The organism is Massilia cavernae, from assembly GCF_003590855.1.
In the GTDB taxonomy this organism is placed as follows: Bacteria; Pseudomonadota; Gammaproteobacteria; order Burkholderiales; family Burkholderiaceae_D; genus Telluria_A; species Telluria_A cavernae.
In genome coordinates, this window is record NZ_QYUP01000107.1 from 1 (window position 1) to 45,244 (window position 45,244).

General features: G+C 63.4%; 38 protein-coding genes, 1 tRNA gene, 1 other RNA gene and 3 pseudogenes. 18 read left to right on the forward strand and 25 right to left on the reverse strand.

Annotation, left to right across the window (positions count from 1 at the left end):
* The 3 genes from D3872_RS10760 to D3872_RS10770 all read right to left on the reverse strand — a co-directional run.
* On the reverse strand, positions 1 to 514 hold a 514-nt coding region (locus tag D3872_RS10760; protein ID WP_182915768.1), incomplete at its 3' end, for a tyrosine-type recombinase/integrase.
* Complete coding sequence (locus D3872_RS10765) at positions 514 to 1,884, reverse strand: tyrosine-type recombinase/integrase (protein ID WP_229459271.1); 1,371 nt, start codon at positions 1,882 to 1,884, stop codon at positions 514 to 516. The genes D3872_RS10760 and D3872_RS10765, both read right to left, overlap by 1 nt.
* Entirely contained in the window at positions 1,881 to 3,131 is a 1,251-nt protein-coding gene (locus D3872_RS10770; RefSeq protein ID WP_182915769.1) for a site-specific integrase, read from the reverse strand. Before D3872_RS10770 ends, D3872_RS10765 begins: the two co-directional genes overlap by 4 nt.
* A 134-nt stretch (positions 3,132 to 3,265) precedes the next feature.
* Here D3872_RS10770 and D3872_RS10775 point away from each other — a divergent pair.
* From D3872_RS10775 to D3872_RS10795, 5 genes and pseudogenes are all read left to right on the forward strand, one after another.
* Positions 3,266 to 4,186 (forward strand): annotated as a pseudogene (locus tag D3872_RS10775) (Mu transposase domain-containing protein); the annotation flags it as partial.
* A gap of 11 nt (positions 4,187 to 4,197) precedes the next feature.
* A complete protein-coding gene (istB, locus tag D3872_RS10780; protein ID WP_119810768.1) occupies positions 4,198 to 4,965 on the forward strand; it encodes an IS21-like element helper ATPase IstB in 768 nt (255 codons plus the stop codon).
* An 89-nt stretch (positions 4,966 to 5,054) separates the two neighbouring features.
* A pseudogene (locus D3872_RS10785) lies at positions 5,055 to 5,948 on the forward strand (IS630 family transposase); the annotation flags it as partial.
* Positions 5,949 to 5,976: 28 nt separating this feature from the next.
* Positions 5,977 to 6,321 (forward strand): hypothetical protein, encoded by a 345-nt coding sequence (locus D3872_RS10790; RefSeq protein ID WP_119810769.1) that lies wholly within the window; start codon positions 5,977 to 5,979, stop codon positions 6,319 to 6,321.
* A 79-nt stretch (positions 6,322 to 6,400) separates the two neighbouring features.
* The gene (locus tag D3872_RS10795; RefSeq protein ID WP_119810770.1) at positions 6,401 to 6,934 is read left to right on the forward strand and encodes a hypothetical protein; all 534 of its coding nucleotides are present in this window, start codon (positions 6,401 to 6,403) and stop codon (positions 6,932 to 6,934) included.
* Between the two features lie 447 nt (positions 6,935 to 7,381).
* On the opposite strand, the gene D3872_RS10800 is transcribed toward D3872_RS10795, so the two are convergent.
* The 4 genes from D3872_RS10800 to D3872_RS10815 all read right to left on the reverse strand — a co-directional run bounded on the left by D3872_RS10800 (position 7,382) and on the right by D3872_RS10815 (position 10,629).
* A complete protein-coding gene (locus tag D3872_RS10800) occupies positions 7,382 to 8,341 on the reverse strand; it encodes a PDDEXK family nuclease (RefSeq protein ID WP_119810771.1) in 960 nt (319 codons plus the stop codon).
* A 130-nt stretch (positions 8,342 to 8,471) separates the two neighbouring features.
* A tRNA-Ser gene (locus tag D3872_RS10805) sits at positions 8,472 to 8,561 on the reverse strand.
* Between the two features lie 68 nt (positions 8,562 to 8,629).
* Positions 8,630 to 9,265 (reverse strand): response regulator transcription factor, encoded by a 636-nt coding sequence (locus D3872_RS10810; RefSeq protein WP_119810800.1) that lies wholly within the window; start codon positions 9,263 to 9,265, stop codon positions 8,630 to 8,632.
* Entirely contained in the window at positions 9,262 to 10,629 is a 1,368-nt protein-coding gene (locus D3872_RS10815; RefSeq protein WP_119810772.1) for a cache domain-containing protein, read from the reverse strand. The genes D3872_RS10810 and D3872_RS10815 overlap by 4 nt, the downstream gene beginning before the upstream one ends.
* A 207-nt stretch (positions 10,630 to 10,836) precedes the next feature.
* Here D3872_RS10815 and D3872_RS10820 point away from each other — a divergent pair, with 207 nt between their 5' ends.
* The 4 genes from D3872_RS10820 (at position 10,837) to D3872_RS10835 (ending at position 18,248) form a co-directional block, all read left to right on the forward strand.
* Positions 10,837 to 12,891 carry a carbon starvation CstA family protein gene (locus tag D3872_RS10820; protein WP_119810773.1) on the forward strand — a complete coding sequence of 685 codons (2,055 nt, stop codon included), beginning with the start codon at positions 10,837 to 10,839 and terminating at the stop codon, positions 12,889 to 12,891.
* 9 nt (positions 12,892 to 12,900) lie between these two features.
* Positions 12,901 to 13,098, forward strand: a complete 198-nt coding sequence (locus tag D3872_RS10825) for a YbdD/YjiX family protein (RefSeq protein WP_119810774.1) — start codon at positions 12,901 to 12,903, stop codon at positions 13,096 to 13,098.
* Positions 13,099 to 13,297: 199 nt separating this feature from the next.
* On the forward strand, positions 13,298 to 16,138 hold the full coding sequence (locus D3872_RS10830) for a hybrid sensor histidine kinase/response regulator (protein WP_119810775.1): 2,841 nt from the start codon (positions 13,298 to 13,300) through the stop codon (positions 16,136 to 16,138).
* 1 nt (position 16,139) lies between these two features.
* Positions 16,140 to 18,248 carry a putative bifunctional diguanylate cyclase/phosphodiesterase gene (locus tag D3872_RS10835; protein WP_119810776.1) on the forward strand — a complete coding sequence of 703 codons (2,109 nt, stop codon included), beginning with the start codon at positions 16,140 to 16,142 and terminating at the stop codon, positions 18,246 to 18,248.
* 121 nt (positions 18,249 to 18,369) lie between these two features.
* Here D3872_RS10835 and D3872_RS10840 read toward each other — a convergent pair whose 3' ends face one another.
* Positions 18,370 to 20,730, reverse strand: coding sequence for a penicillin acylase family protein (locus D3872_RS10840; RefSeq protein ID WP_370660962.1), 2,361 nt, complete (start codon positions 20,728 to 20,730; stop codon positions 18,370 to 18,372).
* A 233-nt stretch (positions 20,731 to 20,963) separates the two neighbouring features.
* On the opposite strand from D3872_RS10840, the gene D3872_RS10845 reads away from it, so the two are divergent.
* A complete protein-coding gene (locus tag D3872_RS10845; RefSeq protein WP_119810777.1) occupies positions 20,964 to 21,251 on the forward strand; it encodes a hypothetical protein in 288 nt (95 codons plus the stop codon).
* 9 nt (positions 21,252 to 21,260) lie between these two features.
* Here D3872_RS10845 and D3872_RS10850 read toward each other — a convergent pair whose 3' ends face one another.
* The 7 genes from D3872_RS10850 to ubiD all read right to left on the reverse strand — a co-directional run bounded on the left by D3872_RS10850 (position 21,261) and on the right by ubiD (position 28,414).
* Positions 21,261 to 22,124 carry a DUF2334 domain-containing protein gene (locus D3872_RS10850; RefSeq protein WP_119810778.1) on the reverse strand — a complete coding sequence of 288 codons (864 nt, stop codon included), beginning with the start codon at positions 22,122 to 22,124 and terminating at the stop codon, positions 21,261 to 21,263.
* Between the two features lie 26 nt (positions 22,125 to 22,150).
* Entirely contained in the window at positions 22,151 to 23,290 is a 1,140-nt protein-coding gene (locus D3872_RS10855; protein WP_119810779.1) for a glycosyltransferase, read from the reverse strand.
* 146 nt (positions 23,291 to 23,436) lie between these two features.
* Positions 23,437 to 24,027, reverse strand: coding sequence for a recombination mediator RecR (recR, locus tag D3872_RS10860; protein ID WP_119810780.1), 591 nt, complete (start codon positions 24,025 to 24,027; stop codon positions 23,437 to 23,439).
* Positions 24,028 to 24,040: 13 nt separating this feature from the next.
* Complete coding sequence (locus D3872_RS10865; RefSeq protein ID WP_119810781.1) at positions 24,041 to 24,367, reverse strand: YbaB/EbfC family nucleoid-associated protein; 327 nt, start codon at positions 24,365 to 24,367, stop codon at positions 24,041 to 24,043.
* 56 nt (positions 24,368 to 24,423) lie between these two features.
* A complete protein-coding gene (locus tag D3872_RS10870; RefSeq protein ID WP_119810782.1) occupies positions 24,424 to 26,577 on the reverse strand; it encodes a DNA polymerase III subunit gamma/tau in 2,154 nt (717 codons plus the stop codon).
* A 184-nt stretch (positions 26,578 to 26,761) separates the two neighbouring features.
* An RNA gene (gene ffs, locus D3872_RS10875) (signal recognition particle sRNA small type) lies at positions 26,762 to 26,860 on the reverse strand.
* A gap of 54 nt (positions 26,861 to 26,914) precedes the next feature.
* A complete protein-coding gene (gene ubiD, locus D3872_RS10880) occupies positions 26,915 to 28,414 on the reverse strand; it encodes a 4-hydroxy-3-polyprenylbenzoate decarboxylase (RefSeq protein ID WP_119810783.1) in 1,500 nt (499 codons plus the stop codon).
* A 469-nt stretch (positions 28,415 to 28,883) separates the two neighbouring features.
* On the opposite strand from ubiD, the gene D3872_RS10885 reads away from it, so the two are divergent.
* The 7 genes and pseudogenes from D3872_RS10885 to D3872_RS10915 all read left to right on the forward strand — a co-directional run bounded on the left by D3872_RS10885 (position 28,884) and on the right by D3872_RS10915 (position 32,960).
* On the forward strand, positions 28,884 to 29,855 hold the full coding sequence (locus D3872_RS10885; RefSeq protein ID WP_119810784.1) for a lytic transglycosylase domain-containing protein: 972 nt from the start codon (positions 28,884 to 28,886) through the stop codon (positions 29,853 to 29,855).
* A 62-nt stretch (positions 29,856 to 29,917) separates the two neighbouring features.
* Positions 29,918 to 30,133, forward strand: a pseudogene (locus D3872_RS26440) (hypothetical protein); the annotation flags it as partial.
* Positions 30,134 to 30,255: 122 nt separating this feature from the next.
* The gene (locus D3872_RS10895) at positions 30,256 to 30,639 is read left to right on the forward strand and encodes a type II toxin-antitoxin system RelE/ParE family toxin (RefSeq protein ID WP_119810785.1); all 384 of its coding nucleotides are present in this window, start codon (positions 30,256 to 30,258) and stop codon (positions 30,637 to 30,639) included.
* Positions 30,620 to 30,925: a helix-turn-helix domain-containing protein gene (locus D3872_RS10900; protein WP_119810786.1), complete on the forward strand. Its 306-nt coding sequence runs from the start codon at positions 30,620 to 30,622 to the stop codon at positions 30,923 to 30,925. The genes D3872_RS10895 and D3872_RS10900 overlap by 20 nt, the downstream gene beginning before the upstream one ends.
* A gap of 90 nt (positions 30,926 to 31,015) precedes the next feature.
* Positions 31,016 to 32,122, forward strand: coding sequence for a saccharopine dehydrogenase family protein (locus D3872_RS10905; RefSeq protein WP_220476929.1), 1,107 nt, complete (start codon positions 31,016 to 31,018; stop codon positions 32,120 to 32,122).
* Positions 32,119 to 32,589, forward strand: a complete 471-nt coding sequence (locus tag D3872_RS10910) for a DUF2269 family protein (RefSeq protein WP_119810787.1) — start codon at positions 32,119 to 32,121, stop codon at positions 32,587 to 32,589. The genes D3872_RS10905 and D3872_RS10910 overlap by 4 nt, the downstream gene beginning before the upstream one ends.
* On the forward strand, positions 32,586 to 32,960 hold the full coding sequence (locus tag D3872_RS10915; protein WP_119810788.1) for a DoxX-like family protein: 375 nt from the start codon (positions 32,586 to 32,588) through the stop codon (positions 32,958 to 32,960). Before D3872_RS10910 ends, D3872_RS10915 begins: the two co-directional genes overlap by 4 nt.
* Positions 32,961 to 33,030: 70 nt before the next feature.
* Here D3872_RS10915 and nusB read toward each other — a convergent pair whose 3' ends face one another.
* The 3 genes from nusB to ribBA are packed head-to-tail and all read right to left on the reverse strand — an operon-like array spanning position 33,031 to position 35,171.
* On the reverse strand, positions 33,031 to 33,501 hold the full coding sequence (gene nusB, locus D3872_RS10920) for a transcription antitermination factor NusB (protein WP_119810789.1): 471 nt from the start codon (positions 33,499 to 33,501) through the stop codon (positions 33,031 to 33,033).
* 34 nt (positions 33,502 to 33,535) lie between these two features.
* Positions 33,536 to 34,015: a 6,7-dimethyl-8-ribityllumazine synthase gene (gene ribH, locus D3872_RS10925; protein ID WP_119810790.1), complete on the reverse strand. Its 480-nt coding sequence runs from the start codon at positions 34,013 to 34,015 to the stop codon at positions 33,536 to 33,538.
* A 43-nt stretch (positions 34,016 to 34,058) separates the two neighbouring features.
* The gene (gene ribBA, locus D3872_RS10930) at positions 34,059 to 35,171 is read right to left on the reverse strand and encodes a bifunctional 3,4-dihydroxy-2-butanone-4-phosphate synthase/GTP cyclohydrolase II (RefSeq protein ID WP_119810791.1); all 1,113 of its coding nucleotides are present in this window, start codon (positions 35,169 to 35,171) and stop codon (positions 34,059 to 34,061) included.
* 129 nt (positions 35,172 to 35,300) lie between these two features.
* On the opposite strand from ribBA, the gene D3872_RS10935 reads away from it, so the two are divergent.
* Complete coding sequence (locus D3872_RS10935) at positions 35,301 to 38,117, forward strand: M16 family metallopeptidase (RefSeq protein WP_119810792.1); 2,817 nt, start codon at positions 35,301 to 35,303, stop codon at positions 38,115 to 38,117.
* Positions 38,118 to 38,124: 7 nt separating this feature from the next.
* Here the strand turns inward: D3872_RS10935 and D3872_RS10940 are convergent, their stop codons facing one another.
* The 7 genes from D3872_RS10940 to D3872_RS10970 form a co-directional block, all read right to left on the reverse strand.
* The gene (locus D3872_RS10940) at positions 38,125 to 38,751 is read right to left on the reverse strand and encodes a riboflavin synthase (RefSeq protein ID WP_119810793.1); all 627 of its coding nucleotides are present in this window, start codon (positions 38,749 to 38,751) and stop codon (positions 38,125 to 38,127) included.
* Positions 38,752 to 38,758: 7 nt separating this feature from the next.
* Positions 38,759 to 39,835, reverse strand: a complete 1,077-nt coding sequence (gene ribD, locus D3872_RS10945; protein ID WP_182915771.1) for a bifunctional diaminohydroxyphosphoribosylaminopyrimidine deaminase/5-amino-6-(5-phosphoribosylamino)uracil reductase RibD — start codon at positions 39,833 to 39,835, stop codon at positions 38,759 to 38,761.
* A 59-nt stretch (positions 39,836 to 39,894) separates the two neighbouring features.
* Positions 39,895 to 40,446 carry a GspH/FimT family pseudopilin gene (locus tag D3872_RS10950; RefSeq protein WP_119810795.1) on the reverse strand — a complete coding sequence of 184 codons (552 nt, stop codon included), beginning with the start codon at positions 40,444 to 40,446 and terminating at the stop codon, positions 39,895 to 39,897.
* Entirely contained in the window at positions 40,434 to 40,892 is a 459-nt protein-coding gene (locus D3872_RS10955; protein WP_119810796.1) for a type IV pilin protein, read from the reverse strand. The genes D3872_RS10950 and D3872_RS10955 overlap by 13 nt, the downstream gene beginning before the upstream one ends.
* The gene (locus D3872_RS10960; protein ID WP_119810797.1) at positions 40,889 to 44,350 is read right to left on the reverse strand and encodes a pilus assembly protein; all 3,462 of its coding nucleotides are present in this window, start codon (positions 44,348 to 44,350) and stop codon (positions 40,889 to 40,891) included. Before D3872_RS10960 ends, D3872_RS10955 begins: the two co-directional genes overlap by 4 nt.
* Complete coding sequence (locus D3872_RS10965) at positions 44,347 to 44,955, reverse strand: pilus assembly PilX family protein (protein WP_119810798.1); 609 nt, start codon at positions 44,953 to 44,955, stop codon at positions 44,347 to 44,349. The genes D3872_RS10960 and D3872_RS10965 overlap by 4 nt, the downstream gene beginning before the upstream one ends.
* 6 nt (positions 44,956 to 44,961) lie before the next feature.
* A partial coding sequence (locus D3872_RS10970) for a PilW family protein (RefSeq protein ID WP_220476930.1) occupies positions 44,962 to 45,244 on the reverse strand: 283 nt, incomplete at its 5' end.

Sequence of the window (45,244 nt, forward strand, 5' to 3'; positions counted from 1 at the left end):
CTGGACAAACATCAAGCGCCTCCTGAATGCGCGCGCCAGTGTTATACAGGAAGGACAGCAGGGCATGGTCACGCTGCCCCTCGATGCACGTTCGATCAGGCTGGGCCAGAATTGCCGCCACCTCATTCGATTCGAGATAGCATGGGGCGGGTATGGGAGCCTTCTTTGTCGGGATGCGCAGCACATCGGCACACTGCGCGGCAGCAGGCGGCTCTCGCTCCGCCACGAAAGAGAAGAAGCTGCGCAACGCAGCGAGCCGGCAGTTGCGTGTGCCGATCGAGACATGGCGTTCTTGCTCGCTATGTTTCAGAAAGGCAGTCACGTCGTCGGCGGTAAGTTCAGCCAGGATGAGCTGCGCCACGGTCCGTTTGTGACAGGCGGCGGTATGACGCAGAAACAACCGCCACGTGTCGCGGTAGGATCGAACCGTATTGACGGAGACATTACGTTGCTCGACCAGTCGTTCGTAAAAGAAGGCGCGCAGCAATCCTGGTAATGGATCGATCGGTCTCATCACCGTTCTCCTTCATCTGCATGCAGGTTGTGCGCTCCGAAAGCACGGAACCGCCCACTCGCCTGCTGCAGCAGTTCTTGCGTGATCGTCAGGTAAACCAGCGTCGAGTTGATGTCCTTGTGACCCAGATAGGTGGCGAGGTAAGGCAGCCGCGTTTGAGGATTGATTCCTTCGCGGTACCATGTGAGCATTCGGTTGACGACGAAGGCGTGCCGAAGATCGTGGATACGCGGTCCTACGCGTCCCGTTTCAGGCTTCATGCCGGCGAAACGCAGCACGCGAACCAGCAGCTTCTCGGTCATCACATGTGAGTAGCGTCCCGCATGTTGTTCGTGCCAGAACAGTCCGGACGAGCCATGCTGTGGTGCCCCAGCCATCCGCCTCGCGTCAAGGTATTCGCCAAGTGCGGCAAGAGCGCTGTGGGTCAGTGGCAGCGTTCTCGATTTGAAGAACTTGGTGTCGCGAATGGCGATCTCGCCGTCTTTCAGATTGACGTCACCCAGATCTAGGTGCACGATTTCACTGACCCGGAGTCCAGCGCAATAGGCAAGAACAAGCATCGTGTATAGCGTGAGTGGGCGGAGCGTCGCGCGCGGGGACGGAAACTGGAGGGCGACATCCAGCAGATGTCGGATTTCTTCCGGGGTGTAGATGTACGGCTGCCGCCGCTGCCGTTCGACCTGACATTTCAGACGCCGATCCGGACTGGGCATGACAATGGTCGGATCGACACGACGCCAAGCTTTGGCGAGATTGCGCCCGAGTTCATCGCATTCCCATGCATGTTCGAGTGTGGGGTTCGCGATTGCCCATTGCCGCAACAAGATCGCCAGTGGCTGCCCTGTCAAATCCAATCGCCCTTGAAGGAACCGATCAAAGCGCAGAAAGCGCGCCGCTTGCGTGTCATAGCGCTCGCCGAGCGCTTGCATGAGTTCAATGTGATGGCGCATGAGATCACCAAGGAAACTTGCGAAATGCGGCTGTGGACGTAGCATTTCGAGCGCCTCTTCGGGCTTGGGCGCCAGCAGCGCCCGAACAACCGGCATTGACGTTCGCTGGCCGTAGCGGACTCTAAGTTGAAACAGAGGGTTGGCTGGAATCGTCCCCTCGTTCGCGAGGAAATCAAGGAACCGGTCGACGATGCGTGTTCGATGGAGCACAAGATGCATCGGCCATTGCGTTGCACGATCATGCAGCCATGCTTCTATTGTCAGTTGCCTTACCGGGGATTCACATTTGTGCTTGATGACGAAGCGCTGAAAGCCGACGAGAATGCATCGGTAAACAATGATAGTGCGAGGGCGGCGCACTTGTAGTTGCTGTAAATGACGATTGATGCTGTCATCATCTGTGCCTGGCCAGGTTCTCATGAACGATTCTCCCATCCGGGTATTTCCAAGGCCACGGCACGTAAATCTGCAGTGGCGAGCTTGAGGTATGCTCTTGTTGAGAGCGATGATCGATGTCCCAACAGGTCGCCAATAATCTTCGGCGACACTGCGGCACGAAGCAGACTAATGGCGCGTGCGTGTCGGAACGTATGCGGCCCCCGTTTGCCGGCCGGCTGCACACCGGCCTCTTCTAGCCGGTCGCGGATCACCGAATAAAGACTGGATCCGCTGCTAAAGCCTTGGTAGGGAGCCCAGGCGCGGATGAATATTTCACGGGTATCCGTTTTTGGGCGCGCTCGCAAATATGCAAGCAGCGCCTCTCCTACGGCAGGCAACAGCGGCAAGACCGTTTGGGCATTGGTCTTGGTATGGCGCACCAAGACCGTGTCGGTACGCCAATCGATATCGTCCAACCGAAGATGCGTGACTTCTCCTGCGCGCAGTCCGTACGCCGACAGAATCGTCAAGATGGCATAGTCGCGCAGTCCTTTCGATGAACGATCCTTGCCGGTCGTATTCAGGACAGTGCTTATTTCGTCTGGACGCAACACCGAGGGAATTCCCTCGTCGGCATAGATTGTCGGAGCAAGTACGCAAGACGCGAAATTGCGGGTGGTTCTGCCCGTGGCATGCGCAAAGCGCATGAAGCAGCGCAAGCGCTGCGAGACGCCCTTGCGCGTAACGCGTCGTAATGAAGGGGCTCGGACTCGAAGGTAGTCATCGATGTCGTCGACGGTCATTTCAGACAGACTATCGGTGTGTGTGCGCTCCGCATACCAAGTCAGGAATCGCTTCCCTTCGGCGAAAAGGTCGCCGGTCGTTTCTGCTGCCAGCCCGCGCACTTCACGGAGCCATCGCGCAAATTCCGTCAGAATTTGCGCGAAAGCGTCACTTGTACAAGTCGCCAAATCACTGGGCGGCCACGTCCCTCTGACGAATCGTAGAAAATGGTTGATGCCGCTGGTGTGCGAGGAGCGCCAACTATCAAAGGTTATTGGCGCATGGCCATGGTTGCGACCGAAGCGCTTCAATTCACATTTCACGTACATCGTTACGTGCAACGGTTGCGCGGATTCGACAAGGATGGCTCGCTTCTTCAAATAACGAAGGAACTTGCCGGCGACTGCAAGGTAGCGCTCCACGTGAACTGAGCTATATCTTTCTTTCGCCAGGTGTTCCGCGAATTGCGCCAGCAGTTTCGCGTGACTCGATTGATGATCCGACATGATGTGTCCCCTTGGACAGTTGATCGTCTTCCAAGGATTGCACTCTCAAAAATAATGTGAAGGAGAATCGCCGTCAACGCCGGTCAGGCAAGGCAAGATTGGGACTCCTTCACATTATTCGGTCCTGCTGATAACCGCAGCTGATCGTGCCGGACAATCCAAAGGCGATGATCACCGACGCCAACCGCTACGAACCGCGCAGCAACGACACGGTGCTCGACTTCGCGCGCCACTACGGCACTTCAATCCTGCCGGCCCGTCCGCGCCACCCGCAAGACAAGGCCAAGGCCGAATCGGCGGTGCAGATCGTCGAGCGCTGGATCATGGCGCGCCTGCGTCACCAGCAGTTCGACAGCGTGCACGAGGTCAATCAGGCTATGGCGCCGTTGCTCACACGGCTCAACGAAAAGCTGTTCCAGAAACTGCCAGGCAGCCGCGCCAGCACCTTCGCCGAGATCGATGCACCAGCCTTGCTACCGCTGCCGCTACAGCGTTACGAGATGGCGCACTTCAAGACGGTCAAGGTGCACATCGACTACCACGTCGAGGTCGAGCGCCACCGCTACAGCGTACCGCACTCGCTGGTCGGGCAGGTGCTCGAGGCACGTATCACGACCGCAGTGGTGGAGCTGATGCATAGGGGACAGCGCGTCGCCAGCCATGCCCGCAACAGCCGCCAAGGCGGCTTCACCACGACGACCACGCACATGCCTGCCGCGCATCGCGCTCACATGGAGTGGACGCCGACGCGGCTGATCCACTGGGGGAAAAGCATCGGCCCGGCGACGGCCGAGGCGGTGACGCGGCTGATGGCCGAGAACAAGCATCCGGAGCATGGCTACCGCGCCTGCCTTGGCCTGCTGTCGCTGGCTAAGCGCTACGGCAAGGTACGGCTTGAGGCGGCGTGCATGCTGGCCCTGCAGATCGGCGCCTGCCAGTACCGCCACGTACGCGACATCCTTACCAACAACCGCGACCAGAGCGCGCCGACCACCGCTGGCGATTGGGTTAGCCCCGACCATGTCCATGTCCGCGGACCTGGCTACTACCAATGAGGAATGACGAGATGATGATGCACACAACCTTGGCGCAACTGCGCTCACTGAAACTGGACGGCCTGGCGGCCGGCCTGGAAGAACAACTGGCACAACCTGGCATGGCCGCGTTGAGCTTCGAAGAACGCGTGGCGTTGTTGATCGACCGCGAGGTCCACGCACGCAACGACCGCAAGCTGGTGCGGCTGCTGAAGAACGCGCACCTCAAGTACGGGCAAGCTGCAATTGAAGATATCGATGCAAGATCAGGGCGCGGCATCGACCGCCGCGAGGTGATGAGCCTTGCCCTGGGCGAGTGGGTCAGCGCTGGTCACAGTGTCCTGATCACCGGCCCCACCGGCGCCGGCAAGTCGTGGCTGGCCTGCGCGCTGGCGCAGTACGCCTGCCGACGTGGCTACAGCGCGTTCTACCAGCGTGTACCCCGCTTGCAGGAAGAACTGCGCATCCGGCACGGCAGCGGTGCCTTCGGCAAATGGCTGCTCCAACTGGCCAAGCCTGATGTCCTTGTGCTGGACGACTGGGCAATGGGCTCGATCGACAGCATGACGCGTTCCGATCTGCTCGAGATCATTGACGACCGGGCCGGCAGCAAAGCGACGATCATCACCAGTCAGCTGCCGGTCGAACACTGGCATGCCTGGATCGGCGACGCCACCATCGCCGACGCCATCTTGGACCGCGTCATGCAGCGCAACCATCGCTTCACGCTGACCGGGGACTCGCTGCGTGCCCAGCGACCTAAAAACACTAAAAAGGAGAAAAATATCGACCTATCGTGACCGCAGCCCTTACAATTTGAACGCGTAACATCATCGAATGCGCAGCGGTCACGATAGACCGGAATCAGCGGTCACGTTGACCGGAATACGCAATATTCCGCTGGCTCGCGAAGTTCGCCGAGGGTGGTCAGAATGCCCTTCTGGCCAAACCGATCCCAGGTCGTCCGCCGAAGGTCAGTGCCGAAGAAATGCGCTGGATCGCGCAGGCGGTAAAGGACAATACTCCCCAACAGTTCAAGTTTGAATTTGGCCTGTGGACCTTGTCGCTGTTGCGCGAATTGATCAACCGCGAGTTCGGCAAATCCTTGTCGCTCGAATCCGTTAGGCGCGTCATGAAGTTGCTCGGCTTCTCGACTCAGAAGCCGCTTTATCAAGCGTGGCAGCAAGATCCCGTGCTGGTCAAACAGTGGGAAAGCGAAACCTATCCGGCCATCAAAGCGGAAGCGCAGGCTGCTGGCGCCACGATCTATTTCGCCGACGAGGCTGGTATTCGATCCGACTACCACACTGGCACGACTTGGGCACCGATTGGTGAAACGCCCGTGGTCGCCGTGACCGGGCGTCGCTTTTCCTTCAACATGATTTCTGCCGTGAGCCCACGTGGCGATATTCAATTCATGATTCATGAAGGTCCCGTGAACGCCCCGGTATTCAAAGAATTCCTCAAGCGCCTGATGATCGGTGCAACCAAGCCGGTCTTTGTCGTTGTCGATGGGCATTCGATTCATAAAGCCAAGCTGATCAAGGACTATGTCGACAGCCTCAAGGGCAATCTCAAGTTGTTCTACCTGCCGCCGTACTCGCCACACCTGAATCCGGACGAGCAAGTATGGGCTCACGTGAAGCGCCAAGTCAGCAAGCAATTCGTGCAATCCAAGGACGACATGAAAAAGCTCGCTATCGGCGCGCTACGGCGCCTTCAGAAATTGCCAGCACTGGTCAAATCGTTCTTCAGGCAACCCGAGTGCCAGTATGCCGGCTAATTGCTTTACTTTCTAGAAGGTTAGTAATTTGTACCAGGGCCGCATGCAGATCGAGCAGACGTTCCGCGACCTCAAAAGCTCCCAATGGGGAATGGGGCTCAGCAGCAGCCAAACACGCAAGCCACATCGACTCACCATCTTGTTGCTCATCGCATCGCTGCTTGCGTTCGCGCTGTGGCTGATCGGCTTGGCCGTACGCCGCAACGGGTTCGCTGTTCACTATGGCAGTCGCAAGAAAGCGGCTGCCACCCTATCCATCCTGTCGCTAGCGCGCCACTGGCTGCAATATCACAGCTCGGCACTCTTAACGCGACGTCAAATCGCCGAAGCGTTGAACGAGCTCGGGTCCATGCTCGAGACGTACGAAATATGAGGGGAAGGCTCAGGGGCGGCCCCCTCTTCAGTTCCCCTGCAGAAGATGGCTCCGCCTGCTTGAAAATGACACCGCATTCTTGCGCGTATTCCTGAACTGCTTGCGTCACTCGGTCAATCACGATTTGATAGAACAAACATATTCCGAGCAGATCGTCGGGAGTGAACCTGATGTGGTCGCCGAGAGCAAACTTCCTCTCCACGATCTCAATTTTTGCAAGCACCCTTCCTTCCGGGCCATTGGGGTCAAGCTCAATAGGAAACTCTACCGCGTCCAGATCTATTGCCTTGTCGCCTTGCTCAATCAGCGTGCGTATGGCAAGCCAGCGCACCGCAAGTTCACCATTAGTAGCGCGCTTCTGCGTCACAATGCCCAAGTCGTGGGACAGGCAATTCCTTGCCATGCTCAGCGAGACGAGGCAGTCTTGATCCCCAATGTGCGGGTGTATAAATCTCTTCGCCACTTCGAGAACAAGCTTGTGTTTGTCCGCGACATTGGTCTGCCTATCAATCCGCTTCCACTGATGATGCGCCGGATTCTCGCCAGATACCAATTTCGCCTGCTGTACCATGTCATACGCCACATCCAAATAGAGGCTGAGAAACTGATCTAGCTCCCGCAGGGCATTTCCGATGATCCAAGCTCTCCAGTTCTCGCGCAGTTCGGGGACATGCTCATCGGGGAAGGGATCGGGAAGGAACTGCCGTTTGATGCTTCGACCGAGTGTCAGCGAGCTAGGAAATTCCCCCTCCAAGAGGCGCTCTGATAAACCGAGAAAAGCGGCGGCACGGCGCACGCCAACGCATGCTCGCTCCCGCATCGCATTCAAATCAAACCTAAGCACTCGCTCGACACGTTTCGTTTCGTTTCGCTCATAATTCTGTATCCCTACGACAAGCAAGGAACGAGTAACCCTGAATTATTCGGTCTAGCCTGCTAACTGTCTGCGACAGGCTCTGATAGTAACGTGGGCAGGAGCGGGTCGAGGCATGAGGGCATCTGACTGGCATATGTCGTTGCTCACTGACAGTTGAGTACCAGCGCAGATTGGGGACCGGAGTCACGCCAAAATCTCAAAGAATGGATTTTTATCAACGATGGCTGCTTGTGACTTCTTTTTAAGCAGCGCAACCAGATCACCTTGCCGTTGAAGCAGCATCACGAACTCCTGCAACGAGCACAGGAAGATCGTCTTGAGGTTCAGTGCGTTCTTGCATTCGGTAACCACGGACTCCGTGTAGCCGTTCGTCGCAATGAAGATACCGTGTGCGTTCGCCCGCATGAACAGGCGGCTGAGATGGGGTGAGAATTCACCCATGCCTACTGGGGCGTTGAGCCACTTCATTTCGACCAGATGAATGGCTCCATCGAGCTCGATCACCCCATCAATTTGCTCTAGGACTGTGCCCGAGTCGGGGTCTTTACGGCGAAAGTCTTCGCGGATGTGGATGCCATATGCCTTGAACAGATCGTTCAGCACGACTTCAAGCAGCTTTCCCCGCGCCTGGGGCTTGTCGTCCATCGCGAACAAGGAGAAGAGCCGCTTGCTCACACCTTCGATTCTGGCGCGCTTCGCGGCTGCCGCTGCCTGCTCGTCACGCTGACGTGCAAGCACCTGCTCTCGCTCGGCGTCGCGCTCTTGCTTCATGCGCGTGAAGGAATCTTTTACGTTGACCGTCTTGCTTAACTCAGAGACAAGTCCCTTGGCCTTGAGTCGGTCGCTGTCCCAGCAGGTGTCGAAGTTATCGAATTCGGTGACGCGCTTGATGATCTCGCGGCGCGGGCGAAGCCCACTATCGCCCCGCGCATTCACTTTCGTGAGCACGTTACGTACGATCTCGTATTTGTTGATGGCGCTGCGGTCGGTCCGGACGGTGCGGGAGACTTCTGCGAGATCGTCTTGGGCGACCCCAGCACCCTGAAGGAACAGAACAACGTCTTGCTTGCTCCGGCAGAGGAGCGGGATCGTATCCACCAGCAGATTGAACACCTCGGGAGGATAGTGAAAGTGCTCTGCCATGCTGTGGTTAGTCCCTTGTTTTACTTCGCCATACGTGGCGTTGGCTTTGGTGCTTACCTTCGGCTTACTGCAACATTTGCTGGTGCCACGCTGGCAGACCAGAGATACACCCGTGAGTGCTTGTTTTTATTGGCGGAAGCGGTGAGATTCGAACTCACGAACAGTTTAACCCGTCGCCAGTTTTCAAGACTGGTGCCTTCAACCACTCGGCCACGCTTCCTGCAGGCCAGCATTATACAGAAATCATTGCCACATGGGCAGGAGCTGGTTCGTGCCGCGCGCCCCGCCTCAGCGTCCCATCTGAAAACTCGCGTGCTGCACCGCGAATTTGATCAGTTCCGCCTGCCCTTCGATGTTCAGTTTGCGTTTGATGTTCAGCCGGTGCGTTTCCACCGTGCGCACCGACAGGTCCAGCTCGCGCGCGATCTGCTTGTTCGACTGGCCGTTGGCAATGTGCTGCAGCACTTCCTGCTCGCGCACCGTCAGCTGGTTGTCCTGCACCATCGGATGCGCCAGTTGCTTCGCCAGCGCGGCGCTGTAGTAGATCCCGCCCGACATCACTGTCTCGATCGCCAGCACGATGTCCTTGCCCGGCGCATCCTTCAGCACATAACCGCGCGCGCCCGCCTGCATCGCCTGCGTCACGTATTCCAGCTTGTCGTGCATCGACAGGATCAGCACCGCAATTTTCGGATACGCCGCGCACAGCCGCGCGGTCGCCTCGATGCCGTTGGTGCCGCGCATGTTGATGTCCATGAGGACCAGGTCGACGTCGCCGGCGCCGGCCTGGTGCAGCGCCTCGTCGGCGCCGCCGGCCTCCGCCACTACGCTGAAATTCGGCACCGACTCCAACCGTGCGCGCAGTCCGTCGCGCACCAGCGGATGGTCGTCCACCAGCATGATCCTGATTGCTTCCGTCGTCATGTCGCCCACCTGTTCGTGTCAATTGTCGCCCGCACCGATGTGCCGGTTTCCGAGGAATCGATGTCCAGCCGTCCGCCGATGGCTTCCATCCTTTCCATCATGTTGCGCAGCCCGATGCCGCGCTTGGGATGCAGCGCCACGCGCTGCGGATCGAAGCCGCCGCCGTCGTCGCGCACGGTCAGGGTGATCGTCGTGCCCTTCCGTTCCAGCGCCATGTCGACCTTGTGCGCATGCGCATGCCGTTCGATATTGGTCAGCGATTCCTGCGCGATGCGGAACAGTACGGTATTCGCAACGTCAGGCAGGCCGTCCATGCTGCCCTCCGCCGAAAAATCGACAGGCATGCCGCAATGCTCGCTGAACTCCTGCGCCAGGTGGTCGAGCGCGGCCGCCAGCCCAAGGTCGTCGAGGATGGCCGGCCGCAAATCGTGCGAAATCCGCCGCACCTCGCCCAGCACGTCCTTCAGCTGGTCCGCCGTATGCTCCAGGCCGGCGCGCGCCTTCTGCTGCTGTTCCGCATTGCCCGCAAGCCGGATGATGCCGGCCTCGATCTGCAGCTTGATCGACACCAGCCACTGGCTGATGCCGTCATGCAGGTCGCGCGACAGCCGCGCCCGCTCCTGCTCCTGCGATTCCACCACGCGCTGCGCCAGCGCCTTGAGCTTGGCGTCGGCCACCCGCAGTTCGCTGATGTTCAGCACCAGCCCGCCCACCGCCACGGCCAGCGCGCTGACGATCGCCATCACCGCGATCCACGTCATCGTACTGCGGATGCTCTGCGACTGTTGCGCATCCACCTTGGCCAGCGCCGCGTCGACGTCGTCCAGGTAGATGCCGGTGCCCATCATCCAGCCCCACTTTTCCATCGGGATCACGTAACCGAGCTTGAGCCCGTCCTGGTGGGTGGACGGCTTGACCCAGGTGTACACCTGGAACCCGCCGCCCGCCTGCGCCCGGTGGATCAGGCGCTGGATGGTCGGCACGCCGGAGGCGTCGCGCAGCTCCCACAGGTCGCGCCCCACCAGTTCCGGCTGGCGCGGGTGCATCAGGTTCCTGCCCTTCATGTCGTAGACGAAGAAATAACCGTCGTCGCCAAAGCTCAGGCTGGCGAGAATGCGCTTGGCTTCGTCCTGCGTGGCCATGTCGGTGCGCCCTGAATCATAAAGGTGCGCGATGGAACGCGAGGCCAGGCTCACGTAATGTTTCAGCTCCGCTTCCTTGGTCGCCAGGTAGGCCTGCTGGATAGTCGCGCGCTGTTCCTGCGCCAGCGACACAGCCTGGTGGCGCACGAACAGCGCGATCGCGCACAGCGCCAGTATCAGCGGGGTGATCGCAAGGAATATGACCTTCTGCCGTAATTTCATTCCGCGTGCCTATCTTTGTATGTCTATACAGGATTCTACGTGCCTTCCTCCATTCTTGTGTACGTAGAAGTACGTAGCCACCTTGCGTAGTTGTGCGCTTGTCCATAGTGGTGCGTTCTCCAATACTTCCGGGCACGCTGCACCAATTCAAGCCGGCCGCTCGACCGGCGCCCAAGCGGTGCCCGACAATCCTTGGAGGAGTCACACATGAAACGTCTTATCAGCCAGCTCGGTTGGGCTGCGCTATCGGTCGTGGGCGCTGGTTCGCTCGCGTTCATCGCACTCAAGCGCGGTGAATCGATCAACGCAATCTGGATAATTGCCGCCGCGGTCTGCGTCTATCTGATCGCCTATCGCTTCTACAGCCTGTTCATCGCGAAGGAAGTACTCGCTCTGGACGGCAAGCGCCAGACCCCGGCCTACCGCAACAACGACGGCCTGGACTACGTACCGACCAACAAGAACGTGCTGTTCGGCCACCACTTCGCGGCCATCGCCGGCGCCGGCCCGCTGGTCGGCCCGGTGCTCGCCGCCCAGATGGGCTACCTGCCAGGCATGCTGTGGATCCTCGCAGGCGTCGTGTTCGCCGGCGCGGTGCAGGATTTCATCATCCTGTTCATCTCGATGCGCCGCGACGGCCGCTCGCTCGGCGACCTGATCAAGTCTGAACTTGGCCAGATTCCCGGCCTGATCGCCCTGCTTGGCACCTTCATGATTATGGTCATCATCCTGGCGGTGCTCGCGCTGATCGTGGTGAAGGCGCTGACCCATTCGCCATGGGGCAGCTTCACCGTCATCGCCACCATTCCTATCGCACTGTTCATGGGCCTGTATTCGCGCTACTGGCGCGTCGGCCGCGTGGGCGAAGTGTCGCTGATCGGCTTCGTACTGCTGATGCTCGCCATCTTCGGCGGCCAGTGGGTGCAGGAAACCCCAGCCCTGGCGCCGCTGTTCGACTTCACCGGCACCCAGTTGACCTGGATGCTGATCGGCTACGGCTTCGTCGCCTCCGTCATTCCCGTGTGGCTGCTGCTGGCGCCGCGCGACTACCTGTCCACCTTCCTGAAGATCGGCACCATCGTCGGCCTGGCCATCGGTATCCTGCTCGTCGCGCCGCAAATGAAGATGCCTTCGATTACCCAGTTTATCGATGGTAGTGGCCCAGTGTGGTCGGGCAACATGTTCCCGTTCCTGTTCATCACCATCGCCTGCGGCGCCGTGTCCGGCTTCCACGCGCTGATTTCTTCCGGCACCACGCCGAAGATGATTGAAAATGAGCAGCACGCCCGCTTCATCGGCTATGGCGCGATGCTGATGGAATCCTTCGTGGCGATCATGGCCCTGGTGGCGGCATCGACCATCGAACCAGGCATCTATTTCGCCATGAACAGCCCGGCGGCGATCATCGGCACCACCGCCGAATCGGCAGCGGCGGCTATTTCGCAGTGGGGCTTCTACGTCACTCCGGAAATGCTGACCCAGACCGCCAAGGATGTCGGCGAGTCGAGCATCATCTCGCGCGCCGGTGGCGCGCCTACCCTCGCGGTCGGCATGGCGAACATCCTGTCGGAAGTTATCGGCGGCAAGGCGATGATGGCCTTCTGGTACCACTTCGCGATCCTGTTCGAAGCGCTGTTCATCCTGACCGCCGTCGATGCGGGCACCCGCGCCGGCCGCTTCATGCTGCAAGACCTGATGGGCGCCTTCGTACCTTCGTTCAAGCGCACCGATTCGCTGGTGGCCAACCTGACCGCTACCGGCCTGTGCGTTGCGGCCTGGGGTTACTTCCTGTACCAGGGCGTGGTCGATCCGCTGGGCGGCATCAACACCTTGTGGCCGCTGTTCGGCATCGCCAACCAGATGCTGGCCGGCATCGCGCTGATCCTCGCCACTTGCGTGCTGTTCAAGATGAAGCGCGCGAAGTTCGCCTGGGTGACGCTGGTGCCGACGGTTTGGCTGCTGATCTGCACCCTGGTAGCCGGCTGGCAGAAGATCTTCAGCGAAAACGTGAAGGTTGGCTTCATGGCGCACGCTGAAAAATTCCAGACGGCAATCGACCAGGGCATCGTGCTGGCACCGGCCAAGAGCATGGAACAGATGGAACGCATCGTGTTCAACGACTATATCGATGCCGGCCTGTCGATGTTCTTCATGGTGGTTGTGCTGTCGGTGCTGGTGTTCGGCGTGCGCACCGCGATGGTGGCCTGGAGGCAAACGCATCCAAGCGCCAACGAAACCCCGTTCGCGCCGACGGTGGCGTAAGGACAGGCCGTGTTCGACAAGCTGGCACAGGCAGGCCGATACCTCGGGCAGAGCATGCGCCTGATGGTCGGCTTGCCCGAATACGACACCTACGTGACCCACATGGAAACGACCCACCCGGGCCAGCCCATGATGAGCTACGAGGAGTTTTTCCGCGAGCGGCAGGAGGCGCGCTACGGAAGCGCCCGAAGCGGCGGCTGCTGTTAGCGGGCGTGGCACGAGAACAAGGACATCTTCGGATGTCCTTTTTTTTCGCCCTTGTACGGCCCGCTCCCGCCTCGTTTGCGCCCGCTCAACGCTTGTATGAATCTTTACCGTTATCTTTTTCCTGATGGAATTGCAAGATTTATCGTAGCGAAAGTATTAACCGATCCGCGCTTTCCGACGTGCCGACGCAAGGTCATCCATGCTGAACTTCGAGCGATCGAGCCTGAACCACAAGCTGACCATCATTTCGCTGATGTCGACGGGCACCGCCTTGCTGTTCGTGTTCATCGCATTCGCCGTCACCTCGGTGCTGAATCACCGCAAGGACGAGGGCATGCAACTGTCCTCGTTTGCGGGCGTCATCGGCGCCAACAGTGTCGACGCCCTCCTGTTCAAGAACCGCAAGCAGGCCCAGGCGACCCTGTCGGCCCTGAAGGCCAAAGTGGAAATTTCCGACGCCATCCTGTACGACCGCCACGGCAAGCCGTTCGCGCGCTACCTACCGGCCGACCAGCTGGAACAGGAAGACGAACTAGTTGAGGAGATCGACAACGACGAGCACGCGCTGGCGGCCGCCAACGCGCAAGGCAGCACCTTCTGGTCCACCCGCATGCGCCTGTACCGTTCGATTCCCGCCGCCAACCAGCAGGTGGGCATCGTGATGATCGAGGCCGACCTCACCAACATGTGGGCCGACGTGCTGAAGAGCCTGTCCGTGATCGCGGTGGCGATGGGATGCTCGCTGGCGGTGGCGCTGCTGCTGGCCAACCGCTTCAAGGGCAGCATCGCCGATCCCGTCGCCAAGCTGATCAATGCGGCGCAGAAAGTGTCCGCCAGCCAGAATTACAGCCTGCGCATCCAGCACGAACGCACCGACGAACTGGGCACCCTGATCGACAGCATCAACAACATGCTGGCCCAGATCGAGGGCCGCGGCACGGCGCTGACCAACCACCGCGACGAGCTGGAGCGCCAGGTCAGCGTGCGCACCGAGCAGCTGGAGAAGGCCAAGAACGCCGCCGAGGCCGCCAGCCGCGCCAAGAGCGCCTTCCTGGCTACCATGAGCCATGAAATCCGCACCCCGATGAATGGTGTGCTGGGCATGACGGAGATGCTGCTCGGCACCGCGCTGAATGAAACCCAGCGCAACTTCACCAAGCTGGTCAAGCGTTCCGGCGAGCACCTGCTGGTGATCATCAACGACATCCTCGACTTTTCCAAGATCGAGGCCGGCAAGCTGAGCGTCGAGTACATCAACTTCAACCTGTGGGACATGCTGGACGACATCAACACCGTCTACACGCCGCAGGCCCAGGCCAAGGGCATCGCGCTCGACTTCGCCATCGCCAACGACATCCCGATCGCCATCTGCGGCGATCCCAACCGGCTGCGCCAGATCATGGCCAACCTGCTCGGCAACGCCCTCAAGTTCACCGACCGCGGCAACATCCTGGCCAGGGTACAGATCGTGGCGGAGGAGCCGCAGTCGGTCACACTGCGCTTCGAGGTGCACGACACCGGCATCGGCGTCTCGCGCGAGGCGCGCACCCGCATTTTCGAAGCCTTCTCGCAGGCCGACAGCTCCACCACCCGCCAGTACGGCGGCACCGGGCTCGGCCTGGCGATATCCAAGCAGCTGGTCGAGTTAATGGGCGGCAGAATTGGTGTCGACAATGCCCTGGCACAAGGCTCGATTTTCTGGTTCACCGTACCGTTCGACAAGCGCCGGGTGGACCCGGACGAACCCGGCATCGCGCTGTACACCATCGAAGGATTACGCGTGTTGATCGTCGACGAACAAGCGGCCAGCTGCGCAGAACTCGAGCAGCAGCTCACATCCTGGCAGGTGCGGACAAGCATCGCGCGCTCCGCGCAGGAAGCCGTCGACCACCTCACCGAGGCCGCCCGCAACGGCACCCCGTACGAGGTGGCGGTGCTCGACATGAACCTGCAGCGCACCAGCGGCCTGGCGCTGGCGGCCAGCATCAAGGCCGACCCGGCCACGCGCTTGACCCGCATCCTGCTGATTTCCACCGACCACCAGGCTGCCGACCCGGTCCAGCGGCGCGAAGCCGGCGTGGCCTACCAGATGATCCGCCCGGTGCGCGCGGGCGACCTGTTCGAATGCCTGTCGACGCGCCAGCGCGCACCGCTGACCTCCGCCGGCGGCATCGTCGCACCGCCGCCGCCGTCGATGCCGCAGCCGGGCCAGCGCGCGCACCTGCGCAAGGTGCTGCTGGCGGAAGACAATCCGGTCAACGTCGAAGTGGCCACCGCCATGCTCGACAGCCTGGGCCTGGACGTGCACTGGGTATCCAACGGCGAGGAAGCCGCTCAGGCCGCGCGCAGCGGCGAATACGACATCGTGCTGATGGACTGCCAGATGCCGATGATGGACGGCTTCGCGGCCACCGCCGAGATCCGCCGCCACGAGCACCAGAACGGCCGCACGCGCAAGCTGCCGGTCATCGCCATCACCGCCAACGCGCTGCAGGGCGACCGCGAATCCTGCCTCGCCGCCGGCATGGACGACTATCTCAGCAAACCGTTCACGCAGCAGCAGCTGGGCGCGGTGATCGGACGCTGGGTGGTGCTGCCGATTCCCGCCACCGTGCATCACGAGGACCAGCCTTTCCAGCCGCTGGAAGCCGGCGCGCCGGCCGCAGGTCCGGTTCCGGTTGAACGCGACGTCATCAACCGCCACGCGCTGGAAAACATCCGCGCGCTGAGCGAAGACCGCGGCGACGCCCTGGTCCAGAAGGTCGTCACCGCCTTTGTCGACGACACCCCGCGCCACCTGCAGGCGCTGGGCCGCGCAATCGCCGCGCATGACGCCAGCAAGCTGCGCAAGACCGCACACAGCCTGAAGTCGAGTAGCGCCAACGTCGGCGCCGAAACGCTCGCCCAGATGTGCAAGGAGATGGAAACCCTGGGACGCACCGACACCACCAAAGGCGCGACGTGCATCCTCACCGGCATGGAGCTCGAGTTCCAGGCCGTCCGGCATTCGCTCAGTGCCATCCTTGAGAAGGAAACTTGACATGCCAGTATCCAAACCTGCCAAGCGCGGCGTCGTCCTGGTTGCGGACGACGATCCGGTCATGCGCCTCTTAATGCTGGAGATGCTCGGCCAGGTCGGGCTCGACGCCGTCGAGGCCGAGGACGGGCTGCAAGCGGTCAGCTACTTCCAGGGCATGTCGCCCGACCTGATCCTGATGGACGTCGACATGCCCAACATGGACGGCTTTGCGGCCTGCCGCGAGATCCGCCGCATCGAGACCGGCTCCGCGGTACCGATCATCATGGTCACCGGCGGCGACGATATCGAAGCCGTCACCAACGCCTACGAATCGGGCGCCACCGACTTCGTCTCCAAGCCGATCAACTGGCCCATCCTCGGCCACCGCGTGCTGTACGTGCTGCGCGCCAGCGACGCCATCGTCCGCCTGCGCATCGCCGACGCCCACAACCGCGCGGTGCTGGCCGCGATCCCCGACACCTTCTTCAGCCTGGACAAGGACGGCTTCTATCTCGACTACGAGCAGGGGCACGACGCCGCAGCCGCCTTCCCCACCGAGAACTGCGTCGGCAAACACGTCTCCGAAGTATTCCCGCGCGAGATCGCCGACCGCCTGATGGAACAGATGCGCGCCGTGCTCGCGACCCAGCATATCCGCTCGGTCGACTATGAACTGATCCGCTTCGGCAATGTGCAGCACTTCGAAGCGCGGCTGGTCGCCACCGGCCCGGAAGAAGTGCTCGGCCTGGTGCGCGACATCAGCGAACGCAAACGCACCGAGGAGCAGATACGCCGCCTGGCCTACTGCGACAGCCTAACCGGCATACCAAACCGGCAGGCTTTCCTCGAAACGCTGGAGCGCGAGCTACACCGGTCCAAGGTCGGCAACAAGAAATTTGCCGTGCTGTTCATGGACCTCGACGCCTTCAAGCGCATCAACGATACGCTCGGGCACAATGTCGGCGACCACCTGCTGAAAATCGTCTCCGAACGCCTGCGCGAAACCATCCGCCCCAGCGACCTGGTCTCGCGCGGCGACCAGGCCACCAACCTGGCGCGCCTGGGCGGCGATGAATTCACCATCCTGATCCCCGACCTGGAGCGGGTCGAGAACGCGCTGAACGTGGCGCACCGGGTCAAGGAAGCGATGCGCCGGCCCTTCCTGATCGAAGGCCACGAGATCTTCGTCACCGCCAGCATCGGCATCTCGCTGTTCCCCGAAGACGGCGACGACTGCGACTCGCTGCTCAAGTACGCCGACACCGCCATGTACCACGCCAAGAACTGCGGCAAGAACAACGCAAAGCTGTACAGCTCTTCGCTGACCATGCAGATCATGAGCCACGTGAAGCTCGAAGTCGGCCTGCGCAAGGCGCTCAAGAACGAGGAACTGTACCTGCTGTACCAGCCGCAGATCGACGTGCGCTCGGCCGAAATCGTCGGCGTCGAAGCGCTGGTGCGCTGGCGCCACCCCGAGCGCGGCATCATCTCTCCCAACGAGTTCATCCCGCTCGCCGAAGAGACTGGCCTGATCGTCCCGATCGGCGAATGGGTGCTGCGCACCGCCTGCAGCCAGGCCAAGGCATGGCAGCGGCAGACAAAGCGGCTGGTGCGGATGGCGGTCAACCTGTCGGCCAAGCAGTTCAAGGACGAGAACCTGACGCAGATCGTCATCTCGGCGCTGCACGACACCGGCCTCGATCCGAAACTGCTGGAACTGGAGCTGACCGAAGGCACGCTGATGGACGATGCGCGCGCCACCATGGCGACGCTGGAACAGCTGCGCGCGATCGGCGTGTACTTGTCGATCGACGATTTCGGGACCGGGTATTCGTCGATGAACTACCTGAAGCGCTTCGACGTGCGGGCGCTAAAGATCGACAAGAGCTTCATCTGCGGGCTGCCGCAGGACTCCGAAAACGCCGCGATCACGCGCGCGATCATCGCGATGGCGCACGGGCTGAAGATGGCGGTGGTGGCCGAAGGCGTCGAGACCGACGAGCAGCTGGTGCTGCTCGAAGAATTCGGCTGCGACATGGTGCAAGGCTTCTACCTCGGCCACCCGTCGCCGCACGACTCGATCACGCTGATGCTGCAAAAAGTCTGCACGATTGCCGCGCCGGCGAAGTAGCGTGCACTAAAACGGCGGATGCGCATACGCTTATCCGCCCTACGTCCCAACGCCTTGACGCGTAGGGTGGATAAGCCCTTGGGGCGCATCCACCGAACACGCGAACATGTCCCCCGTAACGTTAAGGCACCAGAACCAGCGTATGCCTAACGGCCCCCGGAAGGAACGGCGTGGCCTTCCCCTTCACCCAATCCTCATGCCCATTGAGGAAAAACGGCGACAAGGGATGTCCGCTCTGCCCGCCCGGCATATTGAATACGCCTTGCTCCTCGCGTCCCGGCGACACCGTCATGCGCTGCGACTGCCCGAACTTCGCCCCCGCCACGCGCGGCATGTTCGAATCGCCGGGCAGCATATCGGCCGGCGCCGACAGCCACCGTTTCAACACCGGCAGCGCATTCCCGATCGGATGCACGATGGCCGCCTTGTTGCGCTCCCCCCAGCTCGCATCCGCCAGCCGTTTGCCGCCTTCGGTCAGGTCCGCCACGGCCTTGTCCACCGCCGCCAGCTGCATGTCGCGCCAGCTGCGATGCGCCGATGGCAGCCAGCCGGCCGGCTGCTCGTCCAGCAAGCGCGCCACCACCGCTGGCCAGCGCGTACTCGCCGATGCCGCCGTGGCTTTCTCGTCCAGCGCCGCCAGTTCGGAATTGGCGCCGTCGTACAGCACCTCATGCAGCCCCCACATGAAGTGGCGCGCCAGCCGGTAGCCTACCGAATCCACGCTCGCGCGCCCCGTCCAGCTTTCCTGCAGCAGCCGCCTGAACTCGGCGCGCTGCGGTTTGCCTTCGAGCGCCGCCGAGTCCAGCACCTTTAGCGCGCGCTCGCGCCACGGCGCGATGAACAGCGCCCGGTCGTCCATCGCCACGCCATACACGCCGGCGACATCCGCCTTGTCCCCCAGCGCCGCCAGCGCATCGCGCACCTGCCGGTTGCGCGCACCGATATCGAAGCCGCCGTCGCCAATCACCTGTGCGCCCACGCCGCCCAGGGGCCTGCTGTTGGCGGTCGAGAGCTGGCCACTGGCCGGGTTGCGCAGCACAGGGTACGATGCAGGCTCAAGCGGCCCTTGCCACCCTGCCGACGCAGCATTGGCCGCCATCGGGAACGTCGATGCAAGGCCAGGCTGCGCGCGCTGCGCCATCAGTCCGGCAATCGTCCAGCCGATATTGCCCTTGTCGTCGCCGGCCACGAAGTTCTGCGCCGGTATGCCGACGGTCGCCGCGGCAGCCAGCGCCTCATCGAGCGCGTTGACGGTTTCGAGCTTGCGCGGATTGAGGTTGACGGCACCCGGCGCATGGGCGATCCAGTGGATCGCGTAAGTGCGTCCGCCCACCTCGCGCAGCGGCCCTGACGAGGTGGCGCGCACGACGAACTTGTGCGCCGCTTCGCCTTTGACGAGGATCGGCTCGTCGTACAGCACCGGCGTCTCCCAGCCGGCCGGTGTACGCACCTGGCCGGGCCTGGCGGGGTCGGTCGCGATTTCGACCAGGTCGAGGTAATCGCCATAGCTGTTCGTGAATCCCCACGCGACCTTGCCGTTGCTGCCGACGACCACCAGCGGCGGCGCACCCGGCAGGGTCACGCCGGCGACACGGCGCATCGCGCCGCTCGCATCCGGAAAGCGCAGCGCGACGCGGTACCAGGTGTTCGGCAGCTGGATCCCGAGGTGCATGTCGTCCGCGACAATTGCCGCGCCGTCGGTGCTGCGGCTGCCGCCGACCGCCCAGTTGTTGCTGCCGACCGAATCGGCGAAGTCCACCATCGCCAGCTTGGCCGGCTTGCCGGTGCGTGGCTTGCCCCACCACGACGGCGCCTGTTCCGGGATCGGCGCCGGCGGCGCGGGAATGCTGGCCGCGTCCAGCGGTGCGTCCCACTCGGTGGATTCGGGCAGAAGGAAGGCAAGCTGCGCGGCGGTCGAATGGTCGCGGAACCAGCCGCGTGCAAGCTCGCGCGGTTCCTGCATGCCCTGCAGGTCGAAGTACATCGCCCACACCACCAGCAGCGAGTCGGCCGGACGCCATGCGCGTGGCGCGGCGCCGACCACGCCGTATTCGAAAGGCCGCGCCGACAGTGCATTCAGGCCGTCGTTGACGCCGGCCGCGTAACGTTCAAGTAAGCGCTTTTCCTCCACAGGCATGGCCGCCAGCGCCTGCTCGGCGCGGGCGCGGAAGCGGTGCAGGCGACGCGATTTATCGACCGGCAGCGCCTTGGCGCCGAACAGTTCGGCCAGCTCGCCGCCGCCGACGCGGCGCAGCAAATCCATCTGGAAGAAGCGGTCCTGTCCATGCACGAAGCCGGTTGCGTACGCCACGTCCTCGCGGCTGCCGCCGCTGATCAGCGGAATGCCCTGAGCATCGCGCTCGACCATGACTTTCGCCGACAGTCCCGCACCGCGGTGCTCCCCGTCGAGCATGGCAAGGCTGCCGCGCAGGAACAGCCAGGCCGCCACCGCCGCAAGCACGAGCAGCGCCAGCAGGGTCATCAAAATGCGCAGTGTTAATGTCTTCGCGCTTCGCATGGCCATCGTCATCCTTTCGTTAAGTTTCCGCAGGAATATTGCCAGAAAACTTGGGCGGCGGGCCGGAAATTGGAACGACCGACGATCACGCGGTTTCGCGCTGTTTCGATTTGTATCAGGAGTTGAGCACATCGGGCCTGTAGGCTAAATTAAATATGGCGCCATCGTGCGCCGGCCGAAGCCAAGAGGAGGAAATCATGCTTCGATATTCGCTGATATTGGTCGCGGCGCTGGGCACAGCCGCCTGCGCGACCCCGGAACAGCGCGCAGAGCAGATGCGCGTGGAAATGGAACGCATGATCCAGGTGTATGGCCCGGCATGCGGGCGGCTTGGCTATGCCGCCAACTCGGACCAGTGGCGCAATTGCGTGCTGCAACTGAGCGCCAAGGAGGAGATGGAACGCTATGGGCATCATCCGCACTATTACGCTGGCGTCGGGCATTCGCACTGGCGCTTCGGCGGGATGTGGGGTCCGCACTGGTAGGAGTTAGTCTCAGCCAGAATGCGTGTTCGCCACGGAAAGCATGCCGGCGACGCGTTCCTTCGTCAGCGGCTCGTGCGTCTGCAACAGCCGCTCGATGAGCCGCTGCGCATGGCGCACCAGGCGAGGATAGCGCGCGTCTCGTGGATGAAGCGCCAGCCGGATGAGCATTTTCGACGACGGGCTGCCCGCGGACGCAACGCGCATGCGGCACATGGTGTCGGCCACCAGTGGCGACAGCGCCCGCCCGGGCCAGTTGCGCGCCGTATAGACCAGGCTGGGCGAATACAGGCTGGGCAAAGGCCTGCCAGAAGTGCCGGACGGCGCACCATACGGCGCCGCCCCGCCTTGCTGCCTCAACAGGTAAAAGCGGCTGAAGGTCGTCGTATACAAGAACGGTGAGGCACGCAGTGCCCGCCACGCATCCGGTCCCAGCAGCCATGCCGGCGCCACGAATCCGGTAACCGGCCAGCCCCGCTCGCGAAACCAGTCCAGTCCTCGTTCGATCCTTGCGCGTGCCTCGTCCTCATCGATGGCCGCAAATTCACCCTCCTTCTGTGTGTATGCGCGCCGGCGCAGCCAGTCGGCCAGCCCTGTGTATGCCGTCGCCTCGTCGAGATGCGTGTAGCCATGCAAGACCAGTTCGTCGCCGCGCGCCAGCATGCTGGAAAGCCCATGCTCGCACGCCGGCGAACGAACACTGTGTCCGTGGAATTTGGGCACGACCAGCCACGTCAGCGGAATGTCCGTGACCTCCCGCACTGCTTGCGCCAGGCTCAGGCATTCAGCCCAGGTTTCGGGCGCAACGTCATGAATCGACACGCAAAGCGCACCCTTCCCGCTTGCGGCGAACACTGGGTTCAACTCAGTCGTCATCGCGATACTTGCGCCCGGAGGCGCGGCTAGTCAGTCACTACAATCGGTTCCACCTCCAGTTCAGCACGCTCGCGGCTGGCCAGCAAGCCGGCATACCGCCCTAGCAGCTGCGGCAAAACATGCTCCCAGTCGTATTGTTCGCGCGCCTTGCGCAGCGCCTTCCTGCCCATTTCCGCCCTGTCGCAGCCGTAGATGGCTTCGATGCCTTCGCACAGCCGCGCGACGCTGTTGGGCTCGACCAGCAAGCCGGTATCGGTATCGACCAGCTCCGATACCGCGCCCCCTTTCGTGCCGATGACAGGAAGTCCGCATGCCATCGCCTCAAGCACGATGAGCCCGAATGTTTCACGGTCGCCCGGATGCACCAGCACGTCGCAGCTGCCCAGCAGGCGCGCCAGGTCATGCTGGTTGCGCTTGAACGGCACGCAGGTCATTTGCCCGATCTGCGGCAGGTTTCCGCCGCCGCCAATCAGCAGCAAGTGGTACGGCGGCCCCAGCCGGCGTACCGCCTCGATCAGCAAGGGCAGCTTTTTCTCGGCGGTGAAACGGCCCGCGAACACAAGCAGGCGCGTGTCGGGAGCAAGGTGTAAGTGCTCGCGCAACAAGCCGATGCGCCGCTTGGGCGAGAAGGTGTCGACGTCGATGCCGAGCGGCTGATGGACGACGCCGCGGATTCCCATGCCTTCCAGTTGCTTCGCCATCAAGCGGGACGGCGCCATCACGAGGTCGAACTGGCGGTAGAGATGGACCAGGTACTTGCGCGCCGCGCCGGCAGCGGCTGCGCCGAAGCGGTCGCCAATGAGCTGCGGCAGGTCGGAGTGGTAGAAGGCGACCGCAGGGATATCGAGCTGGCGCTTGGCCCGCAGCGCCGCCAGCGCGCTGGGCCCGGCGTCCCCGGCTTCGACCAGGTCCGGCTGCAGGCGGCGCAGGATATGCGCCGACGCGCCTGCCGACAGCGGCCAGCGGTAGCCATGGATACCCGGGAGCGCCACGGATGGAAGGTGCACCAGCGTGCGGGTCTTGCCGCTGGCCGTCGCTACGTTGGGGCTGAGGATGGTGTGGCGCACCTGTGTGCGCTGCGACAGCCAGCGCGCCTTTGCGTTGAGGTAGGTGCTGACGCCCCCGCCCCTGGCGGCATAGAACATCGTGATGTCGGCGATATGCATGCTAGGCTCACAGTGGTTGAGCCCACGATAGCAGCGCGTGCCGTACCGGGTTTGCGCACGCGCAAACGCGTGGGAGCGTTCTGAAAGGAACTAGTACAGGCGCAAGGCGTCCGCGCCTCGATGGTGTAGATGAGTTCGCCTGACGCTCAGGCGATGCGGCGGTCCAGCATGGCCCGCGCGATGGTTCCCGCGTCCACATATTCAAGTTCTCCGCCGACCGGCACGCCACGCGCGAGGCGGCTTACCTTGAGGCCACGCGCCTTCAGCATTTCGCTGATGTAATGCGCGGTCGCCTCGCCTTCATTGGTGAAATTTGTCGCCAGCACCACCTCGCTGACCACGCCGTCCGTGGCGCGGCCGACCAGCTTTTCGAGGTGAATGTCCTTGGGGCCGATGCCGTCCAGCGGCGACAGCCGTCCCATCAGCACGAAATACAGGCCGCGGAAGGTCATGGTCTGCTCGATCATCAGCTGGTCGGCAGGCGTTTCGACCACGCACAGCAGGCTGCGGTCGCGCTGCTCATCCATGCAGGTGTCGCAGATTTCCTTCTCGGCGAAGGTATTGCACAGCGCGCAGTGGTGCACCGTCTCGACCGCCTGGTACAGCGCCCGCGACAGCATGGCCGCACCTTCGCGGTCGTGCTGCAGCAGGTGGAAGGCCATGCGCTGGGCCGACTTCGGGCCGATGCCCGGCAGGCGGCGCAATGCCTCGGTCAGGAAGTCGAGCGAGCTGGACATGAAAGCGGCCGGTTTAGAACGGCATCTTGAAGCCGGCAGGCAGCTGCATGCCGGCGGTCAGGCCGCTCATCTTTTCGGCCGAAGTGGCTTCGGCCTTGCGCACTGCGTCGTTGAAGGCGGCGGCCACCAGGTCTTCCAGCATGTCCTTGTCGTCGGCCAGCAGCGACGGATCGATGGTGACGCGCTTGACGTCGTTCTTGCAGGTCATCACGACCTTGACCAGGCCGGCGCCCGACTGGCCTTCGACTTCGACCAGCGCCAGCGCTTCCTGCGCCTTCTTCATGTTGTCCTGCATGGCTTGCGCCTGTTTCATCAAGCCTGCGAGCTGGTTTTTCATCATTGCGGTGTTCTCCGAATTCTAGATTAGTACAAAAGGTGGAAAAATGAAGCTGCGGCTCAGGCCGCGGACGCCGGCGGTGGGCGCACCGATCCCTGCACGACGAAGGCGCCGAACTCGCGCATCATCTCCTTGACGAAGGTATCGTTCACAACGGTTTCTTCGGCCTTGCGCTGGCACTCCTCGCGGAAGGCCTGGGCCTCGGCACTGGCGGTGTACCACACCTGCCCGATCTCGGTCTCGACCGCGACCTTGGTGCTGGTGAAGCGTTCCTGCAGCGCCGCCGCCAGCTTTTCGGAATTGCCGCTGGCGCGCAAGGTGTCGATCGGCACGCGCAGCTTGAAGGTGGTGACGTTGCCGTCCACCGTGCATTCGATCAGCTCGGTCTGGAACGCCAGCTGCTGGGACACGCCGCGCAACGGCAGGCTTGATGCCAGCGCCGGCCAGTTGCCGTCCCAGCCGATCGCAGGCACAGGAGTGATCACGTAGGCGTGTTTCGGACGTGCCGGCGCGCGCACCGGTGCGGCGACCACCGCAGGCGCTTCCTGCGCTACCGCGGTGTCGTCGGAAAATTCGGTCACCCACGATGGCGGCTCGTCGTCGGCCGGCTCGTCATGGGTTTGCTGGCGTGCCTGCGGCTGCTGCGGGGCGGCCTGCGGCGCGGCTGGCGGCTCCCACGGCGGCGGCGCTTTCGCTACCGCGGGCGCTGCCGCCTGTGCCAAAGGAGCCGGCGGCGCTGGCGGCGCGACAGGCGCGGGCTGCACGGCCGGCGCCGGAGCGGCTTGCGCGGCTGCTTGCTGGTCCGCCTGGATCGACATGGCGGTCGGCCGCTTCTGGCCGCCGCGTGTACCGCTTCCTGCGCGCGCGGCTTCCAGCGCAGCGTTGATCGCAGCACGCGCGGAAGTCATTGCCGGCGCCGCAGCTGCCGGCGCCGCCTGCTGGACCGGGGCCGCAGGCGCTGCGGGCGCCGGTGCGACTGGCGCCGGCGGCACGACCGCTGCATGGCTTGCGGCGGCGGCCGATTCGGCACGTGCCGGTGCGGGCGCCGGACGCGGCGCGGGCGCGGCGCTGCGTGCCGCCGGCGCGGCAGGCGCCACGCCTTCGGCGCCGCCGTTACCCGGGCGGAAAGCCAGCATGCGCAGCAGCGTCATGGTGAAGCCCGCGTATTCGTCCGGCGCCAGGCCGATTTCGTTGCGGCCGTGGACGGCGATCTGGTAATACAGCTGCACTTCCTGCGGATCGAAGGAGGCGGCAAGGCGCTTGATGTCGGCCAGTTCCGGCAGGTCTGCCGGAATCGCCGCCGGCACCGACTGCGCCAGCGCGATACGGTGCAGCAGCGTGCCCAGGTCCTGCAGCGCGCCGTTGTACGACAGGCTGCGGCTGGCCATTTCATCGGCCACCGCCATCAGGTCGGCGCCATCTTGCGCGAGCAGCGCGTCGAGCAGGCGGATCAGGTAGGACTGGTCGAGCGCGCCCAGCATGCCCTGCACCGATGCCAGCGTCACCTGCCCGGCCGCGTAGGCGATCGCCTGGTCGGTCAGCGACAGCGCGTCGCGCATCGAGCCGTGCGCGCCTTGCGCCAGCAGGCGCAGCGCGGGCTGCTCGAAGGTGATGCCTTCCTGGCCGAGGATATTCTCGAGATGGCCGACGATGTGCCCCGGCGGCATCTGCTTCAGGTTGAACTGCAGGCAGCGCGACAGCACGGTCACCGGGATCTTCTGCGGGTCGGTGGTCGCGAGGATGAACTTGACGTGCGCGGGCGGCTCTTCCAGCGTCTTCAACATGGAGTTGAAGGCGTGGTTGGTCAGCATGTGCACCTCGTCGATCATGTAGACCTTGTAGCGCGCGTTCGATGGCGCATACACGGCCTGCTCGAGCAGCTGCGCCATTTCGTCGACGCCGCGGTTCGATGCCGCGTCCATCTCGATGTAGTCGACGAAGCGTCCGCCGTCGATCGCCACGCAGGCCTCGCACACGCCGCACGGCTGTGCGGTGACGCCGCCGTTGCCGTCCGGGCCGACGCAGTTGAGCGACTTGGCCAGGATGCGCGACAGCGTGGTCTTGCCGACGCCGCGGGTTCCGGTGAACAGGTAGGCGTGGTGCAGGCGGCCCGTGTTCAGCGCATGCGTCAGCGCGCGCACCACGTGCTCCTGGCCGACGAGCGTTTCGAAATTCCTGGGACGGTATTTGCGGGCGAGGACTTGATAGGACATGCTGAGATTTTACCGTATGTGGCGCACCCGGCTCATGGCAAGGATCGCGGAAAGGGGTATTGTATCAGACCGACAAGGGCGGATTTTGGGCAGCAGCGATGCAATGCCGGGGCACTGAAGATAAACCGACGAGGGAGTGTGCTGCGGTGCGGTTCGCATGCGGCGGACCGGGAGAAAAAACGTAAGAGGCGAGCCTGATCTGCGGCACTTATGGTTAACGGCCGTGGCTGCTTCGTTCCCGACCTGACCAGGTTAGCCATGCCACAATGCGCAGGGGCCCGCCAGTCGCAATTATAACCGACCCGCGCGAATTAGGGAAACGCGCGGGCCGCAGCCATCAGATGCCCAGCTCCTGCCAGATCGCGTCGACCCGCTTCTTGACCGCATCGCTCATCTCGATGGTCGTGCCCCACTCGCGGCTGGTCTCGCCCGGCCACTTGTTGGTGGCGTCGATCCCCATCTTGCTGCCCAGCCCACTGACCGGCGAGGCAAAGTCCAGGTAGTCGATCGGCGTGTTGTCGACCAGCGTGGTATCGCGGGTCGGGTCGACGCGGGTGGTGATCGCCCAGATCACTTCCTTCCAGTCGCGGATGTTCACGTCCTCGTCCACCACGACGATGAACTTGGTATACATGAACTGGCGCAGGAAGCTCCACACGCCGAACATCACGCGCTTGGCGTGGCCCGCGTACTGCTTCTTGATCTGCACCACCGCCATCCGGTAGCTGCAGCCTTCCGGCGGCAGGTAGAAGTCGGTGATCTCGCTGAACTGCTTCTGCAGCAGCGGGATGAACACCTCGTTCAGCGCCACGCCCAGCACCGCCGGTTCGTCCGGCGGCTTGCCCGTATACGTGGAGTGATAGATCGGATTGCGCCGCATCGTGATGCGGTCGATGGTGAACACCGGGAAGCTGTCCTGCTCATTGTAATAGCCGGTGTGGTCGCCGAAAGGCCCCTCGAGCGCATGCTCGTAGCCGCTCGGATGGCTTTCGTCCGGGTAGATATGCCCTTCCAGCACGATCTCGGCCGACGCCGGCACCCGCAGTTCGCTACCGATGGCCTTGGTCAGTTCGGTGCGGCTGCCACGCAGCAGGCCGGCGAACTGGTATTCGGACAGGCTGTCCGGCACCGGCGTCACCGCGCCCAGGATGGTGGCCGGGTCGGCGCCCAGCGCCACCGCGACCGGATACGGCTTGCCCTTGGTGGCGATGGCGTGCTCGCGGAAGTCGAGCGCGCCGCCGCGGTGCGCCAGCCAGCGCATGATCACCTTGTTCGGCCCCAGCACCTGCTGGCGGTAAATGCCCAGGTTCTGGCGCTTCTTGTGCGGCCCCTTGGTAATCACCAGGCCCCAGGTAATGAGAGGCGCCACGTCGCCCGGCCAGCAGTGCTGGATCGGCAGGCGCGCCAGGTCGACGTCGGCGCCCTCCCACACGATCTCCTGGCACGGCGCGCCGCGCAGCTCCCTGGGCGACATGTCCCACACCGCCTTGACCAGCGAACCCAGTCCCATCAGGTCGCGGAAGCCTTTCGGCGGCTCGGGCTCCTTCAGGCGCGCCAGCACGTGGCCGATCTTGCGCAGCTCTCCGATATCGTCGGCGCCCATGCCCAGCGCCACCCGGCGCGGGGTGCCGAACAGGTTGCCCAGCACCGGCATGCTGTGCGGCGCGCCGCCCGGTCCGACCGGATTTTCGAACAAAAGCGCGGGTCCGCCAGCGCGCAAAGTGCGGTCACAGACCTCCGTCATCTCCAAAAAGGGCGAAACCGGCACCGAAATGGGCTTCAATTCACCAATTTGTTGCAGCTGCGAAATAAAATCTCGCAAATCAGAATATTTCATCAGGATTGGGGTGTTTTTTGTTTGGGCCGATGTTGTTTAATTATCCAGCCCAAGTAATTGATTTCACAGGATTTTGCTGCGTCGCAGCACGAAAAGTCATACTTAAAAGTCATAAGGCGCAATCGTGTTAGTATTGACTTGATATAAGCCACCCCCTACAATTTGCTCTAACTGATGAGATGGCCACGTCCAAGGCACGATTCTAGCCTGTCTCATACTTCCACGGGGTCGGGGCCCCAACGACATTTTAAGGAGTGTTTCCAACAGGCGTCTGCCTGACCTCCCCCGAAAAAAGTTGTTTAGCTACTGGTCAAATACCACTGGGAACCACCAGCTGAAGCAAGCAATTACGGCGTACATCGCTCGCAACGAGCGGCGATAGACGATATTTCTGATGCACGGCATTAGTTAGCCCGCTGCGCTAAAGCGCGGCGACGGGATAGCTTTTTCCGCGACAAAGGGGAATTCGATGACAAATCGTTTCAACGGGGCGACAGCAAAGCTCGCCCAAACCATGGCCAGCCAGCCGATCACGTGGGCTTCCGTGACCAGGGCCGCCCGTGGCGTGCTGACTACGGCGCAACACACCCTGACCGTTTTCGGCCTGTCTGCAGTAGCGGTTATTGCGCTCCTGTACGGCAATCCAGACCTGGCAAAACAGTTTTACCAATTCGTGGCGCCGGAACCGATGCCGACCGCGCGCGTCGAAGCGCCTGCCCTGTCGGCCCTGATGCCGGTAGCCGACATGCGGGTAGCCGACATGCGGGTAGCCGACATGCGGGTAGCCGACGCCCACGCAGTCGAGGCAGAACCCGCGCCGCTGACGGCCGAAGAAAAAGCCATCCTCGGCAGCAGGAAGCAACAGGAATTTGTTACCTCGTGGCTGTCGCGGCGCTACCGCGTCGCCGGCGACGCGGCCAACATGCTGGTGTCGACGGCCTACGTGACCGCCAGCGAAATCAAGCTCGATCCGCTGCTGATCCTCGCCGTCATGGCAATCGAATCCGGTTTCAATCCGTTCGCGGAAAGCCCGGTCGGCGCCCAGGGCCTGATGCAGGTGATGTCCAAGGTTCACCACGAGAAATTCCAGGAAATGGGCGGCACCCAGGCTGCGCTCAACCCGGTGGCCAATATCCGTGTCGGCTCGCTGATCCTGAAGGAATACGTGCAGCGCGGCGGTTCGGTGGAAGCCGGCCTGAAGAGCTACGTCGGCGCGGCGGCGTTCGAGACCGACTCCGGTTACGGTTCGCGCGTGCTGGCCGAATGGAACCGCCTCAAGCAAGTCGCCCGCGGCAAGAACGTGCCGATCTTTACCCGTCCGCCTGCAACCATGGTCGTGCAGAAGGCGGCTGCTGCGCCTGCGGCGCCTGTCCAGGCGGCGCCGAAGGCCGAGGCTCCGGCGGTCACCGAGGTGAACAGCGAGCAGATCGCAGTCCTGTAATACAGCGCTACCATCATATATAGAGGCCACCGCAGCGATGCGGTGGCTTTTTTTATTTCACCAATTTGGGAATCCCGGCCAAGGTCGGCATGGCGCTGACTGCGCACAAGACCGAAGTCATGTTCATGCGCTACGTTCACACTGAGGACGCCCCGGTGCGTCAAACCGCCGAACTGGTGACGAATCGACCCAAAACAGTCACCGGGTCGCGGCAGGCCGAAGGAGCAACGGCATGTTTGTTGTCGTCCTGCCTCAGCTTTGGCCCGGCGGGCGTCTGACTCGCGGCGCTAGGCGGAATTGTCGTGACAGCGTCGCGACAAATTGCGCATTCGCCTCCGGGGAGGGTGGCAGGACTGGTTAAACATGCCCGCTGCGGGTATAGTTTCAAGGAGCGAGGGGCATGAACGTCCTCAAACGCAAGGACTTCGCGCGGTGGCAAGCAGGTGAGAATCTGCCTGATGCCGCTTTGTGCAAGGCGGTCCAAGAGATGGAGGACGGTCTCATTGATGCGGACCTTGGCGGTTTCCTCTTCAAGAAGCGGGTGGCACGTCCGGGCCGTGGCAAGAGCGGTGGTTATCGCACGCTGCTGTCAGCACGGATTGGCAGTCGTTATGTATTCCTGCATGGCTTCCCGAAAAGTGACAAGGCGAACGTGACGCAGGACGAGAGGAAGGCGTTGCAGTTCGCCGGGAAAGTGTTTCTGAAACTGTCGGCGCAGAACTTGTTAAAGGCATTACAGATTGGTGTTCTGTTGGAGGTATGTTGTGACGAGCAAACTCATTGACTCCCTGCGCGGCGACTTGGCCGCGCTGCAGGATGCTGGCGTGATTGGCAAGGTGACGATGCGCGAGTTCGACGCGATCTGCCCGCCGCCGGTTCGGGAATTCAGTGCGATCGACATCAAGCGACTGCGCGAGAAACTGAACTTCAGCCAGCCAGTGTTCGCGTTGCACCTGCACACCACAGTGTCCACTGTGCGCAAGTGGGAGCAAGGCGACACCCACCCCGCCGGCCCAGCCCTCAAGCTACTGAACATCATCGCTGACAAGGGCTTGCAAGCCATCATCTGACGACTGTTCCAAGCGCCCGCCCCTCCTTGCTCCACCAATATTTCTGTGAGAGCATCGGTTTCGTTTAGACAATCACAACGGCCGACACCTTTGCGCACCCACACCATTCTTGTATTAGGCGGCTACGGCTTTTTCGGCGCGCGGATTTGCCAGGCGCTCGCGACCGATCCCTCGATCAGGCTCCTGATCGGCGGCCGCGATGGAAACCAGGCCATTCGCCTCGCAGCGCAACTCGGGCTGGACCCAGGCCAGGCGCTGGCAATCGACGCCAACGCCGCCGGCCTGGCCGAACGCCTGTCGGCGCTGCAGCTGGCAACCGTCATCCACACGGCCGGACCATTCCAGGGCCAGGACTACCGGGTCGCGCAGGCAGCCATCGCAGCCGGCGCCAATTACATCGACCTGGCCGATGGCCGCGATTTCGTCGCGGGCGTCGGCCAGCTCGACGACATGGCGCGCGACGCCGGCGTCTTCGTCACCAGCGGCGCCAGTTCCCTGCCCGCCCTGTCGTCCGCGGTGGTCGACCGTTACGCACCGCGCTTCCGCGAACTGAGCTCGATCCGCCACGGCATCGCGTCCGGCGCCCGCGCTCCTGGCCTTGCCACCATGCGCGGCGTATTCGGATACTGCGGCAAACCGTTTGAGCGCCCGGCCGGCGGCCGTACCGAGCGAACGCACGGCTGGCTTGACCTGAAACGCCACCACTTCCGGGCCCCGGTCGGCCCGCGCCTGCTGGGAAGCTGCGACGTGCCGGACCTCTCCCTGTTCCCGGCACGCTACCCCACGGTCAAGACGGTGCGTTTCCACGCCGGCTTCGCCAGCATTCCCGGCCACCTGTTCGTCTGGGCCGGCGCACAGCTTGTCCGCTACCGCCTCCTGCGCAGCCTCGCCCCGCTGGTCGCGCCGCTGCACGCCGTCAGCCAGTGGATGGAACCCTTCGTCAGCGACAAGGGCGCGATGTTCGTCGCACTTGGCGGCACCGGCCTCGATGGCCAGCCCCTCAACCTCGAATGGCAGCTGCTGGCGGCGCAGAACCACGGCACGTACATTCCCTGCGGCGCCGCGATCGCGCTTGCGCGCAAGCTGGCGCGCGGCGACAAGCTCCCGCACGGCGCCATGCCATGCATGGGCCTCGTCACGGTCGATGAGTATCTCGCCGCGCTCGAAGGCTTCGACGTACGCGAGGTGCCGGCTTGAGCGTCTACCTCCTTGTCAAATGGCTGCACATCCTGAGCGCCACCATCCTGTTCGGAACCGGCATCGGCATCGCCTTCTTCAAATGGATCACCGACCGCAGCGGCGACGTGCGCGCAATCCGCCTGTCGTCCGAACGGACCGTGCTGGCGGACTGGGTCTTCACCACCCCGGCGGTAATTTTGCAGCTAGTGTCCGGGATCGCGATGGCCCACCTGGCCGGCTTCCCGGTCACGACGGGCTGGGTATCCTGGTCGCTGTTCCTGTACGCGGTCGCCGGCGGCTGTTGGCTGCCGGTGGTGTGGCTGCAGATCCGCATGCGCGCGCTGGCGCGCGTGGCGGACGATGCAGGCTCGCCGCTACCGCCGCAATACTGGGCGTACGCGCGCTGCTGGTTCTGGCTTGGTGTTCCCGCCTTCGCGGCGCTGCTAGTGGTCTACTGGCTCATGGTAGGCAAGCCGGCCGTATGACGGCGATGGATACGCGCCTGTACTGGGCCCTTCGGCTTGGTACGGCCTTCATCTGGATCTGGACCGCGTTCGTGTCCTGGTACGTCCATCCGCATGCGGAGTCCATCGAATGGCTGCGCCGTTCCGGCGTCATCCACTACACCGAACTGGTGTTCATGGCGTCGTGCGTGGCGGACCTTGCGATGGGCGTGGCATCCTGTTTCTACGCGCGGCGCTGGCTGTGGTGGTCGCAGTTCGTGCTGGTCGCAGGCTATACGGTGGTCATCTGCATCGCCCTTCCCGAGTTCGTGTTCCATCCGTTCGGGCCGATCGTCAAGAATGTCTCGGTGCTTACCTGCCTCGCGATACTGGCGCTGTCAGAACGGCGCTGACCATTTCCCAAAATGGAAAAAGCCACCGGCTCGGCGCGCGGTGGCTTTTTTTCATTCAAGGTACAGCAGCTTACTTGCGGTTATGCGCCGCAACCTCGTCCGCGCGCAGCACCGGCGCCAGCTTGTCCAGCACGCCGTTGACGTACTTGTGGCCGTCGATACCGCCGAACGACTTGGTCAGCTCGACCGCTTCGTTGATGACGACGCGGTAAGGGATGTCCAGGTTGTTCTTCAGCTCGTACGCGCCGATCAGCAGCACACCGTGCTCGATCGGCGACAGCTCGGCCACGCCGCGGTCGATCAGCGGGGCGAAGGTTTCGCGCAGCGACACGGAATCCTTGATCGCGCCATACAGCAGCGCCGCGAAATAATCCGAATCGGCCTTGTCGAAACCATGCGCGGCCCGGATGTTGTTGACGATCGTGGATGCCGGTTCATTGTTCAGCAGCCACTGGTACAGGCCCTGCAAGGCGAACTCGCGCGCGCGGTGGCGCGGCGTGCGGTTCTTGCTGGGGTTGGCGTGCGTGGTTTTGTCGTTCATGGTTTCTTACCTGGTCAGTATTACTTTGTTCTTATTAGTCTTCTTCGGCTTGCAAGTCTTCCAGCGCCAGCAGCAGGTTCGCCATTTCCACGGCGACGCGCGCCGCTTCCGCGCCCTTTTCCGCCATGCGCACTTCGGCCTGCTCGTCGGTTTCGGTCGTCAGCACGGCGTTGGCGATCGGCATGCCGTAGTCCAGCGACACACGGGTGATGCCAGCGCCCGATTCGTTCGACACCAGCTCGAAGTGATAGGTTTCGCCACGGATGACCGCGCCCAGCGCGATCAGCGAGTCGAACTGCTGGGTTTCCGCCATCTTTTGCAAGGCCAGCGGGATTTCCAGTGCGCCCGGCACGGTCACGTGCAGGACGTCTTCGTCGGCAATGCCGAGATGTTTCAGCTCGGCCAGGCAGGATGACAGCAGGCCGTGGCCCACGTCGGCGTTGAAGCGCGCCTGGACGATGCCGATGCGCAGGCCGGCGCCAGTCAGATTGCTTTCATAAGTTCCTACGGTCATGTCGGCCCCTCTTTTTATGTTTGATTGATTGAATAGTACCGCGTCAGGCGGCCGGTTTGGCGAGATAACCCGTCACTTCGAGGTTAAAACCGGTCATCGACGGCATTTTGCGCGGGCTGGCCAGCAGCTGCATCTTGCCGACGCCCAGTTCCTTCAGGATCTGCGCGCCAATGCCGTAGGTGCGCAGGTCCATGCTGGCGGCGCGCGCCTGCGGACGGGTATTCGGCGAGTCGAGCGCGGCGAACTGGGCAAACAGTTCGTCGGCGCTCTCGCCGCAATTGAGCAGCACGATGACGCCACGCTCGGATTGCTTGATGGCCTGCATCGCCGAGGTGATGGTCCACGAGTGCGTGGTGGCCTTGTCTTCCAGCAGATCGAGGATGGAGACCGGCTCGTGCACGCGCACCAGCGACTCCAGGTTCGGCGCCAGGTCGCCATGCACCATCGCCATGTGGGCGTTGCCGCTCGGCTTGTCGCGGAAGGCGATCAGGCGGAACTCGCCGAACGAGGTCGAGAGCGGACGCTCGGCCACGCGTTCGACCAGGCATTCGTTTTCGCTGCGGTAGTGGATCAGGTCGGCAATGGTGCCGATCTTCAGGTTGTGCTCACTGGCGAACTCCAGCAGGTCCGGCAGGCGCGCCATGGTGCCGTCGTCCTTCATGATCTCGCAGATCACCGAGGCGGGCGTCAGGCCGGCCATTTCGGTCAGGTCGCAGCCGGCTTCGGTATGGCCGGCGCGCATCAGCACGCCGCCCCTCTGGGCTTTCAGCGGGAAGATGTGGCCCGGCTGGACGATGTCGTCCGGCTTGGCGCCCTTGGCCACCGCGACCTGGATGGTCTTGGCGCGGTCGGCGGCGGAAATGCCGGTGGTGACGCCTTCTGCCGCTTCGATCGACACCGTGAAGTTGGTGCCGAACGAGGTGCCGTTACGGGTCGTCATCATGCCCAGTTCGAGCTGGCGGCAGCGCTCATCGGTCAGCGTCAGGCAGACCAGGCCGCGCGCATGCTTGACCATGAAATTGATCGCTTCAGGGGTCACGAAATCGGCGGCAAGCACAAGGTCGCCTTCATTTTCGCGATCTTCTTCGTCGACCAGGATGACCATGCGTCCTGCGCGCAACTCGGCAACGATTTCCTGGGTGCTGGAGATAGACATTGGGATTCCTCAGAGAGATGCATCAAGAGCGTAATCCGCTATTTTAATGGATTTACCGGCGGGATGGCTTGGGGAGCTCATGAAGGAGTAGAATTCCGGCATCAAGACCCCGCCAAGGATGACGTGCCGATGACCACAAGCTTCGTAAAGACAGTCTGCGTTAGCGCCTTCCTTTTCGCTTACAGCATGGCCGCGCAGGCCGCGATCAACCTGGCCGACACCATCCCGGTGGGCCCGCAGGTCAAGGTCGGGAAGCTGGCAAACGGCCTTACCTACTACATCCAGAAGAACGCCAAGCCTGAAAAGAAGCTCGAACTGCGGCTGGTGGTCAAGGCCGGCTCCATCCTCGAGGACGAAGACCAGCTGGGCCTCGCCCACTTCACCGAGCACATGGCCTTCAACGGCTCGACCAACTTCCGCAAGCACGAACTGGTGTCCTATCTGCAGTCGATCGGCGTCAAGTACGGCGCCGACCTGAACGCCTACACCAGCTTCGACGAAACCGTCTACATCCTCCCGATCCCGACCAACCGCAAGGCCAGTGTCGACAAAGGCTTCCTGGTACTGAAGGACTGGGCCAGCGGAATCACCTTCAACCACGCCGACATCGACAAGGAACGCGGCATCGTGCTGGAGGAACTCCGGCTCGGCAAGGGCGCCAGCGACCGCATGAACAAGGTGCTGCTGCCGAAGATATTCAACGGCTCGCGCTATGCGGAGCGCCTGCCGATCGGCACCGAGGCGGTGCTCGCCAACTTCAAGTACGACGCCATCAAGCGCTTCTACAAGGACTGGTACCGTCCCGACCTGATGGCCGTGATGGCCGTCGGCGACATCGACCCGAAGGTGGCGGAAAAACTGATCCGCACCCATTTCGGTTCGCTCAAGAACCCGGCCAAACCGCGCCCGCGCGAATATGCCGCGATCCCGGTGCGCTCCGAAACCGAGGCGGTGATCATCACCGACAAGGAAGCGAGCAGCGACAGCCTGCTGATCCGCTACCCGGTGCAGGAAGACATCGAGCAGCCGACCTTCGGCGAATACCGCGAAAAGCTGATCGAGGGGATCTTCGCCGGCATGCTGAGCCAGCGCATACAGGAACTGTCGCAGCAGCCCGTCCCCCCCTTCATCGGCGGCGCCAGCAACATCAGCCGCCTGACCGCGCGCTACAAGTCGTACACCGCCTTCGCGGCGCTGGGCAAGGGCGGCGCCACGCCCGCCATCGACGCGCTGGTGCAGGAGAACGAGCGCGCGCGCCTGTTCGGCTTCAGCGCGGCGGAGCTGGACCGCGCCAAAAAAAACCTGATGCGCTTCTACGAACGCGCTTACAACGAGCGTGACAAGACCGACTCGGCCAGCTACGTCGCCGAGTACGTGCGCAACTTCCTCGAGCAGGAAAGCATCCCTGGCATCGCCAACGAATACCGCTACGTGCAGGAGCTGGTACCGGGCATCACGCTGGAGGAGATCAACCGCTACACGCGCGAAACGATTCCCGACCGTTCGGCCAAGCTGGTGGTCTACATGGGCAACACGAATACCGAGACGCCGATCCCGACCAGCGAACAGCTGCTGGCATCGGTCGCCGCGGCCGAAAAGGCGGCGGTGACGGCCCATGACGAAAAAGCGGTCGCCGCCGACCTGCTCGACCAGCTGCCGAAGGCGGGCAGCATCGCCAGCGAAACCCACGACAAGGCGCTGGGGCTGACCCGCCTGACGCTGTCGAACGGCGTCAAGGTGATCCTCAAGCCCACCGACTACCGCAACGACCAGGTCTTGATGAGCGCCGTGCGTTTCGGCGGCCAGATGCTGTTCGACGAAGCGGACGCGTTCAACTCGCGCTACGCCAGCTCGATCGTGGCCAGCATGGGACTGAAGAACTATTCGCCGCTGGACCTGCAGAAGGTCCTGGCCGGTAAGACCGCCTCGGTGCGCGCGGGCCTGGGCAGCAATACCGACATCGTCAGCGGCAGCGCGGGCATCAACGACATCGAAACCATGCTGCAGCTGGTGCACCTGCAGTTCAACGGGGTGCGCCGCGACGGCGACCTGTACAAATCCTTCGTCGCGCGCCAGGTCGATGCCGCGCGCAATGCGCTGACCCAGCCCGAAACCGTGTTCCGCGACGCGATCATCACCACCCTGTACGACAACCATCCGCGTGTGGCGCGCACGCCGCGGCCCGACGACTTCGCGAAGGTCAGCCTCGACCGCGCGATCGACATCTACAAGGCGCGCTTTTCCAGCGCCAAGGGCCTGACCTTCATCCTGGTGGGCAGCTTCGACGTCGCCGCCATCAAGCCGCTGATCGCCACCTACCTGGCCAGCCTGCCGGTGCCGGACATCCCGGTGATGGCCAGGGACACCGGCGTGCGCCCGGTTGCCGGCATCGTGAAGAAGGAAGTGCGCAGCGGGTCGGAAGACAAAGCCAACGTGTCGCTCAACTTCACCGGCAGCGCGCACTTCTCGGAAGAAGAACAGCTGCGCTTCCATGCGCTGCTGGAAGTGATGAACATCCGGATCACGGACATCCTGCGCGAGAAGCTGGCCCTGATCTACGGCGGCGGCATGAACGGCAGCTTCAACAAGATCCCGTACGAGCACTACGCGATCGCGGTGTCGTTGCCGACCGGTCCGGCCAATGTCGACAAGGTGCTGGCCGCGACCTTCGCCGAAATCGAGCGCATGAAGGAAAAAGGGCCGGACGTGGCGGACCTGAACAAGGTCAAGGAAAACTGGGTGCAGATCCACCAGAAATCGCTGCGCGAGAACGGCTACTGGATCAACCACCTGCAAAGCGCGCTGCTGCACGAGACCGATCCGGGGATAATCCTGACCTACGAAAAGCAGGTCGCGGCCATCACCCCTGCACAGCTGAAGGAAGCCGCGAAGCGCTACTTCAACCTGAACAACTACGTCCAGATGGTGCTGTACCCCGCGAAGTAAGCGGCGCTTACGCCTTCAGCGACAGCATCCGTTCGACGTAGCGGGCGATCAGGTCGATCTCGAGGTTAACGGCGCTGCCGGCGCGCAGGTGCTTCAGCGTGGTCATCGAAATGGTGTGCGGGATCAGGTTGATCGAGAAGCGGCACACCTTGCCCGCGCCGGTATCGACATCCTCGACCCGGTTGACGGTCAGCGACACGCCGTTGACCACCACCGAACCCTTGAACGCAAGGAAGCGCGCCAGGTCCTGCGGCGCGTCGATCACCAGCTCCCACGATTCGCCGACCGGCTCGAAGCGGTGCACGCGCCCCAGTCCATCGACATGGCCCGACACCAGGTGGCCGCCCAGGCGCTCGGCGAGGGTCAGCGCCTTTTCCAGGTTGACCTCGCCCTCCGCATCCAGGCCAGCGGTGCAGTTCAGGCTTTCGCGGGAAACGTCCACGCTGAAGGCCGTGCCGGTCTTCTCGACGACGGTCATGCAGGCGCCGTTGATGGCGATCGAGTCGCCCAGCGCGACGTCCTGCAGCGGCAGGCCGCCCGCATCGATATCCAGGCGGACGCCCGCGTCCAGGCCGCCCTCGAGCGGTTTCACGGAAGTGATTTTGCCGATAGCGGCGACGATTCCAGTAAACATGCGGCTTCTATTCCTGTTGTTGGGTGAATCTTGCAAGGATACGCAGGTCTTCGCCAACCTGCTTCACCTCGTGAAATTTGAGGGTCTTCTTCGCGTCCAGCCGGTCCAGCGGCGCCAGCGCGAACATGCCCTGGGCGTCGCCGATCAGGCACGGCGCGATGTACAGCAGCAGCTCGTCGACGCAGCCTTCGCGCACCATCGAGCCGTTCAGCTTCAAACCGGCTTCGACGTGCAGCTCGTTGATCTCGCGGCGGCCAAGCTCCCGCATCAGCGCCGGCAGATCGACCTTGCCCGACGCATTCGGCAGGTGGATCACTTCGTGTCCAGCCGCCTGCAGCGCCGCCTCCTTTGCCGGGTCACGCACGGCGGCCACGATCCAGGTGCCGCCGCCTTCCAGCACGCGCGCGCCCATATCGATCTCGAGCCGGCTGTCGACCACGATCCGGCGCGGCTGGCGCGGCGTATCGACCGCGCGCACGTTGAGCTGCGGGTCGTCGGACTTGACGGTGCCGATGCCGGTCAGGATGGCGCATGCGCGCGCCCGCCACGCGTGGCCGTCGGCGCGCGCCTCCGGCCCGGTGATCCACTGGCTTTCGCCGCTGTGCAGCGCCGTCATGCCATCCAGGCTGGCCGCCGTCTTCAGGCGCACCCATGGCCGCCCGCGCTGCATGCGCGAGAAGAAGCCTATGTTCATTTCCCACGCGGCGTCGGCCAGCACGCCGGAGCTGACCGCGATGCCGGCCGCCTGGATTTTGGCCAGGCCCTGCCCCGCCACCAGCGGATTCGGATCCGTAACGGCAGCGACCACGCGGCCAAGGCCGGCGCGCACCAGCGCGTCCGAGCATGGCGGCGTGCGGCCATGGTGGTTGCATGGCTCGAGCGTGACGTAGGCGGTGGCGCCGCGCACGTCGTGGCCGCGTGCCTCGGCGTCGCGCAGGGCCATGATTTCAGCGTGGGCCTGTCCGGCCGGCTGGGTGTGCCCCATGCCTATCACTTCGCCGCCGCGCACGATCACGCAGCCAACGCGCGGGTTCGGCGAGGTGGTGTACATCCCCTTCGCGGCCAGTTCGAGCGCGAGCGACATGCCCTGGGTATCGTCGAGTATCTGCACGGTTCCTTCGAAATCGGTGAGCGTAAAAAAGATTAGGGCGGATCGGCCCCGGTGCAGCTGGCGCCGTCCAGCGCCGGATTGCACGCGCGGGCGCGTCCGAGCATGTTGATTTTAATACGCCGCACCTGTCCGTCCGTGGACAGCGACAGCGTTCCCCAGCGCGCGGCCATCGTACTGGCATGGCTGCAGCTGCGTCCACCGCCATTATATGAAATGTAATCGGGAGTTGCCGGGCTGGTGAAAGTCGACCTGACGGCGATACCGTCGGCCAGCGGGCCATGCACGGCCACCAGTTTATCCCCGGCCGACGGCCTGCCGTCGCCGTCCGCGTCGACGAACACCGTCCAGCCATCCCGCCAGTCGGTCGCGGTGGGCGTCATGTACACGCGCCTGCCAAGTGCGATGGCGTGCGAACGCGTAAGGTCGATGGCGCCGAACATGTCGCCCAGCGCGGTCCGGAGCTGCTGCTGCCGCAGCAAAGCGCCAAGGTTGGCAACGGCCACACCCAGCAGGATGGCTGCGATCGAGGTCACGACCATCAGTTCAACCAGCGAGAAACCGCGGTGGCGTTTCACGGCCAGCATCGGGTGGAGCTTCCGCTTGCACTGCGCCGGCCTATGCTGTCCGCGCGCAGCGTGCCGCATTCGCTGTCGCGGAACTGCGCGTCGACCCGTTCGGTGCCGGGCAGCGCAGTGATTTCGATGCATTCGCCGATGTCGCTCCCTTCGCAGGCCTGGCCGCGCAGTTCGTAGGCGCTACCCTGGCTGGTCGGGCCGGACCACCACTTGAACCTGCGCGGATCGGTATCGTCCGTATCTGCCGAAAAGGCCACGTAGGTATTGTGCTGTGAATAGTGGCGTTCCTGCTGCTGGAGAATATCCAGCAGCGCAAGCTTGCCTTCGGCGCGGCGCGAACGCGTGACGTAGCTGGCGTACGACGGATACGCCACCGAAGCGAGGATGCCGACGATAGCCACTGCCACCAGCAAATCGGCCAGCGTAAATCCCCGGTCCGCGAATTGCGTTTTCATTTTTTCCCCTTCGCTTTTCTGGTTGCATTCTCATGCAGCTCCTGCCAGTTGGCGACCTCGCGCCAGCTGAGCCGCCCTGTGGGCGTTTTCAGCTTTACCTGCATGGCAGACGATAATTTGCCGCGCGCTCCGAGCCGCACGAAGCTGACCGTGCGCGTCGATACTGCGCCGCCAGTCGGGTCGCGTGGGGCTGCAGACATGCCCAGCTCCATCACGAGGGGCGCTGCCCCGATCCCCGAATGCACGACAGCGCCGGTTTCCTGGCCGGACACGGCGTAGCCTTCGCCGGAATAGGCCAACCCGCTCACAGCGTCGACGACGTAGCTGCGGATAACAGCAGGGACGCACGCGTCGGTGCCGGGAGCTAGCGTATCGATGACTGCGGCCCCGGAAGCCAGCAATGGCGGCGCGGCGGCACGTTCACCCTTGCCGAGCGAGCCGGGGAAATCGAAGTACCAGCCTTTGCGCGCACCGGTTCCTTCAAAGCGCAGGGTTTCGCCGCTGATCGCGTACGGCCCCTGTCCCGCCAGCACCCGGCGCGCCAGTTCGCTGCGCCCCTCGATCGGTACGACAGGTGTCTGCACACTGTCGCGGATGCCGTAGAACGACTGGTCGCCGAACGATGCCGGATCGGCGTCGGTATGTTCGAGGAACTTTCCGGTGCCTGCCAGGACGATGTAGCCGCCGCCTGGCGCGAACACGACGCGCGGCGCGTGCGTGATCGGCTGCCGCTGGCCTGCGGCGTCGCGCGCGACAAACAGCGGCGTGGTCTTGGGCCCCGGCCCGGCCGCCTTGGTCCACGCGGACGGCTTGCCGGTGAAATCGAAGCGCCACAGGTTGCCCTGCAAGTCGCCCGCGTAGGCGTATCGGACGGTTCCGTTGGAAGCCAGCGCCAGCGCGGGCGGGGACAGCGCATTCGGCAGGGCCGGGTCGGACACCGGCGTGACCAGCTTGTAGTAGTTGACGCCAGCCTCCCACGGCTCGGACGGAAGCTTGTCCAGCGAGAGCAGGAAAAGCGCGCCGCGCGCCGCATTGGCGCCGCCATTGACCTTGTAGTTATTGAGCCCGCTGGACACGACCGCAAAATAGCGGACGACCGGCCTTCCCTCGCTGGTGCCGACCTGGAACGCGGCAATCGACGGCGGGCTTCTCACATGGCCGATGGAGGGATCGTCGCGTTCCGTGAACTCCCACAGCGCGCCCAGGCCCGAGGCAAAGGCGGATGGATTGGTCACGTCCAGTGCGAATACACCGCGCGCTCCAGTCCCCATTCCCGAAGCGAGCACGGTTCGCCATTTGCCCCTGGCCAGCGCTTCGCCGTGGCCCGGGCTCGCGTCCACGTAAGCGCGGTGCACATAGCCGGGTCGGGTCAGCTCAGGCAACGCTGGCAGCAGCGTGTTCGGGACATAGGCAAACAACTCGGTGCCGGTTTCGATGTCGAAGGCGTGCAGCATGCCGTCGTTCGCTCCGATGTACGCGGCGCCGCGCCGTTTCCCGGCGGCCGAGTGGAACTGCGCGTAGCTTGCGCCCTGCCCTGCGCCCGACGGTGCGCCGACCAGGGCCGGTACGCTGTGAATGAAGTCTCCAATGACAGACGCGCGACGGCGGAATACGCCGCCCGGATTCCCGATTTCGCGTGTCCGGACTCCGCGCAGGAAGTCGATCCTGGCCTGGCCCAGGCCATCTCCGTTGAACGTCGCCTTCACCGCGTCCGGCAGCTTGTCGAACCTGAATTCGACAGTCGAAGCGCGTCCCTCGTCATCGTAGACGAGCGTATGGATCTTGCGTTCCTCCGGCGCCGGCATCGCTTTCCCGGCATCCCATGAAGGTGACGCAACGTCGGCGGCGAGATCGAAGCGGCGCAACGTCCCGGCCGATTGCGACCGGTCGTAACCCGACTGGATGAAATAGCTGCCCGTTCCAGCCGCCTGCGCGGCCACTTCACCGCCCGGCATCCGCGCCTGCGCCAGCATCGAGCGCACGGACGGCACGATGGCGTGAGGATCACCGCCAGAGAAGAATCCGGACGGAACGCCGCGGCTGTCGTAGCTGCCGGGCGCTGCTCCATATTTCGTCGCCAGGTACAACGCGCTTCGGCCCGTAACCGACGGGGCGCCGATCTCCAGCGCCAGTGTTTCGATCCGCACTTCCGCATCCTTGCGGATCGCATTCGTGTAGGCCCAGGAGGCGGCTCCAGCGAGGTAAAAGCTGCCGATGCCGGCCGGGCCGTCGCCCAACAGGTCAAGCCGGTCGATCGCCTCCTTGTCGCCGACGCTCCGTGTCGCCTGCATCACGTCGAACTGGCTTGCCACGTTTTCGCTCGGCCGGGGCTTGTCCTCGCGGCTGGACTGCGTATTGCCCGGCAGGTAGCGGTCAAGTTCGAAGCTTGAATGGCCGATCATGGCGATGCTGTTGCGCTGGCATGCCGCGGCAAGCGGATCCTCCCGCGTACTCCATACCGCCAGCCCATCGTCGGAAGCCACCGCTGGAATCGCGGGAGTGGGCGGACGGCCCTGCAGGTAGCGCAGCCCCTCGTAGAACAGCTCCGCGCCGGGATCGGTGGACTTGTATGCGCCGAACCTTCCCACCGCACTCCGGCCAAGCAGGTTGATGTAGTTGATTGCGCCTTCCTCGTTACCTGCCAGCGGTGCGCGCAGCGCGCCGCCATAAGCGTTGATGTCATCCTTGCCATGATCGGTCAGGTATCCCATGACGCCAGTGCGCATCAGCGCGCGGTTTTCCTGCAGCGCGCCTTCCGGCTTGAAGCCTCCCTTGTTACCGGTGCAGAGCCCTTGCCGCGAATCGCTGTCGTCCTTGTCGCAGACCTTCACGCGGACATCGAACTCGCCCAGTCCCTTGTCCTCGCAACCGGTTCCGCTTGCGCTGCGGCTGAACAGGATGCGGTTGCGGCACGAGACGATGTAGACAGGCCCGCCATCGAACGGCGTGACAGTCGCTGCGACCTTGACCGACTTGCGCGGAAAATGCAGCGGATGCGCGTGGAAGTCCGGATGAAATGTTCCATCCGGCAGCCATGCCCGCTGCAGGACGGTCTGTCCGCGCTCATCGACCACGCGGTCGCCCCCGGTCAGGCCAAGGCGAAGCAAATCGAGCGTCGTCATGGACGCCCAGTTGAGCATATTGCCGCTGAAGGAATCGCCACCGCATTGCCCGTCCGTGGCGGCTTCCTTCGAAATCATGAAATATCCAGCAGTCGCGTAGCGGTAGCACATGCGGTGGTTGAAATAGCCGTCGTAGGCGATGGCCGCGTCGTACTCCCCGCGGTACGCGGCTCCCGCGTCCGCATAGGTGAGCGACAGCCCAAGCAACACGTTGGGTAGCACTCTGCTGCCCGGCAGGCCAACCTGGCCATCGGGAACGTCGAGCAATGGCGTCGCCGCGCGCGCGAACGGCGCGGGCCAGAGCAAGACTATCAAGAGGATGAATACCGCCCTCATCGCACGCCCGCCGTGCTCTTCCGGTAGAACGACTGCAGCACGACACGCGTCGTCGGACGCGTGCCAAAGCCCACTGCGGTGATCCGGTAGAAATTGGAAGGAGGTTGGCTGGCGTCTTCGCCCGCGCGCGCGAAGGGCATCAGTTCGATGATGTAGCGCGGCGGCTGCGCAGGCAGGGTTCCCGCTCCGGACGGCATCCTCGCGCCGGTGAACGTGCCGTAGGTGACCGCACCGGCATCGTCGTCACCCAGCTTCGCCGAAAGCCATGCCGGCACGCCTGGAGATTCAACCCTTGCGCAAAGGCCCTGCCCCGGGTCGCCGTTGCGCCGCCCGCAGCCCTCCGCGAAGCCGAAAGCACTTCCCGGTGCGAACATCGCAGCGCGCGCCGAACCGGGTTCTGCCGATTCGATATCGCGCTCGGCGTCGGCCAGCGCCGCCTCCGCCGCCTGCAGCGCGATATGGCGGTCACGCTCGTTGCGCGCGGACTTCTCCGCGTTGAGCGCGGCGGTGATGGAAGACGCCGCGACGATCAGCACCGCCACCAGCACGAACAGTACGGTGACAAGCGCAGCGCCACGGGTGCGGTCCTGGCCTGGATGTTCCATGCGCGCTCACCTCGGCGGATTGCGCAGCATGATCGTCGACGAGAACATGCGCCGCTCGCGCTCGCGCAGGTTTCCGGGCATATCCGCCTCGCTGATGCGCGTGCCGAAATCGACGCTGCCCAGCGCGTCGCCGTAGGCGGGGCCGAACAGATCGTAGACGACAGGCCTGGCGTCAGCCCGCACGCGGCGGCCGCCATGCAGCACGAGCCCCACCTTGATGCTGGCCACGCGTTTCCAGTGCGTCCGAGTGCGCAGGTCAAGTTCGCGCTCCGCCTCGTTCGCGCCCGCG

Bases quoted from the DNA above. Each gene is read 5' to 3' on its own strand.
- D3872_RS10765 (WP_229459271.1), bottom strand. From the start codon at position 1,884: ATGAGAACCTGGCCAGGCACAGATGATGACAGCATCAATCGTCATTTA.
- D3872_RS10770 (WP_182915769.1), bottom strand. From the start codon at position 3,131: ATGTCGGATCATCAATCGAGTCACGCGAAACTGCTGGCGCAATTCGCG.
- istB (WP_119810768.1), top strand. From the start codon at position 4,198: ATGATGATGCACACAACCTTGGCGCAACTGCGCTCACTGAAACTGGAC.
- D3872_RS10800 (WP_119810771.1), bottom strand. From the start codon at position 8,341: ATGGCAGAGCACTTTCACTATCCTCCCGAGGTGTTCAATCTGCTGGTG.
- D3872_RS10810 (WP_119810800.1), bottom strand. From the start codon at position 9,265: ATGACGACGGAAGCAATCAGGATCATGCTGGTGGACGACCATCCGCTG.
- D3872_RS10815 (WP_119810772.1), bottom strand. From the start codon at position 10,629: ATGAAATTACGGCAGAAGGTCATATTCCTTGCGATCACCCCGCTGATA.
- D3872_RS10820 (WP_119810773.1), top strand. From the start codon at position 10,837: ATGAAACGTCTTATCAGCCAGCTCGGTTGGGCTGCGCTATCGGTCGTG.
- D3872_RS10830 (WP_119810775.1), top strand. From the start codon at position 13,298: ATGCTGAACTTCGAGCGATCGAGCCTGAACCACAAGCTGACCATCATT.
- D3872_RS10835 (WP_119810776.1), top strand. From the start codon at position 16,140: ATGCCAGTATCCAAACCTGCCAAGCGCGGCGTCGTCCTGGTTGCGGAC.
- D3872_RS10840 (WP_370660962.1), bottom strand. From the start codon at position 20,730: ATGACCCTGCTGGCGCTGCTCGTGCTTGCGGCGGTGGCGGCCTGGCTG.
- D3872_RS10845 (WP_119810777.1), top strand. From the start codon at position 20,964: ATGCTTCGATATTCGCTGATATTGGTCGCGGCGCTGGGCACAGCCGCC.
- D3872_RS10850 (WP_119810778.1), bottom strand. From the start codon at position 22,124: ATGACGACTGAGTTGAACCCAGTGTTCGCCGCAAGCGGGAAGGGTGCG.
- D3872_RS10855 (WP_119810779.1), bottom strand. From the start codon at position 23,290: ATGCATATCGCCGACATCACGATGTTCTATGCCGCCAGGGGCGGGGGC.
- recR (WP_119810780.1), bottom strand. From the start codon at position 24,027: ATGTCCAGCTCGCTCGACTTCCTGACCGAGGCATTGCGCCGCCTGCCG.
- D3872_RS10865 (WP_119810781.1), bottom strand. From the start codon at position 24,367: ATGATGAAAAACCAGCTCGCAGGCTTGATGAAACAGGCGCAAGCCATG.
- D3872_RS10870 (WP_119810782.1), bottom strand. From the start codon at position 26,577: ATGTCCTATCAAGTCCTCGCCCGCAAATACCGTCCCAGGAATTTCGAA.
- ubiD (WP_119810783.1), bottom strand. From the start codon at position 28,414: ATGAAATATTCTGATTTGCGAGATTTTATTTCGCAGCTGCAACAAATT.
- D3872_RS10885 (WP_119810784.1), top strand. From the start codon at position 28,884: ATGACAAATCGTTTCAACGGGGCGACAGCAAAGCTCGCCCAAACCATG.
- D3872_RS10895 (WP_119810785.1), top strand. From the start codon at position 30,256: ATGAACGTCCTCAAACGCAAGGACTTCGCGCGGTGGCAAGCAGGTGAG.
- D3872_RS10915 (WP_119810788.1), top strand. From the start codon at position 32,586: ATGACGGCGATGGATACGCGCCTGTACTGGGCCCTTCGGCTTGGTACG.
- nusB (WP_119810789.1), bottom strand. From the start codon at position 33,501: ATGAACGACAAAACCACGCACGCCAACCCCAGCAAGAACCGCACGCCG.
- ribH (WP_119810790.1), bottom strand. From the start codon at position 34,015: ATGACCGTAGGAACTTATGAAAGCAATCTGACTGGCGCCGGCCTGCGC.
- ribBA (WP_119810791.1), bottom strand. From the start codon at position 35,171: ATGTCTATCTCCAGCACCCAGGAAATCGTTGCCGAGTTGCGCGCAGGA.
- D3872_RS10935 (WP_119810792.1), top strand. From the start codon at position 35,301: ATGACCACAAGCTTCGTAAAGACAGTCTGCGTTAGCGCCTTCCTTTTC.
- D3872_RS10940 (WP_119810793.1), bottom strand. From the start codon at position 38,751: ATGTTTACTGGAATCGTCGCCGCTATCGGCAAAATCACTTCCGTGAAA.
- ribD (WP_182915771.1), bottom strand. From the start codon at position 39,835: ATGTCGCTCGCGCTCGAACTGGCCGCGAAGGGGATGTACACCACCTCG.
- D3872_RS10950 (WP_119810795.1), bottom strand. From the start codon at position 40,446: ATGCTGGCCGTGAAACGCCACCGCGGTTTCTCGCTGGTTGAACTGATG.
- D3872_RS10955 (WP_119810796.1), bottom strand. From the start codon at position 40,892: ATGAAAACGCAATTCGCGGACCGGGGATTTACGCTGGCCGATTTGCTG.
- D3872_RS10960 (WP_119810797.1), bottom strand. From the start codon at position 44,350: ATGAGGGCGGTATTCATCCTCTTGATAGTCTTGCTCTGGCCCGCGCCG.
- D3872_RS10965 (WP_119810798.1), bottom strand. From the start codon at position 44,955: ATGGAACATCCAGGCCAGGACCGCACCCGTGGCGCTGCGCTTGTCACC.